The sequence below is a fragment of the Streptomyces sp. NPDC028289 genome (genome assembly GCF_055565975.1).
The window spans coordinates 167,285-224,729 of sequence record NZ_JBVHTI010000002.1 but is presented as its reverse complement, the minus strand read 5'-3'; the positions used below and the strand labels follow the sequence as shown (position 1 = coordinate 224,729).

The 57,445-nt window shown below is 69.5% G+C and carries 48 protein-coding genes and 4 pseudogenes (2 of these 52 cut by a window edge); 29 read left to right on the top strand and 23 right to left on the bottom strand.

Annotated features, from left to right (window positions below; translation table 11 throughout):
• From ACZ4UV_RS09010 to ACZ4UV_RS08995, 4 genes and pseudogenes are all read right to left on the bottom strand, one after another.
• Positions 1-677: pseudogene (locus tag ACZ4UV_RS09010) on the bottom strand (IS110 family RNA-guided transposase) (it extends 416 nt beyond the left edge of the window).
• Positions 678-1,256: 579 nt separating this feature from the next.
• Complete coding sequence (locus ACZ4UV_RS09005) at positions 1,257-3,695, bottom strand: ATP-binding SpoIIE family protein phosphatase (RefSeq protein ID WP_467837022.1); 2,439 nt, start codon at positions 3,693-3,695, stop codon at positions 1,257-1,259.
• 67 nt (positions 3,696-3,762) lie between these two features.
• On the bottom strand, positions 3,763-6,222 hold the full coding sequence (locus tag ACZ4UV_RS09000) for a SpoIIE family protein phosphatase (RefSeq protein WP_467837020.1): 2,460 nt from the start codon (positions 6,220-6,222) through the stop codon (positions 3,763-3,765).
• Positions 6,223-6,519: 297 nt separating this feature from the next.
• Positions 6,520-7,572 (bottom strand): diacylglycerol/lipid kinase family protein, encoded by a 1,053-nt coding sequence (locus ACZ4UV_RS08995; RefSeq protein WP_467837017.1) that lies wholly within the window; start codon positions 7,570-7,572, stop codon positions 6,520-6,522.
• A gap of 269 nt (positions 7,573-7,841) precedes the next feature.
• Here ACZ4UV_RS08995 and ACZ4UV_RS08990 point away from each other — a divergent pair, with 269 nt between their 5' ends.
• Positions 7,842-8,924, top strand: coding sequence for an AI-2E family transporter (locus ACZ4UV_RS08990; RefSeq protein WP_467837015.1), 1,083 nt, complete (start codon positions 7,842-7,844; stop codon positions 8,922-8,924).
• 118 nt (positions 8,925-9,042) lie between these two features.
• A complete protein-coding gene (locus tag ACZ4UV_RS08985; RefSeq protein ID WP_345047813.1) occupies positions 9,043-9,177 on the top strand; it encodes a hypothetical protein in 135 nt (44 codons plus the stop codon).
• 164 nt (positions 9,178-9,341) lie between these two features.
• Here the strand turns inward: ACZ4UV_RS08985 and ACZ4UV_RS08980 are convergent, their stop codons facing one another.
• Genes ACZ4UV_RS08980 through ACZ4UV_RS08955 form a run of 6 tightly spaced genes read right to left on the bottom strand, consistent with a single transcriptional unit; the run spans position 9,342 to position 14,458 of the window.
• Positions 9,342-10,019: an HdeD family acid-resistance protein gene (locus ACZ4UV_RS08980; RefSeq protein WP_467837013.1), complete on the bottom strand. Its 678-nt coding sequence runs from the start codon at positions 10,017-10,019 to the stop codon at positions 9,342-9,344.
• Between the two features lie 38 nt (positions 10,020-10,057).
• Entirely contained in the window at positions 10,058-10,444 is a 387-nt protein-coding gene (locus tag ACZ4UV_RS08975) for a zinc-binding dehydrogenase (RefSeq protein WP_467837011.1), read from the bottom strand.
• Complete coding sequence (locus tag ACZ4UV_RS08970; RefSeq protein ID WP_467837009.1) at positions 10,441-11,484, bottom strand: NAD(P)-dependent alcohol dehydrogenase; 1,044 nt, start codon at positions 11,482-11,484, stop codon at positions 10,441-10,443. The genes ACZ4UV_RS08975 and ACZ4UV_RS08970 overlap by 4 nt, the downstream gene beginning before the upstream one ends.
• Before the next feature lie 24 nt (positions 11,485-11,508).
• On the bottom strand, positions 11,509-12,783 hold the full coding sequence (locus ACZ4UV_RS08965) for a cytochrome P450 (protein WP_451019781.1): 1,275 nt from the start codon (positions 12,781-12,783) through the stop codon (positions 11,509-11,511).
• A gap of 56 nt (positions 12,784-12,839) precedes the next feature.
• A complete protein-coding gene (locus tag ACZ4UV_RS08960; RefSeq protein ID WP_451019782.1) occupies positions 12,840-14,243 on the bottom strand; it encodes an NAD(P)/FAD-dependent oxidoreductase in 1,404 nt (467 codons plus the stop codon).
• The gene (locus ACZ4UV_RS08955; RefSeq protein WP_345047821.1) at positions 14,240-14,458 is read right to left on the bottom strand and encodes a ferredoxin; all 219 of its coding nucleotides are present in this window, start codon (positions 14,456-14,458) and stop codon (positions 14,240-14,242) included. The genes ACZ4UV_RS08960 and ACZ4UV_RS08955 overlap by 4 nt, the downstream gene beginning before the upstream one ends.
• Positions 14,459-15,132: 674 nt before the next feature.
• On the opposite strand from ACZ4UV_RS08955, the gene ACZ4UV_RS08950 reads away from it, so the two are divergent.
• The 4 genes from ACZ4UV_RS08950 to ACZ4UV_RS08935 all read left to right on the top strand — a co-directional run bounded on the left by ACZ4UV_RS08950 (position 15,133) and on the right by ACZ4UV_RS08935 (position 17,466).
• Positions 15,133-15,546, top strand: coding sequence for a hypothetical protein (locus tag ACZ4UV_RS08950; protein ID WP_451019783.1), 414 nt, complete (start codon positions 15,133-15,135; stop codon positions 15,544-15,546).
• Between the two features lie 244 nt (positions 15,547-15,790).
• Complete coding sequence (locus ACZ4UV_RS08945) at positions 15,791-16,213, top strand: SsgA family sporulation/cell division regulator (RefSeq protein WP_451019784.1); 423 nt, start codon at positions 15,791-15,793, stop codon at positions 16,211-16,213.
• Positions 16,214-16,253: 40 nt separating this feature from the next.
• Positions 16,254-16,583 (top strand): NIPSNAP family protein, encoded by a 330-nt coding sequence (locus ACZ4UV_RS08940; RefSeq protein ID WP_467837005.1) that lies wholly within the window; start codon positions 16,254-16,256, stop codon positions 16,581-16,583.
• A 493-nt stretch (positions 16,584-17,076) separates the two neighbouring features.
• Positions 17,077-17,466 (top strand): SsgA family sporulation/cell division regulator, encoded by a 390-nt coding sequence (locus ACZ4UV_RS08935; protein ID WP_316780945.1) that lies wholly within the window; start codon positions 17,077-17,079, stop codon positions 17,464-17,466.
• Between the two features lie 475 nt (positions 17,467-17,941).
• On the opposite strand, the gene ACZ4UV_RS08930 is transcribed toward ACZ4UV_RS08935, so the two are convergent.
• The 3 genes from ACZ4UV_RS08930 to ACZ4UV_RS08920 all read right to left on the bottom strand — a co-directional run bounded on the left by ACZ4UV_RS08930 (position 17,942) and on the right by ACZ4UV_RS08920 (position 21,350).
• Positions 17,942-18,586, bottom strand: a complete 645-nt coding sequence (locus ACZ4UV_RS08930) for a TetR/AcrR family transcriptional regulator (protein WP_467837002.1) — start codon at positions 18,584-18,586, stop codon at positions 17,942-17,944.
• A 193-nt stretch (positions 18,587-18,779) separates the two neighbouring features.
• On the bottom strand, positions 18,780-20,288 hold the full coding sequence (locus tag ACZ4UV_RS08925; protein WP_451019788.1) for an MFS transporter: 1,509 nt from the start codon (positions 20,286-20,288) through the stop codon (positions 18,780-18,782).
• 408 nt (positions 20,289-20,696) lie between these two features.
• Entirely contained in the window at positions 20,697-21,350 is a 654-nt protein-coding gene (locus ACZ4UV_RS08920; RefSeq protein ID WP_467837000.1) for a TetR/AcrR family transcriptional regulator, read from the bottom strand.
• A 255-nt stretch (positions 21,351-21,605) separates the two neighbouring features.
• Here ACZ4UV_RS08920 and ACZ4UV_RS08915 point away from each other — a divergent pair, with 255 nt between their 5' ends.
• From ACZ4UV_RS08915 to ACZ4UV_RS08900, 4 genes and pseudogenes are all read left to right on the top strand, one after another.
• Entirely contained in the window at positions 21,606-24,827 is a 3,222-nt protein-coding gene (locus tag ACZ4UV_RS08915) for a bifunctional cytochrome P450/NADPH--P450 reductase (RefSeq protein WP_467836998.1), read from the top strand.
• Positions 24,828-24,989: 162 nt separating this feature from the next.
• On the top strand, positions 24,990-26,036 hold the full coding sequence (locus ACZ4UV_RS08910; protein WP_467836995.1) for a zinc-binding dehydrogenase: 1,047 nt from the start codon (positions 24,990-24,992) through the stop codon (positions 26,034-26,036).
• A 113-nt stretch (positions 26,037-26,149) separates the two neighbouring features.
• Positions 26,150-26,779: a TetR/AcrR family transcriptional regulator gene (locus ACZ4UV_RS08905; RefSeq protein ID WP_451019791.1), complete on the top strand. Its 630-nt coding sequence runs from the start codon at positions 26,150-26,152 to the stop codon at positions 26,777-26,779.
• A gap of 286 nt (positions 26,780-27,065) precedes the next feature.
• Positions 27,066-27,788, top strand: a pseudogene (locus ACZ4UV_RS08900) (alpha/beta fold hydrolase).
• A gap of 374 nt (positions 27,789-28,162) precedes the next feature.
• Here ACZ4UV_RS08900 and ACZ4UV_RS08895 read toward each other — a convergent pair.
• Positions 28,163-28,798: a TetR/AcrR family transcriptional regulator gene (locus ACZ4UV_RS08895; RefSeq protein WP_451019792.1), complete on the bottom strand. Its 636-nt coding sequence runs from the start codon at positions 28,796-28,798 to the stop codon at positions 28,163-28,165.
• A 138-nt stretch (positions 28,799-28,936) separates the two neighbouring features.
• Between ACZ4UV_RS08895 and ACZ4UV_RS08890 the strand changes: the two genes are divergently transcribed.
• From ACZ4UV_RS08890 to ACZ4UV_RS08865, 6 genes are all read left to right on the top strand, one after another.
• Entirely contained in the window at positions 28,937-30,082 is a 1,146-nt protein-coding gene (locus ACZ4UV_RS08890) for a VOC family protein (RefSeq protein WP_467836992.1), read from the top strand.
• Positions 30,079-31,017, top strand: a complete 939-nt coding sequence (locus tag ACZ4UV_RS08885) for a fumarylacetoacetate hydrolase family protein (RefSeq protein WP_467836990.1) — start codon at positions 30,079-30,081, stop codon at positions 31,015-31,017. The genes ACZ4UV_RS08890 and ACZ4UV_RS08885 overlap by 4 nt, the downstream gene beginning before the upstream one ends.
• Entirely contained in the window at positions 31,014-32,615 is a 1,602-nt protein-coding gene (gene mhpA, locus ACZ4UV_RS08880; protein WP_467836988.1) for a bifunctional 3-(3-hydroxy-phenyl)propionate/3-hydroxycinnamic acid hydroxylase MhpA, read from the top strand. The genes ACZ4UV_RS08885 and mhpA overlap by 4 nt, the downstream gene beginning before the upstream one ends.
• 16 nt (positions 32,616-32,631) lie before the next feature.
• Positions 32,632-34,665: an acetoacetate--CoA ligase gene (locus tag ACZ4UV_RS08875; RefSeq protein ID WP_467836986.1), complete on the top strand. Its 2,034-nt coding sequence runs from the start codon at positions 32,632-32,634 to the stop codon at positions 34,663-34,665.
• On the top strand, positions 34,662-35,015 hold the full coding sequence (locus ACZ4UV_RS08870; protein ID WP_467836984.1) for a DoxX family protein: 354 nt from the start codon (positions 34,662-34,664) through the stop codon (positions 35,013-35,015). The genes ACZ4UV_RS08875 and ACZ4UV_RS08870 overlap by 4 nt, the downstream gene beginning before the upstream one ends.
• 127 nt (positions 35,016-35,142) lie before the next feature.
• The gene (locus ACZ4UV_RS08865) at positions 35,143-35,847 is read left to right on the top strand and encodes a hypothetical protein (protein ID WP_316780922.1); all 705 of its coding nucleotides are present in this window, start codon (positions 35,143-35,145) and stop codon (positions 35,845-35,847) included.
• A gap of 285 nt (positions 35,848-36,132) precedes the next feature.
• On the opposite strand, the gene ACZ4UV_RS08860 is transcribed toward ACZ4UV_RS08865, so the two are convergent.
• Positions 36,133-36,474 (bottom strand): MerR family transcriptional regulator, encoded by a 342-nt coding sequence (locus tag ACZ4UV_RS08860; RefSeq protein ID WP_316780919.1) that lies wholly within the window; start codon positions 36,472-36,474, stop codon positions 36,133-36,135.
• Positions 36,475-37,379: 905 nt separating this feature from the next.
• Here ACZ4UV_RS08860 and ACZ4UV_RS08855 point away from each other — a divergent pair.
• From ACZ4UV_RS08855 to ACZ4UV_RS08845, 3 genes are all read left to right on the top strand, one after another.
• Positions 37,380-37,613: a hypothetical protein gene (locus ACZ4UV_RS08855; protein ID WP_451023334.1), complete on the top strand. Its 234-nt coding sequence runs from the start codon at positions 37,380-37,382 to the stop codon at positions 37,611-37,613.
• A 1,244-nt stretch (positions 37,614-38,857) separates the two neighbouring features.
• Positions 38,858-40,918 carry a SpoIIE family protein phosphatase gene (locus ACZ4UV_RS08850; RefSeq protein WP_467836981.1) on the top strand — a complete coding sequence of 687 codons (2,061 nt, stop codon included), beginning with the start codon at positions 38,858-38,860 and terminating at the stop codon, positions 40,916-40,918.
• Between the two features lie 217 nt (positions 40,919-41,135).
• Positions 41,136-41,597, top strand: coding sequence for a YsnF/AvaK domain-containing protein (locus ACZ4UV_RS08845; RefSeq protein WP_451021883.1), 462 nt, complete (start codon positions 41,136-41,138; stop codon positions 41,595-41,597).
• Here ACZ4UV_RS08845 and ACZ4UV_RS08840 read toward each other — a convergent pair.
• Both ACZ4UV_RS08840 and ACZ4UV_RS08835 read right to left on the bottom strand, forming a co-directional pair.
• Complete coding sequence (locus tag ACZ4UV_RS08840; RefSeq protein ID WP_467836979.1) at positions 41,579-41,812, bottom strand: ANTAR domain-containing protein; 234 nt, start codon at positions 41,810-41,812, stop codon at positions 41,579-41,581. The two genes, ACZ4UV_RS08845 and ACZ4UV_RS08840, sit on opposite strands and share 19 nt — an antisense overlap.
• 12 nt (positions 41,813-41,824) lie before the next feature.
• Positions 41,825-42,169 (bottom strand): annotated as a pseudogene (locus ACZ4UV_RS08835) (acyl-CoA desaturase); the annotation flags it as partial.
• Between the two features lie 194 nt (positions 42,170-42,363).
• Here ACZ4UV_RS08835 and ACZ4UV_RS08830 point away from each other — a divergent pair.
• Both ACZ4UV_RS08830 and ACZ4UV_RS08825 read left to right on the top strand, forming a co-directional pair.
• A complete protein-coding gene (locus tag ACZ4UV_RS08830) occupies positions 42,364-42,939 on the top strand; it encodes a hypothetical protein (protein WP_451021885.1) in 576 nt (191 codons plus the stop codon).
• Between the two features lie 216 nt (positions 42,940-43,155).
• Positions 43,156-43,419 carry a hypothetical protein gene (locus tag ACZ4UV_RS08825; protein WP_467836976.1) on the top strand — a complete coding sequence of 88 codons (264 nt, stop codon included), beginning with the start codon at positions 43,156-43,158 and terminating at the stop codon, positions 43,417-43,419.
• A 189-nt stretch (positions 43,420-43,608) separates the two neighbouring features.
• On the opposite strand, the gene ACZ4UV_RS08820 is transcribed toward ACZ4UV_RS08825, so the two are convergent.
• Both ACZ4UV_RS08820 and ACZ4UV_RS08815 read right to left on the bottom strand, forming a co-directional pair.
• On the bottom strand, positions 43,609-45,198 hold the full coding sequence (locus tag ACZ4UV_RS08820; protein WP_467836975.1) for a phytoene desaturase family protein: 1,590 nt from the start codon (positions 45,196-45,198) through the stop codon (positions 43,609-43,611).
• Positions 45,191-45,658 (bottom strand): SRPBCC family protein, encoded by a 468-nt coding sequence (locus ACZ4UV_RS08815; RefSeq protein WP_451021888.1) that lies wholly within the window; start codon positions 45,656-45,658, stop codon positions 45,191-45,193. The genes ACZ4UV_RS08820 and ACZ4UV_RS08815 overlap by 8 nt, the downstream gene beginning before the upstream one ends.
• 739 nt (positions 45,659-46,397) lie before the next feature.
• Here ACZ4UV_RS08815 and ACZ4UV_RS08810 point away from each other — a divergent pair.
• From ACZ4UV_RS08810 to ACZ4UV_RS08800, 3 genes are all read left to right on the top strand, one after another.
• Positions 46,398-46,955, top strand: coding sequence for a hypothetical protein (locus ACZ4UV_RS08810; protein ID WP_451021889.1), 558 nt, complete (start codon positions 46,398-46,400; stop codon positions 46,953-46,955).
• A gap of 32 nt (positions 46,956-46,987) precedes the next feature.
• Positions 46,988-47,521 carry a hypothetical protein gene (locus tag ACZ4UV_RS08805; RefSeq protein WP_451021890.1) on the top strand — a complete coding sequence of 178 codons (534 nt, stop codon included), beginning with the start codon at positions 46,988-46,990 and terminating at the stop codon, positions 47,519-47,521.
• Positions 47,522-47,969: 448 nt separating this feature from the next.
• Positions 47,970-48,110 (top strand): hypothetical protein, encoded by a 141-nt coding sequence (locus ACZ4UV_RS08800; protein ID WP_451021891.1) that lies wholly within the window; start codon positions 47,970-47,972, stop codon positions 48,108-48,110.
• Positions 48,111-48,789: 679 nt separating this feature from the next.
• Here ACZ4UV_RS08800 and ACZ4UV_RS08795 read toward each other — a convergent pair.
• Positions 48,790-48,924, bottom strand: a pseudogene (locus tag ACZ4UV_RS08795) (bifunctional 3-oxoadipate enol-lactonase/4-carboxymuconolactone decarboxylase PcaDC); the annotation flags it as partial.
• Positions 48,909-49,277 carry a transposase gene (locus ACZ4UV_RS08790; RefSeq protein WP_467836967.1) on the bottom strand — a complete coding sequence of 123 codons (369 nt, stop codon included), beginning with the start codon at positions 49,275-49,277 and terminating at the stop codon, positions 48,909-48,911. The gene ACZ4UV_RS08790 and the pseudogene ACZ4UV_RS08795, both read right to left, overlap by 16 nt.
• A gap of 1,148 nt (positions 49,278-50,425) precedes the next feature.
• Between ACZ4UV_RS08790 and ACZ4UV_RS08785 the strand changes: the two genes are divergently transcribed.
• The 5 genes from ACZ4UV_RS08785 to ACZ4UV_RS08765 all read left to right on the top strand — a co-directional run bounded on the left by ACZ4UV_RS08785 (position 50,426) and on the right by ACZ4UV_RS08765 (position 54,455).
• The gene (locus tag ACZ4UV_RS08785) at positions 50,426-50,626 is read left to right on the top strand and encodes a hypothetical protein (RefSeq protein ID WP_351494490.1); all 201 of its coding nucleotides are present in this window, start codon (positions 50,426-50,428) and stop codon (positions 50,624-50,626) included.
• On the top strand, positions 50,623-51,960 hold the full coding sequence (locus ACZ4UV_RS08780; RefSeq protein ID WP_451023108.1) for a copper resistance CopC/CopD family protein: 1,338 nt from the start codon (positions 50,623-50,625) through the stop codon (positions 51,958-51,960). Before ACZ4UV_RS08785 ends, ACZ4UV_RS08780 begins: the two co-directional genes overlap by 4 nt.
• 50 nt (positions 51,961-52,010) lie before the next feature.
• The gene (locus ACZ4UV_RS08775) at positions 52,011-53,114 is read left to right on the top strand and encodes a cupredoxin domain-containing protein (protein ID WP_467836964.1); all 1,104 of its coding nucleotides are present in this window, start codon (positions 52,011-52,013) and stop codon (positions 53,112-53,114) included.
• Between the two features lie 97 nt (positions 53,115-53,211).
• A complete protein-coding gene (locus tag ACZ4UV_RS08770) occupies positions 53,212-53,739 on the top strand; it encodes a hypothetical protein (protein ID WP_467836963.1) in 528 nt (175 codons plus the stop codon).
• Complete coding sequence (locus ACZ4UV_RS08765; RefSeq protein WP_467836962.1) at positions 53,727-54,455, top strand: cupredoxin domain-containing protein; 729 nt, start codon at positions 53,727-53,729, stop codon at positions 54,453-54,455. Before ACZ4UV_RS08770 ends, ACZ4UV_RS08765 begins: the two co-directional genes overlap by 13 nt.
• A gap of 742 nt (positions 54,456-55,197) precedes the next feature.
• On the opposite strand, the gene ACZ4UV_RS08760 is transcribed toward ACZ4UV_RS08765, so the two are convergent.
• Positions 55,198-56,592, bottom strand: coding sequence for an MFS transporter (locus ACZ4UV_RS08760; protein WP_467836961.1), 1,395 nt, complete (start codon positions 56,590-56,592; stop codon positions 55,198-55,200).
• A 566-nt stretch (positions 56,593-57,158) separates the two neighbouring features.
• A protein-coding gene (locus tag ACZ4UV_RS08755) for an acyl-CoA dehydrogenase family protein (protein WP_467836957.1) crosses the window boundary here: on the bottom strand, positions 57,159-57,445 show its end. Its footprint extends 1,024 nt past the window's final position; 287 of the gene's 1,311 nt are visible here — the last part of the coding sequence; its start codon lies off the right edge, out of view — the gene reads right to left on this strand; the stop codon is at positions 57,159-57,161.

Sequence of the window (57,445 nt, the reverse complement as noted above, 5' to 3'; positions counted from 1 at the left end):
TGATCTGCCCGGTGAGCTGTTCGATGCGTTCGGCGAGCATGCGTAATGTCATGTGGGTGGCCTGGGCCACCGCGTCCTCGTCTCCCCCACCATCGGGTGGGCTGAGGGTCGCGCAGGTGCGGAACAGCTCGGCATTGCCCAAGCTCGACAACCGTTCCCGCAGGACGGGGTCGGCGATCACTAGGACGGCCTTGAGCTGGTTGATCGCCTGTGTGCGGGCCTTGACCGCGGAGTCCTTGGCGAGTTTGTAGATCCGGGCGCTGTGCACGGGTCCGTCGCCGGATTTGGCCTGGGCCCGGGTGCGACCGCTGAGCACGGCTCGCGCTGCGGCCTGCGCATCGAGCGGGTCCGACTTGCCGAGCAGACGGCGGGCCGTGCGGTCGGGCCGGTTCACTTCGAACACATGGATCTGCTGGGTCAGCAGGTAGCGGGACAGGCCCGCGCCGAAGGTACCGGTGCCCTCCACACCGGCCCGGCGCACCGTCCCCCGCTTGCGGGCCGAGCAGCCGACGGTAGCCAACGGTCATCGCCGGAAAGGACTCTGTGCTCAGGACCTTCCCCAGCGGGCAGACCACGGCGGCGACGTGAACCTCGCCGTGCGTGTCCACGCCTAGGACGACCTCACTCCGATTGGGCGGATCCGTGCTGGAAGAGGTACTGCGCTCTCTGGTCGTCATGGTGGTTCGCCTCCCACGTGGTGACGTGCTGGGTGGATGGCACCGGCCCGCTCGGGCGGTCTGAACCGTGATGGCGCCTGGAACTCGGCATGGCCCCTATTGGGACACGCCTGTGGCTCGGTGACAGCAGGAGCCATCCCGCAACGACGGTCGACAAGCCTGTGACTGGACACTTCGGTCAAAGATCTCAAGAGTCAGACCCCCCGTCCGGGACGGCATCGCGCAACCGTCCCATCGATCCCGGCGCATCGGCACGTCCCGACCACAGCCGGATGGCTTCGCCCGAACCAATGCCCAACCTGGCCGGAGCAGGCTGAGAATGAGTTGACTCCCCGCCCACTCGTGACCGGCAATGGCGGACAGCCGTCTGGGCCGCCTTACGGTCGCCCTCCATCGACCATCTCTCGGAGCGTCAAACGAGCGTCACGGTCCGGCCTGCCCGCACTTCCACGGACCGCGCTGAATGGAAGGCTCCACTGGACCGGCGATCTCAGGAGTCAGACCCCACCGTAGGACAGCACCCACCTGGTGTTCTCTGTCTATCCGGCTTGCAGCCGCGTCAGCCGGCTCCGGGCGTGATCAGTGGGCGCGCGCGATGGGCTGTTCGGACCAGATGGTCTTGTGGTTCTGGCCATGGCGGCAGCCCCAGCGCTCGGCGAGTTGGGCAATGAGGAACAGTCCGCGTCCACCCTCGTCGGTGGTGCGAGCGCGGCGCAGACGGGGCTGGGAGGTGTTGGAGTCGGTGACCTCGCAGACAAGAACGTGGTGGCGGATCAGTCGCAGCTCCGCCGGCGGACGACCGTGGCGGATCGCGTTGGTGACCAGTTCACTGACGATGAGCTCGGTGGGGAAGAGGAGGTCGTCCAACCCCCATACGGTGAGCTGGCGGGTCGCCCATGCCCGAGCGTCCGAGACGGCAGCCGGATCAGCCGGTATCCGCCAGCGAGCGGTGTCGTTGGCGGGTACTGCGCGGGTGCGTGCCAGCAGCAGGGTCGCGTCGTCACGTGGTGCTTCGTCCACCAGCTGGTCGAGGAGGATCCTGCCGGTCTCCTCCAGAGCGCGGCCCGGGCGGCAGGAGGTGGCGAGGGCATCGGTCAGCCGCTGGAGCCCGTCGCAGACGTCGTGTGCGGCTTGCTGGACCAGGCCGTCGGTGTAGAGCGCGAGGACGCTGCCCGGCTCGACGTCGATCGTGGTGGTCTCGTACGGCATGCCGCAGACGGCGAGGGGCGGCCCTGGGACTATGTCGACGGCTTCGGCACTCCCGTCGGGCCGCACGAGCACCGGCGGCGGGTGCCCGGCACTGGCCATGGCGCAGCGTCGGGTGACCGGGTTGTAAACCGCGTACAGACAGGTGGCGCCCATGACGTCGTGGTCGCCAGGGGGTGCTTCCGCCGCGAGGCGCTGGACCAGGTCGGCGAGACGCGTGAGCAACTCGTCCGGCTCCAGTTCGAGGTCGGCGAGGGTCTGGATGGCAGCGCGCAGACGGCCCATGGTGGCACTGGCGGGTATGCCGCGGCCGATCACGTCTCCTGCGACGAGGGCCAGCCGGAGAGCGGGCAGGGGTATGGCGTCGTACCAGTCGCCGCTGGTGCCACCCCCACGGTCTGTGGGCAGGTAGACGCCGGCGGTCTCGGCTGCCGGAGTGTCGGTCGTGGCCGGGGGAAGGAGTCTTTGCTGCAGGGCCACGGCCGCTCTGTACTCGCGCGTGTAGCGACGTGCGTTGTCGATGGCGAGTGCTCCCCGTGAGGCGATCTGCCTCATGAGATCCACCTCGTCCGCGGTGAACGATTCGGAGGGACCGGTGCGCCAGACCACGATCGCTCCGAGGGTGAGGCCGCGGGCGTGCAGCGGTGCCACCATCACCGCCTGGATGTCGTGCGGGAGGAACTGCTCGGCCGAATGTGGACCGCCGATCAGGGCGATGTAGTCGTCCCGGCGGTAGACGACCGTCTCGCCGTGCTGGAAGCGGCGCAGAAGGGGGTGGTCGGACAGGGATGGGACGAGGTTTCCGCGCTGGATACCGGGCGGCCAGTCCGCGGTGGCCGGCGCCAGGGCCGCGTTGCGCAGATGCGGATCTCCGCCCCCCAGCCGCTCGGCGGGTTCGTCACCGTCGAAGACGGCGTCCGCAAGGTCGACTGCTGCGAGATCACCGAAGGTGGGTACAAGGGCGTCCGCAAGATCGTGGGCGGTCCGCACGACATCCAGGGAGCCCCCAACCCGCTCGGCGACCGCGTGGGCGAGATCCAGCTGTCGGCGGGCACGCAGTTGGTCGGTGTCGTCTATGTACAGGGCTGCGACTCCTGCGGGGCGTCCTCGCGCGTCCTCCAGTCGGAAGGCGGACAGCGACAGCGCGTGCCGCCGCGCCGGATGGTGTCGCCAGCTCACTCGCTGGTTCCTGTGGATCACCGGGGCGCCCGTCTCGAGCACCTGCCGCAGTACCGCCTCGATGCTCTCGGCGTCTTCGGCGCACAGCACATCGCCCAGTCGGGCGCCGGGCTGTATGGGACGGCCGTCGGGAGTGTCCGGCATGGCGTTCGTCTGCACGGTGGTGAGATCCGTGTCGTGCAGGGCGATCGTGATCCGGTTCTGTGCGGACAGTGCGCGCAGGAGGGCTGCGCCGTGCCGGTGGTCGGCGACGTGAGGAGTGGGGGCCGCGAGCACGAGGAAGTCCGCCGAGCCGCTCACCCGTGTGGTCCGGAATGTGACGTCGATCGTGTTGCCGCACCGGTGACGCAGTCGTACCCGGCCGGTCGCCGGCACGTGTGCGGCCCTGCGCGGGTCGTGCGGGAGGTCGGCCACGAGCTCCCGCACGGGGCGGCCGTGGACCTCGTCGGCGCGGAACCCGGTCAGGTCCTGTGCTGTGCCGGTCCACCCCACCACCGTGCCCCGATCGTCGAGCACGGCGGCGGCCAGACCGTCGAAGGCGTGGGGCCTGCCGCCGGGGACGGCGCCGGAGACGCTCGTCACTCCTTGGGAGGCGCCTGCCGGGTCGGCGTTTTCAACATCCGATGGGTCCATGTCTCTGGCTTTCATTACGAGGTTCCGCGACTACGGCAGAAGGGGATCCTGTGGCGGCTGTCGGCGCTCAGCGGGCACCTGTTGGGGATGGCAGGTCCTGTTCGGCCCAGACGACTTTGCCGTCTGTGACAGAGCGGAAACCGCACCTGCGTGACAGCCGACCGACCAGGTGAAGGCCGCGGCCGTGCTCGTCGAGATTGCCGGGATGGCGGGAGCGTGGCTGAGCGGTGCTGGTGTCGGAGACTTCGCAGGTAAGCACCCGGTGCTGGATGAGCCGTAGGCGGATCGGGCCGTCGCCGTGGCGGATCGCATTGGTGACCAGTTCACTGACGAGCGACTCCACGGCCGTCACCAGCGGCTCCAGACACCACTCCCTGAGCTGACGGGCGGCCAGGTGCCGGGCTGTCGGGACGGTGACGAGTTCGTTCGGCAGGTCCCAGGAGGCGACCTGGGCGGGTTGCAGGGCGCGCGTCCGCGCAAGGAGCAGGGTGACGTCGTCGGCCGGTGCCTGCGCCGACAAGGTCTCCATCGCCCGCGAGCACAGGTCCTCCAGGGCGGCACCGGGCTGTGCCAGGGCGGCGCCCAGACGCCGCAGGCCGACGTCGATGTCCTCGCCGCGGGACTCCACCAGGCCGTCGGAGTAGAGGACGAGTACGCTTCCTTCGGGCAGTTCCAGTTCCACGGACTCGAAAGGCACCAGGCCGAGACCGAGGCCGAGCGGGGCTCCGGCCGGCAGGACGGGGACGGTGACCTTGCCCTGCGCGTCGACGACCAGGGGCGGCGGATGCCCGGCCCGTGCCAGCGTGCACCGTCGGGAGACCGGGTCGTAGACGGCGTACAGACAGGTGGCACCCACCACCGCGGGAACCGTGTCGGAGACGTCGGCCTCGTCGTTCAGACGCCGGACCGTGTCGTCGAGGTGCGCCAGCAGTTCGTCCGGGGGCAGGTCGAGGTCCGCGAGCGTGCGCACGGCGGTCCGCAACCTGCCCATGGTCGCCGCGGCGTTGATGCCGTGTCCCACCACATCGCCGACAACCAGGGCCACCCGTGCGCCGGACAGCTCGATCACGTCGAACCAGTCGCCCCCCACACCGTGGTCCATGTCGGCGGGCACATAGCGCGAGGCGACCTCGACGGCAGCACCGCCGTGCACCCGATGAGGGAGCAGGTCGCGTTGCAGCGTGAGAGCGGCGGTGCGCTCGCGCGCGTACTGGAGCGCGTTCTCCAAACAGAGCGCGGCCCGCGTGACCAACTCCTCGGCGAGGAGCAGGTCGTCCTCCTGGAACGGCGTCTGTTCCGTGGAACGGCCGAACAGCGCCAGTCCCAGCACGCAGCGCCGCGCGCGGATGGGTACGACCATCAAGGAGTGGACGCCGCTGTCGCGTACCTTCTGCGCACGCGTCGGATCGTGGTCGACCCAGGGACCGGCATGGGTGTCCAGCACCGGTTCCAGGTGAGACCTGCCCGTGCGCAGGACGGCGGCGAACGACGAGGTCGGGGGGACGTGGATCACCTCTTCACGCACCGCTGGCATCTCCAGGACACCCTGGTCGACGGAGGCCACCCCGGCACGGCGCAACACAGGGCGGCGTCCGCTCGTCTTGCCGATCCGTGCGGCGGGCTCGAGTCCGAACGGAACCGACTCCACCAGGTCGACGACGGCGTGGTCGGCCAGCAGGGGCACGGTGAGCTCTGCCAGTTCCTGGGCGGTCCGCATCACGTCGAGGGAGCTGCCGATGTGCGTGCTGGCCTCGCTGAGGATGGCGAGGCGCTCGCGCGCCCGCTTGTTTCCGGTGACATCCACGGTCATGGAGCACACGCCCAGCGGCGTGCCGTCCGCGCCCTGGAGACAGAAGAAGGAGGCGGAGAACGCGTGCTCGCGGGGGCGGTCCGCAGGCGGCCACGCACGGTACTCGTGCACTGTCGTCGTGCCGCTCTGCAGCACCTGTCGCATCACCACCTCGAGCGCTTCGGCCTCGACGGCGGGCAGTGAGTCCTTCAGACCGCGCCCGAAGCGTCGGTGACGAGGCACGCCGTCGTGCCGCTCCATGGCGTCGTTCACCCACACACAGCGCAGCTGCGCGTCATAAACGACGATGCCGATCGGGGCTCGGGCAAGGAGCGACTCCCGCACCGGTCCCCCGGTCGCCCCCGAGGACAGGGAACCTACGTCCGTCACGGACGCCAGCCACCGGGTGTCGTCGCCCTGTCCCCGTAGCAGCGAGACCCGCAGCGTCATCCTGAGCGTGTGGCCGTCGCGGTGGCTTATCGCGACAGTGCCGGACCAGCCGCCGCGCTCACGGCACTGCTCGGAGAACGCCGAAGCCCTCCGTGCGTCCTCGGGAGGCGGCAGCACGTGTACGGCGGACCGGCCCACGACCTCCCCGGCCGTATAGCCGACGAGCTGCTGGGCGGCGTGCGTCCACCCCACGACGATGCCCTCGGCATCCATCATCGCTATCGCGGCGTCGGGCACCTCAGGGAGGCTCACCGGCTCGGCGAGGAGGGTGTGGTCAATGTTGGTCATTCGCGGTCCATCCCGTCGGTGCGGAAGTAGGAGCGTCGGCCTGTGGCCCGGCGACCCTGTGTGCAGCGGTGGTGAACGACGATGTCCCGGTGACCGGCACACGGTGGGGTATGTGTCGTATCAGAGCAAATTGCCCATTCCTGATGAAATCATCAGATGTAATGGCTTGGACGTCAAGTCCTTCACAGGTGATCGAAAAATCAGGCGCGTGGGCTCCAGCTCGCGGCTCTACAGGTGAACGGACGGGCAGCGGGTTCCGCGGAGCATGCACGGCGGGTGGGAGCGGCTCCCCAAGGCTCAGACCACCCGCCGGATGGCGGCCCACCCTGGCGGTCGCCCGGCAGACCGGGCGCCGGGACGATGCCGGGGAACCCATACCCGTAGTGCCCGAGGGCTGATGCGGCACCGCACGGGACTCGGCAGGCTGACGGCTTCGCCGTCCAGCCCGGCGGGGAGGGCCGGGACGTCGGCGTAGACGACGACGTCGTCAGGCGTGGCGACACGGGTGAGGCCATGAGGTTGCCCGCTGCGCAGCCTCGTGGCCGTTTCGGCGGGCGTCTCCGCCCTGACGGCCAGTACTCCCAGGAGACCGGAGTCGAGGTGTGCCCGCCTGCCCGGCCCGGCCGGGTCATCCACTTGGTAGGGGTTGTTGCTCACCAGTACGGCATCCGGCCCGTCCACGGTGAGCAGTCCGGTACGGACCACCAGCTCCGGGCCCTCGTGGCGGGCCAGGAATTCCGGAAGGATGCGCACGGTCGTGCCAAGCTTGTCGTCCCGATAAGCCGGGTCCTGCACCAGGGCGGCATAAGCACCGAACGAGACGTTGTTGACGAAGACCCGCTCGCCTGCGTACCCCAGATCCACGCGCAGCTCGACGCCGTCCGTGAGGGCCTCCAGCGCGGCCGAAGGATCCTCACGGTCCAGGCCGAGATCCATGGCGAAGTGGTTGCGGGTACCCGCCGGAATGACCACGAAGGGCAGGCCGCTCTCCGCGGCCACCTCGGCGACAAGCGCCTGGGTACCGTCTCCGCCTGCCACACCCAGCAGATCCGCACCGTCGTCCACCGCACGTCGGGCGACACTCGCCAGATCCTGGGGCAGGGAATGATCGATCAGGAACACCTGGGCTCCGAGCGTGCGGGCGCGTTCCGCGATCCGGAACCGGCTCGCCTTCCCTCCACCCGAACGCGGATTCACGATCAGACAGGGCCGCCGCGCGCCGGTCGTTGGCCGCCCCGCGTTCTCGCTCACGGCGCGTACCCGAAAGTCGCTTGCATCAGCCGGGCGCAGCTCACTGGCGACAACAGGACTGCCGCGATCGCGCCCGCAGCTGACGGCTCCGTCCCCCACCGGGCCGACGGTCCGGCGATCGCGCCTGCGGCCACCGCCACCATGACACTTCCTTCGACAGATACGGCTTACGGCATCAGCTTGCAGCTCGGCCTGGGGATCCGCACCCGGGATCCAGCGGTGTCTGCTCACTACGGTGCGCTTGCCGTCCACACTGCGGTGCGCGTCGGGTGCGACAGGGCAGGGAAGTACACCGGTCGAGGAGGTCTCCTCGTTTTCCCGTGACCGGGGCTGGGCACCCGACGCCCATGGCGCCGCGTCCGGTTCCGGTGCGAACCATCCTCGCCACCATCGGTCTGGTGCTCGCCACCTACGTCGCACTCGAGTTGGTGGTCCAGGCTCGCCGGGTCCTGATCTGGGCGGTCATCGCGTTGTTCCTGGCCGTCTCCCTTCATCCAGCGGTCGAAGCGCTACAGCGACGGGTGCCACGGTGCCGACGGTCGGTGGCCACCTTGCTGGTCTTCCTGGCCGCGGCCGCGGCCGTCGTCGCGGTGGTCGCCCTGTTCGTCATCCCCCTGGCCCAGGAGGGCAGCCGGTTCGCCGGTCGCCTGCCCGTGTTGATCAAGGACGCCCAGGTCGGCCGTGGGCCAGTCGGCAACCTGCTGGAGCGGACGCACGCTCTGCAGTATGCCCAGCACCATCAGGCGCAGATCCGCGCGTTCGCCACCGGTCTGAGCACGCCCGTCGCGAAGTTCCTCCGTGGTGCCGCGAGCACCGCGGCAGGCGCTCTCACCATCTTCGTGCTGGCCTATCTGATGGTGTTGGAGGGCCCCAGGGCCATAGACCGGTCCCTGGCCTTCGTGGACGAGGCGCCCGCGGCCCGCATACGCCGCGTCGGAGCCGCGTGCGCCCGTACCGTGAACGGCTATCTGACGGGGAACTTGCTGATCAGCGTCATCTGCGGGCTTCTGACCTACGTCGTGCTGCTGGTTTCCGGAGTGCCGTTCGCCGGCCTGCTGGCCGTCTTCGTCGCCGTGACCGACCTCATTCCCCTGGTGGGGGCCACCATAGGAGCTGTCGTCGCCTCCGCGGTGGCGTTCGTCCACTCCCTGCCGGCCGGCATCGGAGCCATCGTCTTCTTCATCGTCTATCAGCAGGCCGAGAACCACCTCCTGCAACCGGTCATCCTGTCCCGGACCGTGAAACTCAACCCCCTCACCGTGCTGCTGGCCACCCTGATCGCCGCCGAAGTCGCCGGGATCCTAGGTGCCCTGCTGGCGATTCCCGTCACCGGCATCATCCAGGTCGTCCTCGGTGACCTCTGGGCTCATCGCGGCGGTCGGTCACTGGGACTGCCGATACGGGCAGACGACAGCCCCGAGAACTCCGAACGGTCCGACGCCCGCGGATGACGGCCCCTGGAATCCGGCCGCCGCACGCGCAGCGAGGTGTTCGCCCGGGTCGACGCCTGCGCCTTTCCTCGTCAGGCGAAAGATCGTCGACGGGCCGGTCGGGCTTGCAGGGCACAGCTTGAACGGACAGACCTGGCAGACAGCGAAGACCCGGTGTGAGAGCGGCCTGCTGATCGCCCTCACCTGGTCAGTGTTCGAGCGGGACCCGGACGTCGGACTGACCGAGTACCTCGGCTGCCGCCTGCCGCCCTGATGAATGAGCCGACGTCCGAGATCGCCCCGCCCAGTTGAGCACGCAGCACGACGCCAGCGTCGCCATCACAGCCGCGCCGCACGATGCGCGCGAAGGACCGTTCGCCGGCCGACGACCCGCGGAGGTGGCGCGATGTCGGCGTCGGGCCGATCCGGCTCCGCCGATCAGTGCTGGGGGTGCGCTCGTGCGTGGAACAGGGGGCGCCGCTGAGGAGCGGTGCCAGCGGCCAGATGGCCGATCTCGACGCGTGTCCTGATGGCACGGACCACCTCGGTCAGGCCGACGACGATGGCCATCACACCCACCACCAGCGTGAGGGTCGCGATGGAGGCGAACGGCATGACGATCATCACGATGCCGGCCATGGTGCCGATGATGCCGAAGGCCACGTGCCAGCCACGGGCCGGCATGGTCTCATCGGAGGCCGCCGCGACCGTCTCCAAGGTGCCCCGAAGCAGCCAGCTGAAGCCGATCCACAGGGCCAGCAGAAAAAGTGGCTCCAGGGGTCCCCGGAAGCAGATCAGTCCCAGCAGGATGCAGGCCGCGCCGGTGACGAAGTGCAGTACCCGAAGATGCCGGGGGACGTGGGTGCCGAAGGCGGCGGCGAACTGGAAGACGCCAGTGGCCAGCAGGTAGACGCCGAAGAGCACGCCGACGACGCGGAGCGTCTCGCCCGGCCATACCAGGGCGATGACGCCCAGGGCGATGGTGGCGAGGCCCATGGTGAGCAGGATCTGCCAGCCCATGTTCGCCAGGGCGGCCATACCTTCGGCCGCAGGGCCCTCTCGTGGTTCGGTGCCACGTAGCGGAACGGAACCGGGGGAATCGGAAGGAGATGTCATGGCACCTACCTCCTTCTGTGAGCAGCGTGGTCACGTCACTACATGTCCATCGTCACCCGGTCGGCCTCATGCCGCTCGGACCGGGTGAGGTCCTCGGTGTCGGGGCGCACGAAGCAGTAGCGGCCGCCGAAGTCCGCCACGTCCGGGTCGGCGGTGACCACCAGCTTGCCCCGGGTGTGCCCCTGCTGGCTGCGGCGCTGCGCGTCGGCCGCCGCCCTCAGGGGAAACGTGTCGGCGACGTGGACGCTGAGCACGCCCTGCTCCGCGAGCGCGGTGAGCTGGGAAGGGCGAGGGTCCGTGGCGCATGAGGTAGTCCGAGCAAGCTCCTCCGTCCTGCGGGAGCCGGGGGCGTTTTCGCCGGACCTCCCGGATGCCGGCGGCCAGACACAGTCGCGGTGTCCGTTCGCGTTGACGACCGCATTCACGCGTGGGGAGTGATGACGGCGCGTCCTTGGATCCTGCCGTCGTGCAGGAGCTGGTAAGCCTCGTTCGCGCGGTGCAGGGGGAACTGCTCGACCAGCACCGTGATCTTTTCCTGCTGGGCGAGCGTGATCACATCCATCAGTTCGGTGAGGGAGCCCCAGTAGGGCGAGGCGACCGAGCACTCGTGCGGCGGGCTGGAGAAATCGACGGGCAGGGCTCCGCCGCCGAGACCGACCACGGTCAGGTGGCCGAGCACCCTGGCCACCTGAGCGGCCATCCGCAGCGTCGGGTCGATGCCGACCATGTCCAGCACGAGCTGGGCGCCCTGTTTCCCCGTCATGTCCATGATGCAGGTCACCGCCTCTTCACCCGAGAGCAGAGCCTCGTCGGCGCCCATGCGCTTGGCGGTCTCCAGCTTGCCGGCGTCGGTGTCCACGGCGACGACGGTGGTCGCAGCGCTGAGCGCGCGCAGAATCTGGATGGTCATCTGGCCCAGACCGCCGGCCCCGATCACGACCGCGGTCGAGCCCGGTCCCAGCAGGTGCAGCGACCGCTTCACGGCGTGATAGCTGGTCAGCCCGGCATCACTGAGGGGGGCGGCCTGGCGCGGGTCGAGGGCGCCGAGCGGAATCAGGTAGCGCGCCGCCGGGACCAGCAGGTACTCGGCCATGCCGCCGTCGTGACCACCGCCGAGGCCCGGGCCCTGACCACCGAGGTTCTGGCAGTAGTTCTCCTGGCCCTGACGGCAGTTGGTGCAGATGCCGCAGCCCCAGGAGCCGTAGACGATTACAGCGTCTCCAGGCTCGAAACCGGTGACGCCCGGTCCCAGCCGTTTCACCCATCCCGCGTTCTCATGGCCGAGCGTGAAGGGCGGGGTCGTGAAGCCGGGGAGCGGTTCGGGTGCCTGCATGATGTGCAGATCGGAGTGACAGGCACCGGCACCGGCGACCTTCACCAGGACCTGCCCCGGGCCGGGCTCGGGTACTGGCACCTCGCGCAGCTCGGGCGGTTGCCGCCAACCGACGAGTTGAAAGGCCCGCATGGCGATCCTTTACGCAAACGCTGGTCAGTCGCGGATGCCGTCGATGTCGACGAGGACGTGTCGCGGGCCGCGGAAGATCTGGTTGTGCCGATACGGCGGCGGGTCCTCGACCAGCCGGGGATTCTGCACCCGGCGGACGAACTCGCCGACCGCAATCTGGACCTCGAGCCGCGCGAGCGGGGCGCCGAAGCAGAAGTGGATGCCCTGGCTGAATCCGAGGTGCTGGTTGTCGCGGCGTTCGAGGTCGAGTTCGTCGGGGTCGGTGAACCGTTCCGGGTCGCGGTTCGCCGAGCCGTACGCCAGGAAGATGGGCGCCCCCATCGGGATGGTGGTGCCCGCGATGTCGATGTCCTCCACGGCCGAGCGGGTGTGCCAGAACTGGACCGACGACTCGAAGCGCAACAGTTCCTCCACCGCGGGCACGATCAACTCCGGTCGGCGGCGCAGCTTTTCCAGCGCCTCGGGATGGCGCAGCAGGGTGAGCACGCTGTGGGCGATGAGGTTGACCGTGGTTTCGTGCCCCGCGAAGATCAGGAGCAGGGCGTTGCTCGCGAGCACACCCTTGGACATCCCCCCCTCCGAGCCGTCCTCGTTCACCAGCGCGGAGAGCATGCCCGGGCCGGGCTGCCGGGCGTACCGGTGGAGCAGCTCGGCTGCGAACTGCCCGAACTCCTGCACGGCCTGGCGGCCCCCGGCCAGTCGGCTCTGCATCTCTTCGGAGGCGGCTTCGGGGCCGAAGTCCAAAGCGTCCAGGGCCGTTTCGATCCACTGGTGGAAGCGTGGCTCGTCCTCCAGCGGCACGCCCAGGACCTTGCAGATCACGGTCACCGGCAGTGGGTAGGCGAAGTCGTCGACGGCGTCGATCCGGGTCTTGCCCCGCATGTCGTCCAGGAGCCTGGTCACGATGCGGCGGATGTCGGGTTCAAGGTCGGAGATCAGGTGAGGGGAATGGGGAGGGCCGACGAAATGCGGCATCATCATCCGGCGGTCTCGATCGTGCTCGGGTGGATCCTGGGTGATGATGTTCGGCTCCAAAGAGATGACCGCCTCCGTGATCGGCTCGGCCTCCGCCTCCGCCGATCCCTCGGCCGGGGCCGCGACCGGGCCGGGGCACTTGCGTGGATCCGAGCTGACCCGGGGGTCGTGCAGCAGCGCGACGATCTCCCGGTAGGTACTGACGACATAGGTACCGTCCGGCTGCCGCGCCACCGGTGTCTTGCGCAGTTCCTCGTAGAACGGGTACGGGTTGGCGCGGTTGGCGTAGCGGAGGGCCTGCTGCCAGGGGGTTTCCTCGACCACGAGGCTCCACTCCCTCTTCTCTAGTCGATGCTGTCCGCCTTGCCCCGACGAGCGCGTCAGTGGCGGCGCGGCCGGAACTCGGCCGTCCGCTCGCTCGGAGCGTGTCCGGTCAGGACGACGTCGGGGATCGCCGTCGGGACCCTTGGGTCCGGGAACTCGGCCGGCACCGGCTTCATGTCGTCCGGCTGGTCCCAGCCCGGCGGCGGAGGCGGGAACGGACCGGATCGCTCGATCAGCTTCCCGTAGTACTCCAGCCACTTGCCGTGATCGAAGGTGACGGCCGCGACGATGCGGCCCCGGCGGCCGTAGGCGGCGGCGAAATGCCGGTCCGACACGGACCCTTGAGTGAAGACGATCTCGTCGCCGAAGGGCGGCACACCGACGGACTTGATGTTCACACCGAACTGACCGGACCAGAAGCCGGGCAGCAGCAGATGCGGACGATAGTGGGGCTCGAGGTTCACCATGTTGTGCGCCGCGACCTCGGCGCCGAGAACGGCGTTGTCCCAGTGCTCCATCGCCAGGAACTGGTACTCGTACAGCACATGCGGCGCACGCGCCACGTCACCTGCCACGTAGACGCTGTCGGTGACCACGCCGTTGATGTCGAAGGCACGACCACCGGCATCGCACCCGACGCCCCAGAAGCCGGCCGCCAGCCCCGAGCCCTCCAGCCACTCCACGTTGCGGATCGACCCGAGCGAGGCCACCACCACGTCGGCGTCGACGGTGGATCCGTCGGACAGATGCGCACGCCGCACGTGACCGCCGGAGTCGCCCTCCAGCGACGACACGCCCAGCCCGCAGCGCAGGTCCACGCCGTGCTCGCGCTGCATCTGCGCGGCGATCTCGCCGATCACCCCGCCGAGCGCGCCGACCAGCGGCGCCGAACCCCTCTCGACGGCGGTCACCGGGATGTCGAGCTCCCGGCAGACGGAGGCCACTTCCGAGCCGATGAACCCGGCGCCGATGACCAGGACCCGCGACGGCGGCTCGGCCAGCGCCTTTTGCAATTGCTCCGCATCGTCACGCGAACGAATCGTGTGGACACCGTGCAGGGCGGCCTCGGCCGCGTTCGGCCACTGCCGCACGCGGGTGCCCGTGGCGATCAGCAACCGGTCGTACGGAACCTGCTCCCCGTCGGCCAGGGACACCTGCTTGGTCACGCGGTCCAGTCCGACGGCGGCCACCCCGAGCCGCCAGTCCGCATCCACTTCTCGCATGCGGGGCAGCTTCGTGTGGTCGGCCGGCACCCAGCCCTTGAGCACCTGCTTGGACAGCGGCGGACGGTCGTAGGGCTCGTACGGCTCGTCCCCGATGATGGTCAGAGAACCGGTGAAGCCCTCCTCACGCAGGGTCTCCGCGGCCCGCAGCCCGGCCAGGGAGGCACCCACGATGACGATCCGGCCGCTCGCCCGGAACTCGCGCACCAGCTCCGCGACCGTTGCCCTCAAGGTCATGACGTCTCGCCTCGCTCCGCGCCGTCCACGCGGTCGATGACGATCGCCTGCACCGGACACGCCGCAGCGGCTCGCTCGACCTGCAGGCGCCGCTCGTCATCGGGGTTCGGCTCATAGGTGAGCGCCTCCTGACCGTTCAACCTGAAGACCTCATGCGCCAGGTACACGCATTGCGCGTATCCCTGGCAGCGATTCAGGTCCACGACGATCCGCATGGGCAGGCTCCTTCCGTTCTGCCTACCGCCCCACGGCGACCATCGACCCGGGTCACGAAGCTGGGGGTGCTTCTCAAGCCCCCCGTCTGGCGGCGGGGCTGGATGTCCCACCCGTCGCCGCCGACGGGCCGTTCGGTCCTGTTCGCTGCGCCGCAGCCTTTGCGGTGGCGCTCGCTCGGCTGTGAGCGGCACAGCCGGCAGAGGGCGATACATCCTCGACGTCGGCATCAGGGCGCGCCCTGGTCGGTACGGCCCCAATAGAATGGTCGTCCCGCCTTCCGGCGATCGCAAACCCGCCACTGCGGCGAACTGGATGCATCCGTGACTTCGAGCCCTCACTCTCCGGGCTGAGGCGATCTCCGGGCCGGTCACCACCGATCGCCAGGTCCCGCTCCAGCCGCCGTCCCGCCGTCCGGCCAGCCCGACCGCGTCCTGGCGCGTGCGCCGGGGGACCGGCGACGGGCAGCTCGCCATGAAGAGCGAGATCTTGGCGCTCCTGCCAGCCGGGCAACGGTTGCCTTCGTCACTTCGACATTTCCATACGACGTATGGTAACAATGAAAGCGCGCTTCCATACGACGTATGGAACTGCTCGCTCAGACCACACCGGGCGTCATACATCGCCTGACAGAACCGCCGTTGGCGCAGATCACCCCCCTCGGGAAGGAAAGATCATGAACAAGCTCGCGAAGCGCATCGCCCTCACTGTCTCCTCCGTCGCGGTCGCCGGTGCCGCCGCCCTCGGTGCCGGTGGTACCGCTTCGGCCGCGCCCCTTGCGTCCACGCACGTCCAGCACCCGAGCGGCGGGGCCGTGGCCGCCGACTACAGCTGGGACCACGGTGTCGGCTACCTGCTCGAGCGGGGCTACTCCTGCGACGAGTCCCGCGGCTGGCACCAGGACCGCCACGGCAGCGATTCGGCCCGGCACGACTGCGACGGTCTCTACTACCGCGATGGTCACTTCTACCGCTGGGACGGCGAGGGACACGGCTGGACGTCCGACAGGTCCTACCGCCACGACGGGAACCGCTGCGAGCACGACGGCGGGGGCAGGAATCACCATGACCTGAGCCGCGACGACCGGTGAGACGGATACCGGCCATGAGCGCAAGCAGTCCCCCTCGACCCTGCCCCTGCCGGCGACGGGGATCCGTCTGGCGGTCGGGGGGCGGCGTCCCCGACCGCCGCCCGAGTGAGTGCAGCGCCACTTCTCATGCGGTGCGCCGGTGCCGTCCGGCGCCCGCACCCCGCCGTACCGCCTCCGCCCGACCTGCCTCTTCGCCACAGGCCGGTGGGAGGCACCGCCGAGCCCTACCCAGGAGCGGAAGCCGATGAAGAAGTCCCTGAAGGCCGTAGAACGACGGGTGGCTGTGCAACTGGTCGTCTCGCACGCCTGTTCATTGCCCCTCTTCGTACGTCTGCGCTACGCGCCCGCGGACCCCTATGTCGTCCGGGCCGCCTTCTTCGTCGACTGTGACGACCCGGTCGAATGGGTCCTGGGGCGGGATCTTCTGGCAGACGGCCTGCAGGGCTCCGCAGGCCACGCGGACGTCCGGATCTGGTCGGCCGCAGGGCGGGGTGACGAGTCGATCTACATCGCCCTCGGGTCTTCCGCAGGAACCGCCTTGCTCGAGGTCCCCGTGCAGGACATCTCGTCCTTCCTTCAGGACACCCAGGCTCTGGTGCCACGGGGTACCGAGTCCGGGCTCATCGACTGGGATGCCGAACTGGCACACCTCCTCCCCCAAGGCTGACCGCCTGCCGTCCATGCTCAGAAGCAAAGGAACCAGTGTCATGTCCCAGTACCAGCTTCGCGTCTACACCCTGCGCAGCTCCGACGCGCTCTCCGCCTACGAGAAGATCTGGGCCCAGCACATTCCCGGTATGGCCAAGCACCGGATCACCACCCACGGCGTCTGGACGGGGCCCGCGGCGCCCGGAAACGAAACCCCCCGGCTCTACGCCCTCGTCTCCTACAGGGACACCGACGACGTGCGGGAACGACTGGAGGCGTACCTGTCGAGTCCTGAATTCCGCGCGGACATGGAGGGCTTCGACATCAGCCAGATCGTCGGCCTCGACGAGATCCCGCTGACGCCCACCGTGGACTCACCGTTGCGCTGACGGTCGGCCCGCGACGGGTGACGCGGCCAGAAGGGCCGGTATCCGGCGGCCCTGCGATGGTGGTTCCGGTGTCGTCGATGGCGACCCACCAGTGGTGGCCCTTGCTTGCATCGATACCGACCCACGAGCAGGGCACCTGTGTGGTCATGTGCGTCTCCTCGGACTCGGAGCGCGTGCCGTTCCGGTCCAAGGACGGCTCTGCCCTGCGTGGCCGGGCCCCGGCAACCACGGCCGGCGTCGAGGTGGGGACCGTGACGAGTCGGTTCACCACAACCGCGACCGGTACAGCGTCGATCGCTGAGACCAAGGGCGCCCTTTGCCCGGCAACCGCCGTTGGCCACATCTCTGTGTGGCCCCGGCCGGCAGTGGTGGCCTCGCCTGCTCCCGTCGGTGAATCCGACGACAGCCCTTCCGATGGCCCTCCCCAGATGACTCGAGGCACCAGGAGTAAGACCCAATGAAGTCATTGAGAACTGTGATCCAGGGGCTACCTGTGAAGCTTGTCGGCGTGCATGCGACGTCCTTGCCCATGATCATGAATCTGCGGTACGAGCCGAGTGATCCCTATGTGGTCCATGCCGCCTTCACCACCGATGCCGACAGCGACGAGTCGGTGGAATGGATCATCGGGCGCGATTTGCTGATCGACGGCCTGGAGGGCCCCGCCGGCGAGGGAGACGTTCGCATATGGCCCACCGGCGAGGAGGGCTGCCGCGACTTGTACATCCTTCTCAACCCGCCGTCCGGTACGGCCCTGCTCAAGGCCCCAGCGCAGGAATTCAAGGCGTTCCTGCAGGAAACGGAGGCAGTGGTGCCCCGGGGGGCCGAGCTCGGCCACAGCGACTTCGACCGCTTGCTGGCACACTTCCTCGCCGAAAGGTGAGTCCTGTCAGGGTGCGACCTGAGGCAGGCACACGGACGTCTGCGCCTCGGCGTTCACCGCCATGGTGAGTGGATGTCCGCAGTCGTGGCGTCGAGGGCGGCCGGGTCGATGCCGTCCTCGGTAAGGATGTTCGCCGCGACTCCGCGGCCGACCCGCCCCAGTGAGACCAGCCGCCGCGGCAACCCGCTACCTGCGTCGCATCGCCCGCCTTCCCGCGCTCCGTGGCTCGCCGCTCATCGGCAGGCTCTGCCCCAGGGACGCACCTGAAGGCGTTTACGTCGTCGTGGTGTGCCCTGCAGCGGAAGTCTGGCCGCCGTTTGTCCGCTTCGCGCTCGCCCCGCAGGCCCGCTGGCGGACGACGGCCGAGTTGCGGTCAGCCAAAGTGCTGGCCGAGCCTGCTGAACTGCTCGACTCATGGACGGCTGTCGGGACGGGCTGCTGCTCCGATGAAGAGATCTCGCTTGAGTGAGCGGCTTCAACGCCGACCGTGGGCACGCTGGGCCCCGCTCCCCGAACCCTGACGGGCCGTACACGCCGGTGCAGCGAACCGTCGTCTTGTGGACTTCCCTGCGGACAGTCTCATGTCCCGTGCCGCGCGTGAGGTCAGCACGGCGTCCACGGTGTCGCGCCCCAGGTGGTTCCCGGCGAAGAAACGCTCGAAGAACAGCGGCCCGGCGGTGGCCATGGCGAATGTCTCGGGGGTGACGTCGGGCCGGAGCTGGCCGCGCTCGACGGCTGTGGTGACCGCGGGACGCAAGGCGTCGGCGATCTGGTTCAGCAGCGCCTCCCGGAGGCGGCGCATACCTTCGTCGTGCCGTGAACCCCCGAGGACCGCGGCAAGGACGGCCCCCGATTGCTCGTCGTCCCAACGCTCGGCGAGCACGTTCGGACGGTACATGAGATCCGCTCGCGGATCGTTGCCCGAAGCGGCCCGAAGCTCCTCGGGTACCGGAGGGAGAGGGGGCATGCCGGCCTCCAGCGCGGCCAGGCGGAGGTCGAGAAGGCTCGGCCAGTGCCGGTAGACGGTTGCCCTGCCGGCGCCTGCACGAGTCGCAACCGTTTGATGTGTCACGGCCTCCAGCCCACCATCCGTGAGCAACGCGGTGGCCGCCGCGACCATGGCCTCACGACTACGCAATAGACGCGGATCTGTGCAATAGACGCGGATCTGTTCGATCTTCCACCTGGTACACCTTCCGCTGAAAAACCCGAGTCGCAGCCCACTATGAGACATCCATGGGGAGGGGAGGGGAGCCGCAAAGAGCCCGTACGGCAATTTTCGAAGGTGGGCCCTCAGGGCACTGTCTGTCCCGCTACATGTGCACGGCAAGTGCAGCGTTCTCGCTCTGCTGGGGCGCACCCCGGCGGTAGAGCAGGCCGGTGACGACCAGGCCGGTGACGAAGACGGCCGCCGACCACCAGTAGGCCGTGGAATAGCCCTCGAGGCCGGCCTGAGCCAGCACGCCGGGGTCCTTGGGGTTGCGGCCGGAGAGATAGCCGGTCGCGGCGTCGGATGCCATCGTGCTGAGCATGGCGATGCCAATGGAGCCGCCCACCTGCTGAAGCGTGTTGACAGCGGCCGACGCAACGCCGGCATCGGCGGCCGCCACCCCTGAGGTCGCCAGGCTCATGGCGGGCGCGATGACCGTGCCCAGCCCGATGCCGACGAGTACCAGCTGCGGCAGTACCTGCGTCACGTATCCGCTGTTCAGCTCCAGCCGGGTCATCCAAACCAGCCCGGCGGCCGCGATGGCCATGCCCAGCGGCACCACCGGCCTCGGACCTATGCGAGCCACCAGGACGTTGTTGGCCACCGCGGAGGCGGACGACGACGCCACGATCAGGGGCAGGAAGGCGAAGCCGGTGTTCAGGGCGCTGTAGCCGAGGCTCTGCTGCAGGTAGTAGGTGAGGAACAGGAACACGCCGAACATGCCCGCGCCGGTGACGAAGAGGGCGGCGAAGGAGGCACCGCGGTTGCGGTCCAGCAGGACTCGCAGGGGCAGCAGCGGATACGCCGCCCTGCTCTGCCACCACACAAAGAGGGCCACCATCACGGCACCGGCCACCAGCATGCCCCAGGTCGCGATCGAACCCCAGCCGTGCGTCTCGGCGTTCGAGAACCCGAAGACCAGGCAGAACAGTCCGATGGAGGCCAGCAGGGTGCCGGGTACGTCGAGCTTGGAGGACGTGTCACGCGGGGTGCGGTGCAGCAGGGCTGCCCCACCGACGAACGCCACCACCGCAAAGATCACGTTGACGTACATGGTCCAGCGCCAGTTCAGGTACTGGGTCAGCACGCCGCCGAGGATCAGGCCGATGGCTCCGCCGGCACCGGCGACCGAGCCCGCGACGGTGAAGGCCCTGGCCCGTTCGCGCGGCTCGGTGAAGGTGGTCATCAAGACCGAGAGGGCGGACGGGGCCAGCAGCGCGGCGAACAGCCCCTGCACGGCGCGCGCGATGACGAGCGCGGCGAAACCGTTCGCCGCGCCTGCCACCATGGAGGCGGCTGCGAAGCCGGCCAGACCCACCAGGAAGGTGACCTTCTGCCCGACCAGGTCCGCGACCCGGCCACCGAGCAGCAGCAGGCTGCCGAAGGCCAGCGCGTAGGCGGTGACCACCCACTGCCGGTCGGCGTCGGAGAAGCCGAGGTCGTGCTGGGCGGACGGCAGCGCGATGTTCACGATGGTGCCGTCGAGGACGCCCATCAGCATGGACAGCGAAACGACCAGCAGAATCCACCAGCGCCGCTGGTGCGACAGCTCGGGCACATTCTCAGGTGTGGTCTCGGCGCCGCAAGCAGCGACGGTGGCGTTCTGGGACATGGGGGCAGCCCTCCGGACAGCGGACGGGGGATGGAGGAGGAGAGAAAGGAAGTGATCGAGAGATCGGGTAGGGCTCATCCGGTACGGGGCGCCACTTCGCGCTCACGGGCGGGAGCACTCGGCGGCGTAGCCGCCTCGGTGAACGGATGACGCGGGTGATTCAGCTCGCCGAGGCTGACGGTCTCCCCCCTTCAGGAGGGGACCAGGATCAAGCCAACGATCTTGGTCGTTTCACGGTTCAGCGTCGGCATACGGCTGCCGTGTAGAGGCTGGATGTGGAACCACCCCGCCGGGCGGTCTCACCCGATGTGACGGGGTGGCTCCCGTGTGTCGCAGCCCTGGGATCGCCCGACTGCGGGCACGCCTCAGGCGCCAGTACTTATGGCGCAGCGTCTCAGGCTGACTGGCTCAATGGCCGGCGTGCCGGCCGTCAGGACCGGCAGCGAGGCGGCTTTCCAGGCCCGTGATCAGCGTGTCCATCACGAGGCGGAACATGTAGTCCTGGCCAGGGCCTTCGGGGGCCGCACCCATAGAGCCAGGGTCTGCGTCCGCGGCCCCGTCTTCGTCGGCTTCAGGGCCGTGGGGCTTGAGGGTCGACCACTGGTGGAGTGCGCCGTTGAGTTCCGCGGTGAGGACACCGATGACGACGGCGACCATCAGCGCGGCGATCTCCGAGACCTCTGACTGCGGCACGCCGGCAGCGGCCACGATGGCGGTGAGGGCGGTCCAGAACGGGTCGTTGGGCTGGATGAAGTCCGGCTGGTGGCTGAACGAGTACGCCAGCAGCTTGGGGTGACGGTGCGCCAGGGCCCGGAAGTCCATGGCGAGCAGCCGGATCCGCTCCTGCCAGGGAGCGTCCTCCAGTGTCACCGTGCGGAACTGCGCTCCGACCATTCTCGTCACGCCACGCAGCACCGCTTCCTTGTTCGGCACGTGGTGGTACAGCGACATCGGGTTCGCGTCGAGCTCGGTGGCGAGTTTGCGCATGGTGAGCGCCTCGACCCCGTCCTCGTCGATGAGCCGCAGGGCGGCGGCATAGATCCCGGCCTCGGTCAGAGGCACGTCTCTCTTCCTCGTACCCCGCGGGGGACGTCTCACCTTCTTTTCCATACCCCGTACGGTACCAGTTTCGTACACGGTACGGAAATGAGCTTCACCACAGCCCCACCTGGACTCCCGGGGTTGCACTCCGCTTTCCGTACCGCGTATGGTTCCAATTCCATACGGCGTATGCTTCCGTACGGCGCCACGGCATCGACCTGCGCAGCGCGCCCTTGTCCATCCCCCTTCACTCCCCTCCGCGCAGAGGAGCAAGACATGACCACCCACTCCGCGAACGACCTTCGCCCCATCCGGTCCCCGCGCGGGATCCCGCTCCTCGGCCACACGCCGCAGATCCCCGACACCAACCCGGTCGAGTACTTCGCCGAGCTGTCCAAGCAGTTCCCCGAGGGCATCTACGGCTTGGACATCGCCGGTGTCGAGCAGATCTTCGTCTACGACCCGGACCTGGTGGCCGAGGTCTCCGACGAGACCCGGTTCTTCAAGCAGATCGAGAAGACGCCGCTGCAGCATGTTCGGGACTTCGCGGGCGCGGGCCTGTTCACGGCTCACCAGCACGAGGAGGAATGGGGCATGGCGCACCGGATCCTCCTGCCGGCGTTCAGCCAGCGGGCCATGAAGGCGTACTTCGGGCAGATGCTGGAGATCGCCCAGAACCTGGCGGGCAAGTGGGAGCGCAAGGAGGGTCAGTCGGTCAACATCACCGACGACTACACCCGGCTGACGCTGGACACGATCGCCCTGTCGGGGTTCGGCTACCGGTTCGACTCCTTCGAGAAGGAGGAGCTGCACCCCTTCCTCAACGCGCTGCTGGGCGCGCTGATCGAGTCGCTGCGGCGCTCGCAGGAGCTGCCGATGATGACCAAGCTCCGCAAGGCCGATGCCAAGAAGTACGGCGAGAACGTCCGGCTGATGCAGGAGCTGGTCGAGAGCGTGATCAAGGAGCGCCGTGAGGGGAAGGGCGGCGGTGAGGAGGACCTGCTGGGCCTGATGCTGGAGGCCACCGACCCGGAGACCGGCAAGCGGCTGTACGACGACAACGTCCGCGACCAGGTGCTGACGTTCCTGATCGCCGGCCACGAGACCACCAGCGGCCTGCTGTCCTTCGCCACGTACTCGCTGATGCGCAACCCGCACGTGCTGGCCCAGGCGTACGCCGAGGTGGACCGGCTGATGCCAGGTGACACGGTCCCGGACTACGACACGATCATGCAGCTGGACGTCATCCCGCGGATCCTGGACGAGACCCTGCGCCTGTGGGCTCCCATCCCGTCGTTCGGCAAGACGGCGCGGGAGGACACCGTCATCGGCGGCCACTACGAGCTGAAGAAGGGTGCGAAGGTCCTCATCCTCGAGGGCCCGCTGCACACCCACTCCAAGGCGTGGGAGCGGCCGGACGAGTTCGACATCGACCGCTGGCTGCCGGAGAACCGCGTCCAGCAGCACCCGCACGCCTACAAGCCGTTCGGCAACGGCGTCCGTGCCTGCATCGGCCGGCAGTTCGCGCTCACCGAGGCCCGCCTGGCCCTCGCTCTGGTGCTGCAGAAGTTCAAGTTCTCCGACACCAGCGACTACAAGATGGACCCCCGGGAGGCGCTGACGCGCAAGCCCGGCAACTTCGAGCTGATCGTCCGCCGTCGTCAGGAGCACGAGCGGACCGTCTTCGGCGCCGCGGACGTGCAGACCGGCGACACGCAGGCGCAGGCAGCGGTCAGCGGCGTCGGCGTCAACCTGACCGTCGCCTACGGCTCCAGCCTCGGCTCCTGCGAGGACCTGGCCCGCACCATCGCCGACCGCAGTGAGCGCTCCGGCTTCGGCACCACCCTCGTCAGCCTGGACGAGCTGGGTGACAACCTGCCCACCGAGGGCCTGCTCGCCGTCGTCGCCGCCAGCTACAACGGCAAGGCCCCCGACAACGCCCAGCGCTTCGACGACCTGCTCGCCGCCGGCCTGCCCGAGGGCTCACTGTCGAACGTGCGGTACGCGCTGCTGGGCGCCGGCAACACCCAGTGGGTGGCCACCTACCAGGCATTCCCCAAGCGGATCGAGGAAGGTCTGCTGGCCGCCGGCGCCACCCCCGTCGTCGAGCGCGGCATCGCGGACGCCGCCGGTGACTTCGACGGCATGGCCACACGGTGGATGAACACCCTGTGGGCCACCCTGGCCGAGGAGTACGCCGCCGACACCTCCCAGGCGAGCGGCCCCCGCTACCAGGTCCAGCTGCTCACCGAGTCCGACGTACGCCCCGCCATCGTCTCCGAGCAGGCGTACCCGCTCACGGTGGTGGCCAACGAGGAACTCGTGGCCGACGCGACCGGCCTGTGGGACTTCAGCATCGAGCCGCCGCGCCCGTCCGCGAAGTCCATCACCGTCGAGCTGCCCGACGGCGTCACCTACGACACCGGCAACCACCTGGCCGTCTTCGCCAAGAACGAACTCGCCCTGGTGGAGCGCGCCCTGAGGCGGCTCGGCGTCGACTACGACCAGGTGCTCCGGCTCGACCAGCCCGGCGGCGGCCGCACCCACCTGCCGGTCGGCACCCCGGTCACCGCCGGCATCCTGCTCACCGAGTTCCTGGAGCTGCAGGACGTGGCCACCCGCTCCCAGATCCAGACGCTCGCCGAGCACACCGAGTGCCCGTGGACCCGGCCGCAGCTCCAGGCGTACACCGCCGACACCCAGGAGGCCGAGGAGCGCTACCAGAAGGAGATCCTCGGCAAGCGCATCTCGGTGCTGGGCCTGCTGGAGCGCTTCCCCGCCATCGAGCTGCCGCTCGCGGTGTTCCTGGAGATGACGGGCCCCATCCGCCCGCGCTTCTACTCCATCTCCTCCGCACCGTCGGCCAACCCGCGCCACGTGCGCCTGACCGTCGGCCTGCTGGAAGGCCCGGCCCTGTCCGGCGACGGCCAGTACCGCGGCACCTGCTCCTCCTACATCGCCGGCCTCGAACCCGGAGACGTCGTCTACGGCTACGTCCGCGTACCCTCCCCGACGTTCGCCCCGCCCGCCGACCCCGCCACGCCGCTGATCCTCATCGGCCCCGGCACCGGCATCGCGCCGCTGCGCGGCTTCCTTGAGGAGCGGGCGACACAGCACGCCAACGGCACCCAGGTGGGCCTGTCCCAGGTGTTCGTCGGCTGCCGCCACCCGGAACACGACTACTTCTACAAGCAGGAGATGCAGGACTGGGAGCAGGCCGGGATCGCCCAGGTGCACACCGCCTTCTCCGCGGTGACCGGCCACCCGGCCCGGTTCGTGCAGAACGCCATCGCCCATGCCGCCGACACGGTGTGGCAGGCCATCGAGGACGGCGCGTACATCTACGTCTGCGGTGACGGCCGCCGCATGGCCCCCGCCGTCCGCGAGGCCCTCGCCGCGGTCTACCGCGAGCACACCGGCAGCGACGACGAAACCGCCCAGCAGTGGCTCGCCCAGCTCGAAGCGGACGAGCGCTACCAGCAGGACGTCTTCGCCTGACCGCCGCACGCCGTCAAGGCGTGCGGCGGTCAGGCCGCCGGGAGGCGTGCGGCCCCCCGCTGCCGGCCGTACGCCTCCCGGCCACCACAAGCCCACCACACACCACACGGCACCCGTCGGCCCGAACCGCCGGGCGGTGCCGCTCACAGAAAGCAGATCGTCATGGACACCATGCTCGCCGGACGCTTCCACCTGGACAGCAAGAAGTTCGCCGTGGAGGAGGTCCCGATCCCCGTGCCGGGCCCGGGCGAGGTCCTCATCAAGGTCAAGGCCGCCGGCGTCTGCCTCTCCGACGTACACCTCCTCGACGGCTCCCTGGTCCCGCTGTTCGCCACCTCCGACACGGTCACCGTCGGCCACGAGGTCTCCGGTGTGATCCACACGCACGGCCCCGACCTCAAGCGCGGCCTGCCCGTCGGCACCCGCGTCACCCTGGAGGCCGGCAAGACCTGCGGCAAGTGCGCCGGCTGCGTGCGCCACCGCCCCTGCACCCAGATGCTCACCGCCGGCATCGACTACGACGGCGGCTGGGCCGAGTACGTGACAGCCCGCGAGGACACCCTCATCCCCATCCCCGACAGCCTGCCCTTCGACCAGGCCGCGATCATCCCCGACGCGGTGTCCACCCCCTACGCCGCCGTCGTCGCCACCGCGGGCGTCCGTGCCGCCCAGTCCGTCGGCGTCTGGGGCGTGGGTGGAGTGGGCGCGCACAACGTGCGCCTCGCCCGCCTGGTCGGCGCCGCACCGGTCATCGCCGTCGACCCGCTGCCCAGCGCCCGCGAGCGCGCCCTGGCCTTCGGCGCGGACTTCGCCCTGGACCCGGCCGCCCCGGACTTCGCCGACCAGGTCCGCGCAGCCACCGGCGGACGCGGTCTCGACTTCGCCTTCGACTGCGCCGGCGTACCCGCCGTCCGCGACCAGGCCGCCTCCGTGCTCGGCCTGGGCGGCTCCCTGATCCTGGTGGGCATCACCCCCCGGCCACTGACCATCACCGAGGGCCTGACCTTCAACTACCTGCAGAAGCAGGTGCGCGGCCACTACGGCGGCTTCCCCGAGTCCGTCTCCGAGCTGGTGCAGCTGACCGCGGCCGGACGCCTTGACCTGGCCCCGTCCATCACCGACCACATCCCGCTCGTCGAGGCCGCCGACGCCGTCCACCGACTGGAGAACAAGATCGGCGACCCGATCCGCCTCATCCTCGTCCCCTGACGCCCGTCAGCAGGACGACAAGCCACCCTGGGCAGGGGTGAGTGGGCGCCGGTGTGTGAGGGTGCACCGGCGCCCGCGGCTTTCCCGCAGCCAGAACCCGTGGAGATGGAGCCATGCACTCGACCGACGCCCCGCGCCGCACTCCGCAGCGCAGCGACGCTCGCTCGAACCGCCGACGCATCCTCGCCGCTGCTCGGCAGAAACTGCGGGACGACCCCGACGCGAGTCTCGACAGCATCGCCCTGGCGGCCGGCGTCGCACGACGCACCTTCTACGGTCACTTCTCCAACCGTCAAGCGCTGATCGCCGAGTTGACGCAGGAAGCAGCTCGGGCGCTGCGACAGGCGTTCGCTGCGACCCGTGTCCCAGATGCCGACCCGCTGGAGACGATGACGCGGATGGCCCTTGCGGCATGGGCGGTGGGCGACCAGTACCGCATGCTCATCTCGTTGGGGCGACACCGTCTGGGAGAGGAGACGATCCGCGCCACTCTGGCACCCGCTCGCGAAGAGGCCGTGGCGGCCATACGACGTGGCCAGGACGAAGGCGTGTTCGCGCACCACGTCCCCGCGCCCATCCTCGCCCAGGCGCTGGAAGCCCTGATGCTGGCCCTCGCCGAGGAGAACACCACCTCCGCCTGGGCGGACCCTACGGGTGAGGCCGCGGCGACCGCATTCCTCGTCGCCGCCGGCGTAGCACCACACATCGCCTCGCACCGGGTTCGAGCCGTGTTGCGCGAGTAAGGGAGACTCCCGGAACGCTGCCTGGCCATTGGGCCCCCCTCGGGCAGGCGTAGAGCCAGCGCGTCCAAGGGTCCACTCTCCTGCCCCGGACTCATACGCCGCGGCCAGTTCACCATCCGCCTGCGCGGTCAGCCGGCCCCGAGGGGGCGGTGCCTGGCCCAGGCCCATGCTCCTCAAGCGTTACGCCTCGGTGACCCGACGCCGCCCTCGGCGTCCCCCTTCCCCCTCCTCCCTGTGTCGTCGCTCCACTTCTGTCCGGTGATTCACCCCCTGTAGGAGTTCATTCATGCCTGCCATTCTGATCCACGGCGTACCCGACACCCACCATGTGTGGGACGGCGTGCGCCAGCACCTGACCCGCAGCGACGTTGAGGCTTGGGACCTGCCCGGTTTCGGTTCGCCGCGACCCGAGGGCTTCCACTGCACCAAGGAGGAATACGTCTCCTGGCTCATCGAGCGGTTGGAAGGAATCGGTGAGCCAGTCGACCTGGTCGACCACGACTGAGGCTGCCTCCTCACCGCGCGCGTGGCTTCCGTACGGCCGGATCTGATCCGCACGTGGGCCGGCAGCAACGGTCCGGTCAGCGCCGAGTACGACTGGCATCCGCTGGCCAAGCTGTGGCAGGACCCCGTCGCAGGTGACCGCTGGGCCAAGGAGTACGACGCCGCCGCGTTCGCCAGGGACCTGACCGACAATCTCCAGATCCCGGCTGAGCTGGCCGAACGGACAGCCGGCCGCGTGGACGAGACCATGCGCGACAGCATTCTCAAGCTATACCGTTCCGCCTTGACGGTCGGTGCGGAGTGGGAACCGGAACTGGCGAACCTGGCCGGACCGTCCCTGGTGTTCTGGGGGGCGCTCGACCCGGTCTGCCCCGTCGAGTTCGGCGAGAAGATGACCGCTTCCGTGCGCGCCACCCGTTTCCTGAGGCTCGGCAGCAGCCACTGGACGCCGATCCGGAAGCCGGCCGAGGTCGCCGCGGCCCTCGAGGAGCAGTGGAGCAGCTAACGGGGGTGACTGGCGCGCCCCGACGAGCACGCCCGTGGGCTGTGCCCCTGGCGGCACTGGCGCCAGGCCGCCAGAGGCACACGGGAGGGCCACCCCACCGCCGTGCATACCGCCGAGCGGGGCGGGCGCTCGGACCGAGAGGTCGATGATCATGGCGACCGCCGCGGGCCCTTGGCCGATCTCGCGACGGATCCGACTGGCGACAGCACCGTGGATCCGGGCGGATGCCACCGGAGGTGATCCGATCCGCAGGCAGGGGACACCCTGTGCAACCGGTGTGCACCGCATCTCGCTGTGGCCCGGCTTGCAGGGCGACGGTGCCGTCGTACGAGGCCCACCGCGCCTTGGCCCGCGGCGCAGATCCCACCGGCTCCTCAGTCGAGGCCCGGCAGCGGGCGCCGGGTGACCTCGTGCGCGTCCTCCAGGCGAAGGCCCAGCATGCGCAGGACCATCGCCGCGAGGTCGGAGGCGGCCTCGTCGCCGTCGAGGTCCGGGCGGGCAAGCCTCAGCGCCACCAGGGACAGCAGGGTCCCGCCCAGAGCGGACAGGGCCGTGGTCGGATCGGTGCCGGTGAAGCGTCCCGAGGCGATGCCGCGTTCCAGATCACGAAGCGCTCGTGGCGACAGGCCGCGGTCGGAGTGGATGTGGGCCAGGCCGCGGTCGCGCAGGATCCGCATGAGTTCAGGGTGTGAGTCCGCCATCCGTGCGGTGAGGCGGAAACCCGCAGCGACGAGCTCGGCGGGGTCGTCGATGCCTTCCACATGCTCGTCGATGACCTGACCGAACTCCTCCAGGGCGTCCGTCACCGCGGCGTCAAACAGTTCCGTCTTGGACTCGAAGTGGTTGTAGAAGGAGCCGAAACCGACGTCGGCGCGCTCGGCGATGGCCTGGATGCTGGCGCTGGTGTCCCCGGTCTCCGCGAGGATCTGCCGAGCCGCACGGATGAGTGCCTGACGGGTCTCGGCGCGGCGCCGTTCGAAGCGGTTGCGAGGCGGGGCTGACGTCGGCATACGACCGAGTGTAACAATCGCGCCGATGAAACCCCCATGACTGATGATTCTCTCAATTCTTTGGGTCTGCTCTCTTGACGATGAGCAACGGCAAAGTTGATGATTTCCTCATTACGGCAGTGTTGCTTGGAGGGCACCATGTCCCACATCTCCGTTAACAGGGCCGATCTGCAGACGCCCCACCAAGATCTCCACAGCGAGCTGGGCGCCCTGCGCGGTGAACACCCCGGACGAGCGAGAAACCCCGTCATCAAGGTGGCCGACCTGGCCTGGCTGGAGTTCGAGAAGCCGGACCTGGACCGGGCCGAGGTGTTTGCCCGCGACTTCGGCTTCGCGATCGCCGCCCGCACCGAGGAGGCGCTGTGGCTGCGCGGCACTTTCGCGGGCCCACCCTGCATGGTCATCCGGCGTGGGCATGCGTCCCGCTTCGTCGGGCCGGCGTTCCGCGCGGCCGAACGGGCCGACCTCGACCGGCTGGCCCGGACGACCGGCAGTGACGTCCGTGACATCGACGTACCCGGTGGCGGACAGGCGGTCGCCCTGCTCGACCCTTCCGGCTTCCCGGTCCGGGTCGTGCACTGCGGCGAGCAGCTGCCCGCGCTGCCCGAGCAGCAGCCGCTGATCCTCAACACCGGCACCGAGCACCGCCGTACGAACACCACCCAGCGACCCCCGCGCGAGCCGTCGCGCATTCAGCGCCTCGGTCATGTGGTGCTGGAGACAAGAGTGTTCGCCCGCACCTTGGACTGGTACCTGGACACCCTGGGGATGATCGTGTCCGATTTCCTGTTTCTGGACGGGCAGCGCCAGCGCGGACCGACCATGGCGTTCATCCGTTGTGACCAGGGCAGCTTGGCGGTCGATCACCACACGCTCGCCCTGCACCTCGGGCCGGGCACCGGCTACGTCCACTCCGCCTACCAGGTCACCGACCTCGACTCGATCGCCGCCGGCGGCGAGTATCTGGCCGAGCGCGGATACCAGCGCAGCTGGGGCATCGGCCGGCACATCCAGGGCAGCCAGCTCTTCGACTACTGGCGCGACCCCGACCGCTTCATGCTGGAGCACTTCGCCGACGGTGACCTGTTCTCCTGCGACCTCGAGCCCGGGTGGGCGCCGATGTCGGCGAGCGGCCTGGCCCAGTGGGGCCCGCCGGTCACCCGCGACTTCCTGGGCGCCAGCCCCTCCCCCGCCAAGCTGCGCGAGGCCATGACGGCCCTGCGCGGCGACAACGAACTCGACCCCGCACGCCTGCTGGGCCTGATGAAAGCGATGAGCTCATGAGCACCAACGTTCTGCGCACCACCGACGGCTGGTGGGCCGTCCGCGACGAGCGGGCCGTCCGCATCGGCACCAAGGCCGTCACCACCGCGGAACTGCTCGCCGACCGGGACGCGGTCCGCGAAGCCGCCGCCTCCACCGACAGCGGCACGCCCGTCGCCGACCTGGTCGCGCTGCCGCCGATCACCACCCCCTGCCGGGTGGTCGCCCAGATGGTCAACTACCGCAGCCACGCCAAGGATTCGGGTTTCACCGGCGATATCCCGCCCACCTTCTTCCGCAAGGCGTCCGGCTCGGTCAGCGGCCCCCATGACAGGATCGTCCGCCCGTCGCACGTGAAGTTCCTCGACTACGAGGTGGAACTCGGCCTCGTCATGGGCGCACCCCTGCCGGTGGGCACCGTCGTCGAGGAGCAGGACCTGCCACGCTACGTAGCCGGCCTGGTCCTGACCAACGACGTCAGCGCCCGCGACGTCCAGCTGACCAAGACGCAGTTCTACGAGAGCAAGTCCTATCCGACCTTCACGCCGACGGGCCCGTACCTGGCTCTGCTGGAGCCCGAGGACTTCGCCCATCTGCTGAACCTGCGGCTGCGGCTGAACGTCAACGGCGTACCGCGCCAGGACCGCACGCTCGCCGACATGATCGTGCGGCCCGCGCAGGCGCTCACCCTGCTCGCCCGCTTCCAGACCCTCGACCCGGGCGACCTGCTCCTGACCGGCACCCCCGGCGGCACCGCCCTGAAGGCCCCGCCCAAGCCGGTCGAGAAGATCGCCGCCCTGCTGCCGCCCGCGCTGAAGTGGAAGGCGTTCTTCAACGGCCAGGCCAAGAACCCCCTCTACCTGCGCGACGGTGACCTCGTCACCGCCACCATCGCCACCCCCGACGGACACATCGACCTGGGCGAGCAGCGGACCGCCGTGGCGGACGCGAGGTGAGCGCCGTATCCCGGCGACCGGTGGTCATCATCGGTGCGGGACCCGTCGGAGTCACGGCCGCGCTCCTGCTCGCCCGGCAAGGAGTGCCCAGTCTGCTCCTCGAACGCCACCAGGGCATCTACCCCCTGCCACGTGCTGTCGTCGTGGACGACGAGGTCCGGCGGATCCTGCAGAGCGTCGGTGTCCACGAGGAGTTCGCCGCCGTCTCGCGCCCGGCGCCTGGCCTGCGGCTGCTGGACGCCCGGCGCCGCGTGATCGCCGAGTTCCCGCGGTCCCTGCAGGGCCACCACGGCTTCCCGCAGACCAGCATGTTCGACCAGCCGGAGCTGGAGCGTCTGCTGCGCGAAGCTCTGGCGCGCCGCCCGGAGTGTGAGCTGTGGGGCGGGGTGGAGGTCGTGTCCGTCACGCCGCCCACCGACGGTACGGCTCCGGTGCGGGTGACCTTCCGCCGCGACGGAAGCGACGAGGAGGAGCACCTGTGGGCCGATGCGGTCCTGGGCTGCGACGGCGCGGGCAGCGTCACCCGCGAAGCCATCGGCGCCGACTGGGAGGACCTGCACTTCGAGGAGAGCTGGCGGGTCATCGACGTACGCACCAGCCTCCCGGTACGCACCTGGGAAGGCGCCGAGCAGATCTGCTGCCCCACCCGGCCGGCCACCTTCATGCGAGTCGGCGAGGACCGCTACCGCTGGGAGTTCCGGCTGGCCGACGGCGAGTCCCTGGACGGCCCGGAAGGGCTGAAGCAGTTGCACGAGCTCGTCGCCCCCTGGGTCGACCTGCCGCCCGCTGCCCACGGGGGCGACGACTTCGAGGTGATCCGGCAGGCGCAGTACACCTTCCGGGCCCGCCTCGCCGACCGGTGGCACCGAGGACGCGTCTTCCTGCTGGGCGACGCGGCCCACCTCACCCCGCCCTTCATCGGGCAGGGCCTGTGCGCGGGCCTGCGCGACGCCTACAACCTCACCTGGAAACTCGCCCGCGTCCTTCAGCGCGGAGCGGACGACCAACTGCTGGACACCTACCAGCAGGAGCGCAAGCCGCACGCCCGCCACGTGATCCGTGTCGCGGTCGCCGTCGGCTGGGCCATGACCGGGGGACAGGACCGCGGAGCGGCCATCCGCCGGGCCGTGGTGGGCGCGGCCTGCCGCATCCCCGGCGTGACAGCGGCGGTGAGCCGCGACCTCAGTCCCGCACTGACCGCCAATCCGCTGGTACGACGCCGCCCCCGGCTGGCCGGCCGTTCACTGGCCGGCACCTTCTGCCCACAACCCCGGGTGCTGTACCACGGTAGGCGCGAGCGCCTTGACGACATCCTCGGCAACTCCTTCGCCGTACTGACCGCCGTGCCGCCCACGGCACGGATGACGGGCGTGGCCACGGCCCTGGGCGCATCCGTGATCCATGTCGACGACCTGGACGACGACGGTGCCCTGGCCTCCTGGCTCGCACGCGGCCGGGCGGACGCCGTCCTGCTGCGCCCCGACCGTGTCGTACTGGACAGCGTCCCCACCGGCACCAGCGACTTCACCGACGCCGCCGCCTGGGCTCCCCTGCTGCACACGGCCCGCCGCCCCGCCGAAGCCCGGCCCGCACGCTGACGAGGAACACCACACCATGACCACCCCGCACTCCACGCCTTGTCCGGAGCCCTTCCTGCCGCCCGACCCGAACACGGCCGCCGGCAGCCGCATCGCGGACTTCGCCCACTGGGCCGCCCGGCACGCAGGCGCCGAAGGCATCCAGGCACCCACCGACTACCAGGCCCTGCACCACTGGTCCGTCACCGACCTGGAAGGATTCTGGGCCGCGGTGTGGGAGTACTTCGACATCGACGCCACCACTCCGTACGAGCGGGTGCTCGCCGAGGAGACCATGCCCGGTGCCAACTGGTTCCCCGGCGCCACCCTCAACTACGCCCACCACGCGCTGCGCAACCTGCACCCGGACGCCCCCGCGCTCACCGCGCTGGACGAGACCGGCGCCTGCTACGAGATCACGGGCCGGCAGCTCCGCGCCCAGGTCGCCTCCGTCGCGGCCACCCTGCGCGACCTGGGCGTCGGACAGGGCGACCGGGTGGTCGGCTACCTGCCCAACACTCCCCACGCCGTCATCGCCTTCCTCGCCACCGCCAGCCTGGGCGCGGTGTGGTCCGTGTGCGGCCAGGACTACGCCCCCAAGGCCGCCACCGACCGCTTCGCCCAGCTCGAACCCACGGTGCTCATCACCGCGGACGGCTACCTCTTCAACGGCACCCGTCACGACCGCCGCGCCGCCTCCCTCGACCTGGCCGCCGCCCTGCCCACGCTCAAGGCCACGGTCCTCGTGGATCACCTGGGCCTCGCGTGGCCCGCGACCCGGGCCGCGAGGCTGACGGTTCCCTGGGAGGACGCGGCCGGCCGCACCGAGTACCTCGGGATCACTCCCGTTCCGTTCGACCATCCGCTGTGGATCGTCTTCTCCTCCGGCACCACCGGCCTGCCCAAGGGCATCGTCCACGGCCACGGAGGCGTCCTGCTCGAACACCTCAAGATCCTCGGCCTGCACTGCGACCTGGGCGTCGGTGACCGCCTGCTGTGGTACACCACCACCCACTGGATGATGTGGAACCTGGTCGTCTCCACCCTGCTGACCGGTGCCGCCACCTGCACCTACGACGGCAGCCCCGCACCGGTGGCGCGCCCGGACATCCTGTGGGAACTGGCGGCCCGCCACAAGGTCACCGTCTTCGGCACCAGCCCCCAGTACCTGCTGGCCATGGCCAAGCTCGGCGTCGAACCCACCGCGCACGACCTGTCGGCGATCCGCGTCATCGGCTGCACCGGTTCCGCCCTGCCCGCCTCCGCCTACCCCTGGGTCCGCGACCACGTCGGCGCAGGCGTCCAGCTGGCCTCCACCAGCGGCGGCACGGACGTCGTCTCCGGCTTCGCCGGCAGCGCCCCCACCACCCCGGTGTGGGCGGGTGAACTGTCGGCCCCCAACCTCGGCGTGGCGCTCGCGGCGTACGACGGCGCGGGACGGCCGGTCGTCGACCATGTCGGCGAGCTCGTCGTCACCCGGCCCATGCCGTCGATGCCGCTGTACTTCTGGAACGACCCCGACGGCAGCCGCTACCGCGACGCCTACTTCAGCGCCTACCCGGGCATATGGCGGCACGGCGACTGGATCACCCTCACCTCCCACGGCTCGGTGATCGTCCACGGCCGCTCCGACGCCACCCTCAACCGCAACGGCGTGCGCCTGGGCAGCGCCGACATCCACGACATCGTCGAACGCCTCCCCGAGATCACCGAAGCCCTCGTCATCGGCGCGGAAGAACCCGGCGGCGGCTACTGGATGCCGCTGTTCGTGGTCCTCGCCGACGGGGTCGGTCTGGACGAGTCCCTGTGCGAGAAGATCCGCGACGCGATCCGCACCGGCGCCTCCCCCCGCCACGTGCCCGACGAGATCCTCGCCGTACCGGCCATCCCGCACACGAAGACCGGCAAGAAGCTCGAAGTCCCGGTCAAGCGCCTCCTCCAGGGCGCCCCCGCCGAGCAGATCCTCAACCCCTCCGCGGTCGACAGCCCCGACCTGATCGCCTACTTCGCCGGCCTGGGAGCCGAACGCCGCCAGGGCCGCCGCCCGCACACCCCCGAAGGCGTCTCGTGATCCTCTCCGCCTCGCTGACCTGTCTCATCGCGTTGATCTTCGCCCTGCTGGGCGCGGCCAAGATCCTGGCCCTGGGTCCGATGCCCGAGCCGGCCGCCCACGCCGGCTTCACCACCGCGGCCTACCGGCTCATCGGCGGCCTGGAGCTGGCGGGCGCCATCGGCGTGGCCCTCGGCCCGGTCGTACCGCTGTGCGGCGGCCTGGCCGGTATCGGACTGCTGATGCTGCTCGCCGGTGCCGTGATCACGCACGTACGCAAGGGCGACGGGCTGGCCAAACTCCTCCCCGCGGTGACATGCGCTGCTGCGATCGCCTGGTATCTCGTGCTGCTTGCCGGTGGCGGCTCGTGACGGTGGCCGAGGACTTCAGCGGCCACCTGCGATACGCAGACGATCCTCCTTGCCGGCTGCTGCGCGCTGGCGGCGGAGGCCCTGAGCCCTGTTAGCGAGCCCACGCCGGGGCTGGCAGACTGAATCTGTGGCCCTGCTGATGGCCGCGACCGATCTGGCCGCGTCCTCATCACTCACAGGCGCCGGTGTGGTGTCGGTCTGCGCATTGCTCTTCACCGTCGCCTCGTTCTGGTGGCTCAACGCCAGACAAGGGCGCCTGAAGACATGGGAGCCTCATGCCTTCGCAGCGATCATCCACTCATCCACCGCCCGCCTGCGGCTCCCTCTCGTCCTCCACAACACCGGTGCCAAGCCGATAGTCGTGCAGGACCTCCTCCTGACCTTCCCCGACGAGCCCGCTTCGCACCTGCCGCTGCTGTGGGTGTCCACACCGTCCCGCCTCCAGCCGGGTCCGGACGAGGATGCCAAGGAGCCGGCCGGATTCGTCGTGCCCGGCAGGGAAGCGCAACAACTCTTCATCGAGTTCGAGGCACCGTTTTCAGGGTTCATGCCGGAAGCCCGTGACTTCAAGGTCCAACTGCAAGCGAGGGTCGGCCACCGCAAGGGGTGGCGCCGCCTGCTGACGTTCACCCTGCGGGCCGCCAACATCACCGATCCGGACCGCTACACCGTCTACAACAACACACCGGTCGAACTGACCAAGGAAGATCAGAAGAGGGCGGATGCAGCACTCCTTGAGCTGTTGAACGAGCAAGGGGACGAATCAGCTCCGGACGGCGAGAGAGGACGGAAGCCTCCGAAGGAAGAGGGCGACCTCGGCACGAGCCGCTAGTACGACCGGTCGGCGGCGATGAGGGGTCAGCTCAGCGAGGCCGGGTCCTGACACGTCGACGGCCTCCAGCGTCGCCGCCATCCCCGCAGCCGTCAGCAGCCCGGGGATACCTACTGCGCCCACCACCCACGACCGCGGTCCTTCCACCAATCCCTCCGGGTAGAAGCTGCCACGCTGAGCGTCAACAGCGATCCGTCGCGGGTTGAACGTCGACTGCACCGCCGCGACCAGGTGACGGCCTCGGTCGCGACGATCAGGATTCGGCCGGCGCTCGGCGTACTCAAGTCAGGCTGAGGTCTTCGGCTGCGCCCCGCCCTCGGTACGCAGTTGCTCGTTGATGCGCTGGGCTTCTTCGAGTTGGTCTTCGAGAACGACGATGCGGCAGGCGGCCTCTATGGGCGTGCCTGCGTCGACGAGTTCGCGGGCGCGGGCCGCGATGCGCAACTGGTAGCGGGAGTAGCGGCGGTGGCCGCCTTCGGAGCGCAGCGGTGTGATCAGGCGGTGCTCGCCGAGGGCGCGGAGGAAGGCGGGAGTGGTGCCGAGCATCTCGGCGGCCCGGCCCATGGTGTAGGCGGGGTAGTCGTCATCGTCGAGATTGTCGACAGGACGAGGACCGGCAGGGGGCATAGACCTCTTCTTTCGCGGACGCGTCGGGGGGCCCGGATGCCTTACCGGCACCCGGGCCCCGAGCTTTCAACACCATCTACCGGCACACCGTGCCGGCCTTGTTCGTCCGCAGGGGCCGCCTGGGAGGGCGGGGCTGCGGGGATCGCGAATGCGTGACCGGGGACCACCTTCCAATCCGGGGCCTGCGGTACCCGGGCGGACTGCTTCCTCGCCCGGGCGATCCTGATGGCGTTCGGCTCCTTACCTTCGATTACTCGGTTGTACTGCTGGATACCGCGGGTACTGCTCACGACCTCTCGGGGGTCGTGTCCTTCTTGACCTGTTCGCACGGCAGTTCATGTCTGCCGTACTCACTTCGACTTCCTGGGTACGACACGACAGTAACCCCACGACGAGCCAATGTCTACTCTCGCCACAACAGATTTTCTTCAGGGTGGATGTGTGCACCTCTACTGCCTGCACACCCAGAAGAGTGCCGCCCCGGGTACGTGGCGGCGCGAATGACATCGCCCTGAACAGCAGCACACCAGCCCACCCGGGTCCGGGTGCTGTGCGGCGGGGACGCCACGCCGCACAGCACCCTCCCCGACGCCCGGAGCATCACCGGGCATCCGGGGCGTACCCCCTGAAGGGGATCGGCGTTCTCCGCCGGATGGCACCCACCGTCAGCCGCCGCGCGTCACCCCTGCCAAGGCCCGAGTCGGCCATGGGCGGCGGCGCCGACTCCTGCTGGCACAGCGCCGGCCACCGACGCCAGGCCGCACACTGCAACCAGATTCTGCACTCGCCTCGTGTCTTCCGCTGACTGCGCCGTCGATGGTGTAGGACGGCAAAGCCGGTCCGGACATCTCTGGCGAAGTCGGAGTCGGCGTCCAGGTCTGCCGTTGTCCGAAGGTGGCGCTGCCATGAGCATTGATGTCCTCGCCGCCGGTGTGGGCGCTGGGTGGTTGGCTGCCGACGAGTACGTGTCGTTAGTCGCGCGAGCCATGGCTGATCGCGGGTTCTGCACGCTGCCGGAGTTCTTCGACTCCCGACCGTGCGATAACGGCAGCACGGAACGGGACGCGTCGACGGGCATCTTTGGCCAGGCAGAAGTCGGCGGCGGCGTCGGCACGTCCGGAAAATGCGCGAACGACTGAAGTGGTTGCCACGCAGCGGTGAAAGCGGTCCATTCGCCGTTCTGCTCGGCCGGGACGGCGCCGACAACCTCACCAGGGCGACGCGCTCGGAAAGATCCCGGCCACGTCGGTTCTGCGGCGGATCTCCGTGTGCAGCCGCCGCACCGATGAGGTCGGCCACCCTACCCCGGCATCCTCTCCGTCCGGGTTGCGCATGCGGCAGGCATGTCAGGCGTGGTCCATTCCTCGGGTGTCCCGGGGATGTCGCCTGCGGCAGGAGCCTGAAGGGCGGCGCTCACTCCTCCATCCTCACCCCTCTCACTCTACTGACAAGGGCCCGACCCGAGCCCGGCCTCGGAGGTGGCCTCTCAGGGCGCCGTCTGGGTGGGGCAGCCGTGTCACACCGCACCTCGGGAGCGAGTGCGATCGCAAAGTCGGCACTCTCTGAGAGCATCACAGGAACACGAACCGCACGCGGCGCCGACCGCATCGTGCGCACCAGAGCACCCGCTCTCAGACGAAGCCGCACCGGAGCGCTCAGGTGCGGCTTCGTCGTCTCATGGCTCCTCGTAGCGGTCCCGTAGGCGGACGCCGACGGGCCTCGCCGTATCACTCGCCTATCACACAGCCATCACCAACTGGGCGGCCTCTCCTGGACCAGAAGGCTCTGACCGGCGGTTTCGTGCCCGCGCTGGACTGGCGTAGACACCCCTGGACGGTCTCTACAACCTGTGCCAGGTGGTATCCGGTGAGGGACCGAGGATCAGGACCGGGGCGTCTTCTGGCCCGTCAAAGCGGTATTGCAGGGGGTTCATCGGTGTCTCACTCACCCGTCTGACCCCCTCATCTGTCACGAGATGCCACATCGCCGGGGTGGACCTGGCGGGCCTTGCTCCGCTCCGGCACTGCCGGACCTGCCGACGAGAGCCCAGGTATACGTTCTCCGGCATGAACTCGTGACCGTGTCGACAGGGGCCCTCCGGGCGCGTGCCCTCCTTCAGTCGCTACGAGCAACGCCTTCCTCTTCGTCAGATTCGACCGCGGCTCTGGCGGCACCCGCTCGCTATGTCCGGCGGTGCCTGGACGTCACCGTGGCCGATGTCGCGCTTTTCGGCGAAGGCACGGTGCCCGCTGCCAATGGGCGACCGTGCGGCCGCCCGAATCCGGGGGACCATGGAAGCACTGCGAGGTGCGGGGGACACTGGCCACAGCCTGAAGCCGGCGCAGGGCGGCGTGTCGGGCTGGCAGGCGGAGGGAGTGCTTGGATGAGGAAAGCCGATCCCTTCGGTGCCGAGGGTGACCAGCCGGATTCCGGGCCGGGACAGCCGCGTGAGTTGCTGGATCTGCTCAGTGTCGCGGCTGTGCTGCTGGATGCCGAGGGTCGGATCGTGCTGTGGAGCCCGCAGGCCGAGGAGCTGTTCGGCTACACCGCGGCGGAGGCGCTGGGTCAGTACGCGGCGCGGCTGCTGGTCCACGAGCAGAACCTGGACGTGATGATCAGGCTGTTCAGCGAGGTCATGAGGACGGGACAGGGATGGGCCGGCGCCTTCCCCGTCCGACACAAGGACGGCAGTAGCCGGCTGGTGGAGTTCCGCAACATGCGACTCCTGGACGACGGGGGTGACTACTACGCCCTGGGCATCGCCACCGACGAGGCAATCCTGCGTCAGGTGGAACGGGACGTGGCCCTGTCCACGCGGCTGGTCTCGCAGTCCCCGATCGGGCTGGCCGTCTTGGACACCGACCTGCGGTACGTGGCCGTCAACCCGGCGCTGGCGCAGATCAACGGCGTCCCTGCCGAAGACCACCTCGGGCGACGAGTCCGCGAGGCCCTGCCGTTCCTGGAGGTCGACGCGATCGAGGCCGCGCTGCGGCAAGTCCTCACGTCCGGAAAGCCCATCATCGACCAGCACAGCGTGGGACGCACTCCCGCCGACCCCGACAACGATCATGCCTGGTCCGTCTCCTACTACCGGCTCGACGGTCCCGGCGGCCGGGTACTCGGGGTAGCCATCATGTTGGTGGATGTCACCGATCGGCACCGCGCCCGGCAGCGTCTCGCCCTGATCGCCGACGGCTCCGCCCGTATCGGCACCACCTTGGACGTGGAACAGACCGCCCGCGAGCTGGCCGACGTCGCCGTCCCCGAGCTCGCCGACGTGGCGGCGGTGGACATCCTGGATTCCATCCTGAACGACCGCCACCCGACGGCACCCGCGGCAGGCAGAGCACTCTTCCGGGCCCTTGCTGTGAAAGCCGCGTACCCCACCGAGGCCGTACGTGCCGCCGACCCTCCCGGCCAGCTCGCCAGCTACGGCGCGGAGCGCCTGGCCACTCAGTGCGTGCGGACCGGCCGCCCCATTCTGATACCCCACGTCGGCGAGCGGGACCTGGCACGTATCGCCCGTGACGCCGAGGCCGCCGCCATCCTGGCCCGCGCCGGCATCCACAGCTATCTCTTGACGCCCCTGATCGCCCGTGGCGAGGTGCTCGGCACCCTGGGCCTCACCCGCGCCCGCAGCCCGCTGCCCTTCGACAACGACGACCTCCTCCTGGTCGGTGAATTGGCAGACCGAGCCGCGGTCTGCATCGACAATGCCCGTCTGTACCAAGGCGCACGCAACACCGCGGTCACCCTCCAGCGCAGCCTGCTGCCCGACCTTCCACCGCAGCAGGCGGGCCTGGAGGTCGCCTCCCGATATCGGCCCGCCGGGACGACCATCGAAGTCGGTGGCGACTGGTTCGATGTCATCCCTCTCGTGGAAGACAAGGTCGCGCTGGTCGTGGGCGATGTGATGGGCAGCGGCATAAGCGCCGCCACCACCATGGGACGCCTGCGCACCGCTACCTCCACCCTGGCCGACCTCGACCTCCCACCGACCGAGGTGCTGCACCACCTCGACAAGATCACCGCTGACCTGGAGCAGTACGCCACCTGCGCCTACGCCGTCTACGACCCGCACCGCGCCCTGTGCCACATCGCTGTCGCCGGACACCTGCCCCCGGTGCTGATACGCGCGGGCGAGCCCCCCGAACTGCTCGATCTGCCCACCGGCGCACCCCTCGGGGTCGGCGGGGTCGCCTTCGAAGTCACCACCTTCGGCCTGGCCCCCGGCGACCGACTGGTCCTCTACACCGACGGCTTGGTCGAGACCCGCCACCACGCCATCGACGAGCGCCTGGACCTCCTCCTCCAACTGCTGCACAGCCCCGACCGAACCTCGGAAGAAACCTGCGACCGGCTCCTGGACGCACTGCGCGATCCGGACGACCACGACGACGTCGCCATACTCATCGCCCGAGCCCGGCCCCGGCCGCGGCCTTAGAGGTCGTCCGCTACGCCAAGGACAAGGTCAAGGACGCCCCCAACGTTGACGTAGGGGGCCGGGGCCACCTGTCCGAGGACGAAGAACATCGCCTGTACGAGCACTACGGCATCGGCTGGGACGCCGCCTGGCAACAGGCCAAACAGCCCGCACCGCCGGCTGGGCCCGCACCGACGCCGAACCGCCGGCACCAGCACCGGCACGGAAGCCACCGGTGATGCACATCGGCACCGAACGCCAGGCGTTCGGCCGGGCCCGGCTGCGCATGTACGTCGTCACCGAAGAGGTGCAGCAGATCGTCCCCGTCCGCCACGAAGAGGTACGCGTCGAACGCGAACCGGTCACCGAATCCAACCGTGAGGCCACGGCAGGCCCGGACATCACCGAAGCCGGGCCCGAGGTGACGCTGCACGCCGAGCGGCCCGGGGTGGAGACCAAGGCCGGGCCAGTCGAGCGGGTCCGCCTCACCACCGACGAGCGCACCGACGAGGAAACCGTCACCGGCGAGGTCCGCAAGGAGAAGATCGAGACCGACGTACCCGAAGACAAGCGCCGGCGGCGAGGACCGTTCCACATGGGCGCAGGGCCTGGCCCCGTCGGCCGACGGTCTTCCCACCCTGCGCCTCCCGCCCAGCCAGACGCTGTCTTCAAGAGGGGCAGCTATGGTGTCGCGTGCTGACAGTGGGCCGCGACAGCGGCATCGAGAGCCTCGCGGATGTCGTCGGGCAGTGTTCCCTCAGCGGGCCAGCCGACGAGAATCTCCGCCACCTTCCGTAGTTTCCTGTTGGTGTTCATCGACACCTCACGCAGCAGGTCCCACGCCTCATCGGGATTCGTGCCTGCGAAGGCGACCAGCACACCCATGGCCTGGTCGATACGGGCCCGGGCCAGCATTCCCTCTTTTCATCCATAGCCCATCCCGATCGCGGCCCCGGCGATGCGGCCGGACGCCTCGCTGGGCCGGCGCCGACGGAAGACCTGGCGGTGCGCGACGTCGTGGGCGAGCAGAGCGACCTGCCCGAACATCACGGCGAGGTACGCGGCGACCGCCAGAGTCCACCAGTCGGCGCCGATGAGGACGAACGCGCACCAGCCACCGGCGTAGGCGACGGCCACGGCGATGGAGCGGACGGTGTAGTAGCCGGGGCGTCTGTTCATCAGGCCGGCCTCGGCGATCTTCTTGGACAGGCGGGCGAAATCACTGCCGCCTACCGGGGGCGGCGGACGACGGGGCGGGGTCGGTGTGGGCATCGTCGTCTTCGGCGGTGCCCTGGTCGGCCGACTGCTGCACGAGGAGCTCCCACGCATGACACGTGCACTGAAACGGCGAGGTTAAGACGGGACCTCGGAGCCCGGAGCTGCTCACGCCCGACTGGACCGGCAGATGGACAAGAGGTACAGCGCCAACGGACGCCCGACGCCAGTGAGGCGTGCGCCCGATCAGCGTGCATCAGACCGCATCCTCGCGTGGACGACGGCCTCTCCGGCTCCTCCTCTTCCTCCTCGTACTCGTCCTCCGGCTCTTCGTCTTCGTCCTGCGGCTCCTCCTTGCCCTTGCTGCCTATGCGCTCGGTGCGCTGGTGCAAGGAGTCGGCCAGATCGGCGAGCTTGCGGTCGGCGACCGCGCTCAGCGCTGTGCGCCCTGCGAACAGGGCCTCGCCACTGAGCTGTTCGTTGAGGTCGGCGAACTGGGGAAGCTCGCGCAACCTCTTGACTACCTCCGTCAGCAGCTGTTGTGGTTCCAGCCCGAACCGACGGCCGGCGAGGTAGGTCGCCGCACCGAACGCGACCCGTCCCTTCTTCGTCCGGCCCAGGACATACCCGCCGAGAACCGCGGCGGCAAGAGCGATCTTGGGTACATCAGCCATCAGATTTCCCTTTCAAAGGGCTGCCGAGAGCAGACGCTCCGGCTGGCGCGTGACGCCCACGCGAGGGACCCGCACCTCGCAGGCGGAGGATCCGAATGGAGCAGCAGCCCGTGGCCGCGCTCATCACTCCGCTTCTCTCAGTCTGGGCGGTGACTCCAGCAGCCGCAGGCGGAGAGCAGAACTCCACGGGATAGCCGCTGACCCGCCTCACTGAACCGGCTGTGGCTACACATGACGGAATAGCTGGTTTGCTCTCCCGCGCGCACCCTCCCCTGCGCCATCCCGCTCGCCCTGATCCTGGGCGTCTCCCCGACCACCTCGGGCTTCTTCGAGAAGACCGGCAACCTGTGGCGTGCCCAAGGCCGCAGTTTGCGGCTGGACTTCGAGAACTTCCAGCGCTACGTCACGTTCGCCGACGAAGAAGTCGAGGGCTGGCGGGGAGAGATCCGCGACGGTGAGGTGGTCCGCAGCCACGAGGAGGCACTGGAAGAGGAGGAAGCGGCAGGAGAGGACGAGGAACAGGAGGAGCACGACGAAGAAGAGGACGAGGCGTCCGAAGAAGAAGGAGAGGAGTACGACGAGGAGGAGTCGGAGGACGAGTACGACGAGGAGGCCGACGAGAAAGAGCGCTGACGCAGCCCGAGCCAAGCGATTCCCCTCGGCGCGACCTGCCCCGACACTCGGCTGGTGTTCCCGGACTCTCACATCTCGGCGTATGGCCGTAGTGCGGTCGTACGCAGTCTGACCTGGTGGTTCCGGATGTCGAAGCGGCGCCCCGAACCACCCATCACACCCACACCAGGACTTGTGCTGCCAGGCGGTTCAGAGCCGTTGTGCACGGTGGAGGAGGGTGTGCAGTCCGTAGGGCCGCAGGGCGGCTCGGGCGGCGTTCGCTCCGGGGGCTCCGTGGACTCCTCCGCCGGGGTGGGCGGCCGCGGAGGCGAGGTAGAGGCCCTTGACGGGGGTCTCCGGGCGGCCGGTGCCGGGGACGGGGCGGAAGACGGCCTGTTGGTGCAGGGCGGCGGTGCCGTTGTTGATGGCGCCGTTGTGGAGGTTCTCGTTCATGGCCTGGAGGGTGGTGGGGGCCAGGATCCGGCGGGCGAGGATCCGGGTACGGAAGCCGGGCGCGAACCGCTCCACCTGGGCCTCGACGCGGTCCGCCATGGCTTCCTGTTCGCGAGCGTCCCAGCGGCCGGTCATGCGGTCGGGACCAGCGTCGGAGGTGATGCGCTGCGGGACATGGGTGTAGGCCCACGCCGACTCCGTGCCGGCGGGTGAGCGGCTGGGATCCGCCGTGGTCATCTGTCCGAACAGGGCGAACGGCTCGTCGGGGACCTGTCCCATGGCGAGCTGCGAGGCGAACCGGGTCAGGCTGACCATGCCGTCGGCCACGTGGACCGTCCCCGCACCGGAGGCTTGCGGGGCCGTCCACGGCACCGGGCCGGTCAGCGCCCAGTCGACCTTGAAGGTCGCAAAATCCCACTGGAAGCGTTCCAGGTCCCGCAGGAGTCGGGAGGGAAGGTGTTCCTCGCCCACGAGCTCGCGGTACAAGGCCGGCGCCGACGTGTCCGCGAGCACTGCGCGCCGCGCATTCACGGTTTCCCCACCAGCCGTCCGGACGCCCACCGCCCTGCCACCCCGTACGACGACGGACACCGCGCGCTCCCCGCACCGCAGGACGCCCTCGCGGTGCAGCAGCCGGCTCACGAGCGCCGCGGTCAGGGCGGCGGCACCGCCGACGGGGACCGGGAAGCCGTGGCTCTGTCCGAGCATCGACATCAGCCAGCCGAATCCGCCACTGCCCACCGCCTCGGGAGCCAGGTCGGCATGCAAGGCGTTCCCGGCCAGCAGGAGCCGTCCCCCCTCGCCCCGGAACTCCTCGTCGCCCAGGCGGCGCACCGGCAGGGCCAGGTTCCGGACCAGCCGCAGTCCGCCCGCGGCCCGGAGTTTCGCCGCCAGACGGAGCCCGGAGCGGACCGGCGGGAAAGGCGTGAACATGGCCTGCACCAGGTCCTGCCCGACACGGCTCCACGCCTCGTACATGTCCCGCCAGGCATCACCGTCACCCGACGCGAACTCCTCCAGCCCCGATGCGGTCTCCTGGACGCGGCGCTCCAGCACGGCGCACCTCCCGTCCCTCAACGGGTGGGCCAGCACGCGCGGGGCATGGCTCCATCGCAGCCCCTCCGCGGCGAGATCCAGGCGGGCCAGGACCGGAGACACGGCAGCCAGCGGGTAGAAGGCGCTGAAAAGATCGGAGACGTAATCGGGATGGACGCCACGGTCGCTGCGCACGGCGCCGCCAGGCTCCTGCTGCGCCTCCAGGACTTCCACGCTCCACCCGGCATCCACCAGCAGATTCGCCGCCACCAGCCCGTTGGGCCCGGCGCCGATCACCACCGCGTCAGGCATGGCGGGCCCCGGCGTGATCCTGCTCGGGATCCCGTTCCACGAGCCTGGCCAGGCGGGCCAGCATGCCCCGGTGCCGCAGCAGGAACAGCGCTTCACTCGCGGCGTTGTGGAGCGTGCCTCCCAGGCCGCGCAGGGGGTGCTCGTCACAGATGACGAGGGTTTCCTCCTCGCCCCACGGCCTGAGCTGGAGGAAGATCCGCGCAGTGCCCAGCTGCTTGAACGAAGCTTCCAGCTCCAGCTCACTTCCGGATTCCCGGTGCCGGACCGTCGTCACCCCGTCGGCCGACCAGGGCCCCAGCCGCACGGTGTAGCGGAGCCTGGATCCGACGGCTGGCCAGGTCTGGTCGAGCGGCACGGACTCGGAAGGCCCCACCACCCAGTCCCCGTAGCAGGCCGGATCTGCCAGCACCGCCCATACCGCGTACGGGGGACGCCGGATCAACTGATGGTGGACGGCCATGGAGGGGCCCCTTCCACGAGAACGGTCGATGTGCCGCACAGCCCTGTCACGCGGCACTGGGAGGGCCTGCCCGCGTTCGCACTGGCGCTTCCACAGGGCTGGGACACTCGGGCACATCTGACGTCTTCATCCGCAATGCGGTGCCACGGCCATGGTGCACGTACTCGAATGCCCTCGCATCTCACCCAGGCCAGAGGAGTCTCCGTGGAAGGTGCGCCTCGGCCTCCATCGGCAAACTCCGTCTGTTCCTGTCCGACCGGTACCGAAGCAGCGGCCTCGACCGAGCACCGGTCAGCACGCCACCTGCCGTTTTACGATGCCGTTGAGAACGGCCTCGGGCGGTAGTACCGGAGGGCAGATGGCGGAGCAGATCCGGAAGCCCAGAACGGAGACGGGCCCGGACGCCGCCACGGCAGCAGGCGGTGGGACTAGCCGGTCTTTCGTCCGCCCCCGATAGCGACATGGACCGGTTCGCCCGGCTGGTGACACGTCTGCTTCGCGTGCGCGTGCCCTGACACGCCGTCCGGTCTCGTCGCCCACGTCACAGCCCGTTCGCCACGCGGGGATCAGCACTGATCATTTTCATGCGCCGCCCGAGGCCGCTCCGCGACGGCGGCGGGACTGGTGGGACACCCGTGACGCCGGTCGTCTGACGCATCGACCATCGCACAAGGGATGAATGTTGGATAAATGGGGACTCGGAGGAGGTATCTCCCCCTCCCACAAGGAGCCTGTGCCCATGTCCACCGGAATGTTTCTGACGATCATCATTGCGATCGTGGTGGTGCTCGCCCTTGCTGCTGTAGCGGTAGCGCTCATGGCGCGACGCCGTCACCTCCGTGATCGCTTCGGCCCGGAGTACGAACGGACCGTCGAGGAGTCCGACGGCCGGCGCGCCGCCGAGCGTGAACTCAGGGAACGCGAGAAGCGGCACGATGCACTGGACATCAAACCGCTCCCCCCGGTCTCGCGTGACCGCTACACACGGGAATGGAGCAGTGTCCAGGAGGAGTTCGTGGACCGGCCGCAGGACGCGGTGCACGACGCGGACCAGCTGGTGACCTCCCTGATGCACGACCGCGGCTACCCGACCGAAGGGTTCGACCAGCAGATGAAGGACCTCTCGGTGGAACACGGGCGCACCCTCGAGCACTACCGCGCCGCACACGAGGTGGAATCCCTCAGCACCCACAGTCAGGCGACGACCGAGCAACTGCGGGGTGCCATGGTGCACTACCGTGCGCTGTTCGACGAGTTGCTCACCGACGGCGGCCGAGCACAACCCACCCACTCCTGACGCCGGCCCCGACCCGGCATGGAGGAAACACCATGCACAGCAACGACGACACGGGCCGCACGACCGGCGGCCTGACCACCGAGGATCTCGCACAGCCCTCCGGCGCCACCACCGGGACGCCCGGAGAAACAGAGGGAGCCTCCGGCAGAGCCCCGATGTACCCAGGTGAGAGTACCGCGACGCCGCAGACACGGAACCTGGCCGACGAGGCCGACGGGGACCGGTCCGCTGCCGGATCAGACGCGCCAGCCGCCGCCACGGACGCCGCGCGCACCCCGGACACCTCGGACGACGAAGCCCCGCAACTGCTCACGGAGGCCGAGGACCAGGGCTTCCGTGACCGCTGGCAGAAGACCCAGAACAAGTTCGTGGACGACCCCCGCGAGGCCGTGCACGACGCCGACGCTCTCGTCGCAGACGTCATGCAGACCCTGGCCACCACGTTCGCTCAGCACAAGAAGGACCTGGAGGACCAGTGGGGGCAGGGCGAGCAGGTCGACACGGAGGAGCTGCGCAGGGCTCTGCGTCGCTATCGCTCCTTCTTCAACCGGCTGCTCACCACGTGAGACTCCTTCCGCTGTCCGTCCGACCCGGTCGCCGTCACCCCGGGTCCAGGTCCTCACCCGGTCCACGTCCGCGACCACTGACATGCCGCGGTCCACCGCTGAGGCAGAGGGCGCACCGCTCCAGAAGGGCACCCTCGTCCGACATCATGGCGGCGACGGTCCCGCGCTCTCACCGCAGCGGCGGCAGGGGACCGACAAGGCCGCGTCACGTCCCGGCTGTCGGATGCTGACGCTCGCTCTCGGTCGACTCGTCAACGCCTGCATCTGCATTTTCGTGGGTGGGGGCACCAGTCCGCGGTCTCCCAACGCCCCAACACCCGAGACAACTCCGGACAGGCAGCTTGCGCCCACGGGCACGCCTTGAGCGGCGAGTCCGGTGCCGAGACGTCCAGCGCGATGGGAAGCAGCTGAGGACGGTGACGGATTCAAGTGCAGCCCCCTGCGGTGCGTGGCGTACGACGAGCCGGGTCAGGCGCTGGTTCAGCTCATCGATCTGCCCGGTGAGCTGCTCGACGCGCTCGGCCAGCATGCGCAACGTCAGGTGGGTGGCCTGGGCCACCGCGTCCTCGCCTCCGGGCGCGGCCACTGAGCACGGCCCGGCGTCGATCGGTCCGACTTGCAGGGCAACCGGCGGGTCGAGCGATCGGGCCGGTTCACCTCATGCACCTGGACGTACTGGGCGAGGAGGTAGTGGGACAGGCTCGCTCCGAAGGTGCCGGTGCCCTCCACCCCGGCACGGCGCAACCGTATCCAGGTTGGCGGGCGCAGACGTCAGCCGCCAGCAGCCGGCGGCCGTCACCGGAGAGGATCTGGCGCCCATGACCTTCCCCAGCCGGGGACCGGGGCGGCGACGTGAACCTCGCCGTGCGTGCCCACACCCAGGTCGACCCCACCCCGATTGGGCAAATCCGTGCTCGAGGAGGTGCTGCGCTCTCTGACGGAACCGGCTCTTCAGACGCATGTGCGAGTGCAATCGCAAAGTGGGCGCACCCCGAAAACGTTACAGGGACACGGGCCGCATGAGGCGCCGACCGCATCGTGCCCGACAGCGCAGCCGATCCCATGACGAAGCCGCGCCGGCGCTCTCCGGTGCGGCCTCGTCGTCTCACGGCTCCGCGCATAGCCCCCAGGCGGGGCCCCGCCGTGTCACTCGTCTATCACACAGCCATCACCAACTGGGCGGACCCTCCCGGACCAGCAGGCCCTGACCTGCTATTTCATGCCCGCGCTGGACTGGCGTAGACGCCCCTGGACGGTCTCTACAACCTGTGCCAGGTGGTACCCAGGGACGGGCCCAGGACCAGTACGGGGGCTTCTTCCGGCCCGTCAAAGCGGTATTGCAGGGTATAGGACGTACTCTCACTCACCCGACTCACGCTCCAACATCTCACGGCCGCCCCCATGACGGGGGGTGTGAAGGGACGGGCTGGATCGGGTGTACGCCCTCTCGGGCGACGTACCGTTCGAGGCATCGGACCATCTCGTGTCGGGTCTCACCCTCCTCGATCCGGTGCTCGCCGTAGTCCTGGGTGCGCGAGTCGACCCGCAGACGGGTGAACACGATGCGGTGGAGCACGGCGTTTGCCTGCCGGTCGCCGCCACGGTCGAGGCGGCGGAACTGCCGGCGTCCCCAGGAACGCTCGACCGGACTGACCCCGCACAGCGCGGCCAACGACGCCCCACTGTCGAGCCGTTCCGGGTTGTCCCCCACCGTGATCAGCAGAGTGACCGCCGCGTCCGGACCGATCCCCACCACGTCGAGAAGCTGCGGGGTATGACACTGGACAAGCCGGGCAGGACGCGCCTCCACGTCCCGAGTCTGCTCGGAGCCCCGGCCGATCCGGTTGCGCTGGCCAATCCGCACCGGAACAGCACGGGCTGACATATCCCGGGCACGGATCGGGACGGTGACCGGGATCGGATGGAACGGAAGTCCGTACGGGCCCGCCAGCACCCTGCTGACCGGCTACTTCGCCTGACGCGGATCACCAATGACCGCCATGCGCCACTTCCCTCATGAGCTGTTTCACCAACGCTTGTTGGTTTTTTCGGGGCTCAGTCAAGCGGTGGGCCCCCGGCCGCCTCGCACGCCACCCTTGGGCGGCAGCGCCCCCGTGCCTCCCGATCGGCGACGGCGGGACGGTGACTCGACAGGCCCCCTCGCGCGTCGGCAGCCGAGAATCGAATTCCGCGGCATATGCATTCGGGGCGGTTCAGTGAAGAATGAAATGCCTAGCGTGTTCGAATTCACGCCCTATTCACTTTCTTCACGGAATGTAATGCGCACATTGAGGCGGCGAGGTCCGTTCTCACAGTTCCCCCCAGTAAGAAGGTGAGGCAACGAAACGGGCGATTAACTGACGTGTAGCCGACAGGAATCGTCGCCTCTGGTCAACTCCTGGTTACCGCCGTTCACACACAGCGTCAGGAGGGGCCATGTCCTTCTTCGCCAGGGCGTCCTGGCCAGGAGACCATCGCGACGAGATCGTCGCCGGAACGCTCGTCGCGGCGGTGATCGTCGTGCTCGGCTACGCCTCGGGCATCGGCGCCCCGGCGGCGACGACCATCAGCACCGCCGCTCCTCCGGTGGCCGGGGCTCCGTCCGCCTCGCCCGGTGCGTCGGACGATTCCGGGGTCAGTAATTCAGGGGTCGGCGAGTCCGGTATTTCTGTCGGTGGGGCGGGATCCGGCTCTGCGGGGGATTCCTGGCCAGGAGGCGGTGACGCCGGAATTCCGCCGGTCGCCGAAACGCCGCCGCCCAGCGGGCGGAGCGGCGAGGGAACGGCTGCCGGAGGCGGCGGACAGGAGTCGGCTCCCGTCCCGTCCGGCTCGGTATCAGATGCGCCCACTCCAACCCCCTCTCCCACTCCGTCGAACGGCTGCCAGGAGGGTGAAGCACACCTGGTGCGGCCGCTCTTGAACGGCGTGATCACTTCGGTGACCGGCCTGCTGGACGGTCTTCTCGACGGGGGCTCCTCCGGCGTCACGGCCTCCCCGTCACCGTCGTCCTCTCCTTCGCGGTCCACCTCCTCGGCCGCCGGGCTGTCGTCGGTGTGCGTCGGCGTGGCGGCCTCGCCCTCGGCCCTCACGGGGGTGCTCCCGTGAGACGCCGCCTCCCCTTCCTGCTTCTCGCCGCGCCGGCCGCGGTCGCCGCCCTGTTCCTCGCCGCGCCGGCCGCGTCGGCACACACCGAGCTGGTCTCCTCGGCGCCGAAGAACGGCGCACGGATCGCGCGCACCCCAGCCGAAGTCCGGTTGGCCTTCAGTGAGCAGGTCGACCTCGCGGACGTCCACGTCACCGCGGGCGGCAGGCGGCTGGCACTGTCCCGTCCGGCCCGCGGCGACGCCAAGGGCAATGTCGTCGAGGTCTCCGTCCCGAAGACCACGGACAGGGACCGTCTCACCGTGGTGTGGCAGGTGCGCGACATGGAAGACGGCCACCCGACGTCCGGGACCCTGTCCTTCACACTCACGACGAAGGCCGAGGAGTCCGGCGCGGCCGGAGCGGGCACCCAGGCCGCGCCGCAAGGGTCCGAGTCGGTACGCACGGCCTGGACCGTGACCCGCTGGGCCGGGTATCTCGCCCTTGCCCTTTATGTCGGCGGGCTGGCATTCCTGGCACTGCTCTGGCCGCAGGGCGCCCACGACCGGCGTACCCGCCGGATCCTCACGCTGTCCTGGACGGCCGGGCTCGCGGCGAGTCTCCTCGCGCCGGGGCTGCAGGGTGCGTACGGCGTGATGGGCGCGCTCGGAGACGTACTGAAGTCCTCCACCTACACATACCTGTTGGGCACCGAAGTCGGCGTCGTCGCCGCATGCCGGGTGCTGATGTGGGTGCTGGCCGTGATCGTGCTGGCCGGGCTGCTCCAGGGTGGTGAGCGGACCACCCGGTCGCCCGGCTGGCGCGTCGGTGCCCTCGCCGTCGCCCTCGGACTTCTGCGGACCACCGGCATGACCGGCCACAACGCCGAGGGCACGCACCCGGGTTGGGGCGCGGTGGCCGACCTGGTCCACCTACTGGGCGTCTCGCTCTGGCTGGGCGGCCTGACCCTGCTGCTGTTCGGCGTGCTGCCCCGGCGCCGGCCGGAGGAGCTGTCGGCCACCGTGTCCGGCTACTCCACGCTGGCCGGGGTGTCCGTCGCCGCGATCGCCTTCGCCGGAGCGGTCCTGACATGGCAGATCGTCGGTTCCTTCGGCGCCCTGGTCCACACCGGCTACGGGCAACTGCTGCTGCTCAAACTCGCCGTACTGGCCGTTGTGCTGCTGATCGCCCAGGGCAGCCGCAGCTGGGTGAAGACGCGGCTTGACATCGCCGTGCTGCTGCGCGGTGACCGAGCCACCGTACGGCCCTTCGTCTACTCGGTCGCGGCCGAGACGGGGCTCGTCCTCGTCGTCCTCGCCGCGACGAGCGTGCTGGTCACGTCCGCCCCAGGGCGCTGACCGGCGATCCCTGCACCACCCCTCTCACCCTGCAAGGGAGACGCACCACCATGCACACCGAAGACACCACCACTCCCCCGCCGCGCCACCGCCGCTCCCGGATGGGCAACCGAGTGCTGCTCGCCACCGGCGCAGGCGCCGGCATCGCGGCCGTCGCCTGTCTCGCTCTGCTTCAGGCGTCGAGCGGGTCCGCCGCGCCCGCCACGGCCGCACCGGCGGCCGACGCCCACGCGATGACCTCCATGGACCAGGCGCAGCCCGCCGCTGCCCAGGCCAAGGCGGCCGACTACACCATCAAGATCACCAACTACAAATTTGCCCAGCCGGCCCTGACCGTCAAGGTCGGCCAGACCGTGAAGTGGGTCAACGAGGACACCGCTCCGCACACGGTCACCACCACCAGCGGTCCGGCCAAGTTCGACTCCGGCACGCTGAACAAGGGCGACAGCTGGTCGTACACCTTCACCAAGGCCGGAACCTACAAGTACTACTGCGCGGTCCACCCGGACATGACGGCCTCCATCACCGTGGTCGCCGACAGCGGGGGCAGTGGCGGCAGCACCGGAGGTGGTGCCGGAGGTTCCACGGGCGGTTCGACCGGTGGTTCGACGGGAGGCTCCACGGGCGGTTCGACAGGCGGTTCCACCGGGGGGTCGACGGGCGGCTCCACCGGGGGGTCTACGAGCGGTTCCACCGGGGGCAGCACAGGCGGTTCGTCCGGCGGCTCCAGCGGCGGTTCGACCGGGGGGAGCAGCGGCTCCGGCGGTATGGGCGGCGGCAGCGGTGACGGCGGCGGCGAGCAGTGCGTCAGCATCCAGCAGGTCCTGCTGCCCATCCTCCAGCACATCGACAAGGCCCACCTGGAGGAGTCCCCGGGCCAGCAGGTCCAGGACGCGCTCCAGCTCGACAGCTACATCAAGATGCACACGGCCTGGCTCGAATCGATCCTCACCCCGGCCGTGAACGGCACCGGCTCCGTGGCCGACAGCACGCTCACGGTCATCCTCCAGCACGTCACCTCCGCGCATCTGGAGGAGTCCCTCGGCCAGCAGGTCACGGACATCCTCAACCCCGACCAGTACGTGAAGACGCACACCGTCTGGGCCGAGCACCTGCTCGCACCCACCACGAACTACCTCACCAACTCCTGCTGACCCTCGGAAGAACGTGGCGGGCCGGCCGAGTCACAGTCGGCCGGCCCGCCACCGCAGGCCATTGTCCCCCGTCCCCTCGTCATGTCGAGGTGCCCGAATGAGCACTCAGACCCTGCCCACAGCGCCCCACCCGCCGACCGATCCGGTTCCCGCCCGGTTGCCCCGCCCCGGCACCTACACGGCGGGCGACCGCTGCCTCATCGAACTCACCACCCGCCTCGGCCCGTTGGTCACCATGCGCCGCCGCCTCACCGCGGACGAGGCCGCGCTGACCGTCGCGCCGTCAGCGTCCGACACCGTCCTCAGCCTGAAACTGACCGGTGTCGCGCTCGGCGGCGACGAGCTCACCTTCGTCAGCACCGCCGTCGAGCCCAAGCCCGAGGCCGACGACGCCCGGCTGCGCATACCCGGCGCACTCGCCACCGGCGACCCGACCGCCTCCTCCATCCCGGCCACCCTCACACTGCGCGTCGTCGACCGCACCGACGACAGCCTCCTCGTCCTCGGCACCGTCCAGGTCCCGTACGGCCATCTGCGTCGGGCCACCGGCCTCGCCCTGTCCCGCATCCGCCCCGCAGACCGACTGCGTCTACTCGTCGCCGCGGAGTTCACATGTCCCGCCTGACCACGTGCATCCCGCGGATCCTGCTCGCCGCTCTCCTCTCCACGGGCGCCGTCACCTTCCTCGGCGCTCCGCAGGCGAGCGCCGCCGGCCACCAAGTCGTCATGTCCGGCTACGCGTTCGCCCCACGCTCCCTGACCATCACCGCCGGGGACACCGTCACCTGGGTCAACCAGGACCAAGCGCCACACGACGTGAAGACCACGTCCGGCCCTGCGTCGGTCCACTCCCCGATGCTCAACAAGGGCGGCACCTGGAGCTATACCTTCACCACTGCGGGAACGTACGGCTACGTCTGCACCGTGCACCCCGGCATGACCGCCCAGCTGATGGTCCAAGCCGCCGCCACCCGGAAGTCGACCACCGCGGCACCCGCCCACCAGCACAGCAACCCCTCGGGCCCCACCCGGACGGCTGACCGGCGCACCCCTGCCCGGGGCACCGCGTCCACGCACCCGCACAACACCGCGTCGGCGGCCGCCGTACCGACCCCGTCCAGCAGTGCGCCCTCCCGTGCTCAGAGCACGGGGCCCACCCTCCAGACGCAGGTCCCGGCAGCCGCCGACAGCGCCGCATCCGCCCGGCCACTCGACCCGCTGCTCGTCCTGGCGGGCGTCGTCGCAGGGGTCGCTGTGCTGTGCCTGCTGCTCGTCGGCTCCCGCTCCGCGGCCGCGTCCGGAGCTCCCCCGACGGCTGACGGCGAGGCGGACGGGAAGTGAGCACGGCGCCAAGTGCGGCGCTTCCCGATGCCGGTCGGCGTTGTCACCACAAGAGGCGGCTGCGCCAGGCTCACCCCCTGGCCAGGTGGTGGCAAGCTCCAGTGCCGGCTGTTGGTGTCTCCGTTGACGACGGCGCCCCAACGGCAGACCTGAGAGATCAGGGCCGTGGCGGCTCCCCGGATCAGTATCTGATTGAAGACGGGAATCTCCATTGACTTGCCTGCAGATCGCGGCGGCGCTGCTGGAAATTGTTTCCGCTGATGCGGCCGCGTGGCAGCTCAAAGGGTCACCGCGATCCTCGAAAGCGGTGAGCCCGAGTACAACGGGGCCGTCAGCACGGGCAACAATCCCTCCCGACAGCACGGGCAACAATCCCTCCCGACCGGCCACACGGCGAAGCCCCACCAGAGACCGGCGGGGTTTCGCCGTGCTGGACGCCCCTATAACGGGGGGGTTGGCAGACACCGTCCTGACCAGGTTGAAGACCTAGCCGGGCGGCATATCGCTTGAGGCATCGGATGCTCTCACGTCTGGTCTTGCCCTCCTGGGTGCGGCGTTCGCCTGCCGGGGATCTCGGGTTGTACGGGGCGCGGCACGGGTTCGCGTGTCATCCCATGTGAAGTGCTGTTCCTGGCCGCCCGTTTCCGTCCTTCGGCAGGGTCACAGCGCCCGGACCAGCCCCCTCACGGCGACAGGCCTCAAAAGCGCCGACAGGATCGTCCCGGCATCCTGCTCGCCGCCGTCACGCCGACCCGGTGGTCTGCTCGGGAGCGTTTTCGATCTTCCACTGTGCCGGGAACTGCGGTAGCACCGCCGCCAGGACGACGGCGACCACCGTCAGCGCGGTGAGCGCGAGCACCGGCACCGTGTAGCTCCCGGTCGCGGTCTGCATCGCGCTGACCAGGAACGGCGACATACCGAGCGACAGGGTGGAGATGGCCAGCGTCAATCCCTGCAGCTGCGCGAACGAGGCGAGGCCGAAGTACCGCGCGATGAGGAAGGGTCCCAGCGACGACTCGGCGCCGGTGGCGAAGCCGAGGAGGATCATCGCGACGAACAGCAGCGGCGTCGAGCCGTGATTCGCGAAGGCGATCAGGAGCCCCACCGGCACCGCTGCGAGCATCGGGACCACCACCCGGGGCCGGTCGGTCCTGTCCAGGATCATCCCACCGATGAGAAGTCCGGCGACCGACGCGACGAACAGCGCGGACAGGGAGAGCGAGACCGTCGTCTCGGTGAATCCGCGCTCGTCGAAGAAGTCGACCGCGTTCTGCCGCACGGCCATCGGGCCGGCTGCCGCCAAGGCGAGGGAAGCCGTGATGGAGATCCAGACCCGTGTCCGGACCGCCGTGCGCAGCGGGACACCCGGAAGCCGTGGCAGCCCTGCTTCGGGCCCCGTCACACGCCGCTTCGTCGGCTCCATCGGCTCTGTCAGTTCCATCGGGCCCATCGGCTCAGTCGGCTCCACCGGCACCGTCGGCTCGGAGATGAGGAACACGGTGGTCGGGATCGCCACGACTGCGATCGCCGCAGCCACGACTAGGTAGGTTCCCTTCCAGCCGAGACCGGCGCTGCCGCTGATCAGCCACTGGAACACGGGTGAGAACACAGCGGCGGCCAGGCTGGAGGCGACGCCGATGAGGGCGAATCCGATGCCCTTGTGCTGCGGCAGCCAGGTCGAGACGACTTTGAAGACGACAGCCAGACCTGACATGAAGCCGAACACGGACGCCAGGATCAGCACGACCGCCAGCACCGGCACGCTGGACCCGCACAGCGGGACGAGGGCCGTCAGCACCGCGTAGAGGACAGCGGAGGGGACAGCGACCCTGCGTGCGCCCAGTCGATCCACCCAACGGCCCGCGAAGGGCAGGACGATCGGTCCGATCAGCAGCGGGATGGAGACGAACACGAGAATGCCGGTTGATTTGGCGACGCCCGTGTCCTTGGCGAACGCCGGCACGATGAACGTCGTCATTGCGGAGAGGCCGGAGGGACTGACCAGCATGAGGAGGAGACAGCCGATCAGCGCCGCCTTGGCGCTCGCTGGTGCCCTCCAGAGGTCGGCGAGGTAGGACTTCCCGCCGGCTTCGGACGAAGACGGGGCGGTGTCGCCCCTCGGCACGGAAGTGGTCATGGGAAAGCCTCCGTTACGGATGCACCGCGGCCCCATTGGCGCGGCGAGCTATTCAGAGGGCGGCTCAATCGGTCATGGGCTGGGGTGGTGACGCTGGGAAACGCTTTGCTCCCGACCAGCAGTGGAATTGGTTCCGCCGGTGGTGCCCGCGGCGCCGGAGCGGCCACAGAGCGGCGGCCGACGTCGGCACGGCGATCGGGAGGTGCCGGCGGTCACCGTGTTCTTCGGCATCTCCCGGGGTGTCACCGGTGGCAACTGCTGCTTTGTCGTGTCGGCCCGTTGGGCTCGACCGGCACCGGCACCGGACGGGTGGCGCCGTGCCCGGGTCCGTGGAGCCGAACCGGTCCCGGTGCACGATCGACTGCGAGATCGGGAGGGCTCTGGCAGGGGTCTGACAGATTCCGGGCGTCTGAGCGCCGTGGCCGGACTGTCGAGGGCACCGTTGCTCGGCTCACCAGGTGCCGCTGCTCCGCCGTCACTACGAGCGGAAAGGTGTCACTGCGAGCGGAAAGCCGAGTACTTGCTCGGGATCACCGGTGTCGCCGCGGCCCTCGAGTGGAATCGGGTCAGGCGGGGTGCGGCACCGGGTCCGGGAGCTTGCCGCCGGCCGCCGGCGGGGGCGTCTTCCCGGGAGGGGGCGAGCTGAGCGCGGCCATCATCGGCATCGGCTCCAGGCCGAAGATGTCGCGGCCGTTGATCTCGGCCATCGGGTCGATCCGGAAGGCGCCGTGGGTCGCGAGCACATGCACGTCCCGGACGAACCGCTGGATCGGGTTGGACAGGCCCACGGTCGAGGAACCGAGCGCCAGTTGGAGACCGTCGATCACCTGGAGACAGGCATGGATCTGATGGA

Excerpts from the sequence above, each read along its gene's own strand:
- ACZ4UV_RS08805 (WP_451021890.1), top strand. The coding sequence starts at position 46,988 with ATGCACAGCAACGACGACACGGGCCGCACGACCGGCGGCCTGACCACC.
- ACZ4UV_RS08845 (WP_451021883.1), top strand. The coding sequence starts at position 41,136 with ATGCACATCGGCACCGAACGCCAGGCGTTCGGCCGGGCCCGGCTGCGC.
- ACZ4UV_RS08945 (WP_451019784.1), top strand. The coding sequence starts at position 15,791 with ATGAAGAAGTCCCTGAAGGCCGTAGAACGACGGGTGGCTGTGCAACTG.
- ACZ4UV_RS08875 (WP_467836986.1), top strand. The coding sequence starts at position 32,632 with ATGACCACCCCGCACTCCACGCCTTGTCCGGAGCCCTTCCTGCCGCCC.
- ACZ4UV_RS08770 (WP_467836963.1), top strand. The coding sequence starts at position 53,212 with ATGAGCACTCAGACCCTGCCCACAGCGCCCCACCCGCCGACCGATCCG.
- ACZ4UV_RS08895 (WP_451019792.1), bottom strand. The coding sequence starts at position 28,798 with ATGCCGACGTCAGCCCCGCCTCGCAACCGCTTCGAACGGCGCCGCGCC.
- ACZ4UV_RS08860 (WP_316780919.1), bottom strand. The coding sequence starts at position 36,474 with ATGCCCCCTGCCGGTCCTCGTCCTGTCGACAATCTCGACGATGACGAC.
- ACZ4UV_RS08855 (WP_451023334.1), top strand. The coding sequence starts at position 37,380 with ATGAGCATTGATGTCCTCGCCGCCGGTGTGGGCGCTGGGTGGTTGGCT.
- ACZ4UV_RS08980 (WP_467837013.1), bottom strand. The coding sequence starts at position 10,019 with ATGACATCTCCTTCCGATTCCCCCGGTTCCGTTCCGCTACGTGGCACC.
- ACZ4UV_RS08930 (WP_467837002.1), bottom strand. The coding sequence starts at position 18,586 with ATGGTCGCGGCGGCCACCGCGTTGCTCACGGATGGTGGGCTGGAGGCC.
- ACZ4UV_RS08760 (WP_467836961.1), bottom strand. The coding sequence starts at position 56,592 with ATGACCACTTCCGTGCCGAGGGGCGACACCGCCCCGTCTTCGTCCGAA.
- ACZ4UV_RS09005 (WP_467837022.1), bottom strand. The coding sequence starts at position 3,695 with ATGGACCCATCGGATGTTGAAAACGCCGACCCGGCAGGCGCCTCCCAA.
- ACZ4UV_RS09000 (WP_467837020.1), bottom strand. The coding sequence starts at position 6,222 with ATGACCAACATTGACCACACCCTCCTCGCCGAGCCGGTGAGCCTCCCT.
- ACZ4UV_RS08815 (WP_451021888.1), bottom strand. The coding sequence starts at position 45,658 with ATGGCCGTCCACCATCAGTTGATCCGGCGTCCCCCGTACGCGGTATGG.
- ACZ4UV_RS08905 (WP_451019791.1), top strand. The coding sequence starts at position 26,150 with ATGCACTCGACCGACGCCCCGCGCCGCACTCCGCAGCGCAGCGACGCT.
- ACZ4UV_RS08915 (WP_467836998.1), top strand. The coding sequence starts at position 21,606 with ATGACCACCCACTCCGCGAACGACCTTCGCCCCATCCGGTCCCCGCGC.
- ACZ4UV_RS08925 (WP_451019788.1), bottom strand. The coding sequence starts at position 20,288 with ATGTCCCAGAACGCCACCGTCGCTGCTTGCGGCGCCGAGACCACACCT.
- ACZ4UV_RS08775 (WP_467836964.1), top strand. The coding sequence starts at position 52,011 with ATGCACACCGAAGACACCACCACTCCCCCGCCGCGCCACCGCCGCTCC.
- ACZ4UV_RS08840 (WP_467836979.1), bottom strand. The coding sequence starts at position 41,812 with ATGCTGGCCCGGGCCCGTATCGACCAGGCCATGGGTGTGCTGGTCGCC.
- ACZ4UV_RS08955 (WP_345047821.1), bottom strand. The coding sequence starts at position 14,458 with ATGCGGATCGTCGTGGACCTGAATCGCTGCCAGGGATACGCGCAATGC.
- ACZ4UV_RS08765 (WP_467836962.1), top strand. The coding sequence starts at position 53,727 with ATGTCCCGCCTGACCACGTGCATCCCGCGGATCCTGCTCGCCGCTCTC.
- ACZ4UV_RS08820 (WP_467836975.1), bottom strand. The coding sequence starts at position 45,198 with ATGCCTGACGCGGTGGTGATCGGCGCCGGGCCCAACGGGCTGGTGGCG.
- ACZ4UV_RS08960 (WP_451019782.1), bottom strand. The coding sequence starts at position 14,243 with ATGACCTTGAGGGCAACGGTCGCGGAGCTGGTGCGCGAGTTCCGGGCG.
- ACZ4UV_RS08810 (WP_451021889.1), top strand. The coding sequence starts at position 46,398 with ATGTCCACCGGAATGTTTCTGACGATCATCATTGCGATCGTGGTGGTG.
- ACZ4UV_RS08910 (WP_467836995.1), top strand. The coding sequence starts at position 24,990 with ATGGACACCATGCTCGCCGGACGCTTCCACCTGGACAGCAAGAAGTTC.
- ACZ4UV_RS08950 (WP_451019783.1), top strand. The coding sequence starts at position 15,133 with ATGAACAAGCTCGCGAAGCGCATCGCCCTCACTGTCTCCTCCGTCGCG.
- ACZ4UV_RS08890 (WP_467836992.1), top strand. The coding sequence starts at position 28,937 with ATGTCCCACATCTCCGTTAACAGGGCCGATCTGCAGACGCCCCACCAA.
- ACZ4UV_RS08970 (WP_467837009.1), bottom strand. The coding sequence starts at position 11,484 with ATGCGGGCCTTTCAACTCGTCGGTTGGCGGCAACCGCCCGAGCTGCGC.
- ACZ4UV_RS08940 (WP_467837005.1), top strand. The coding sequence starts at position 16,254 with ATGTCCCAGTACCAGCTTCGCGTCTACACCCTGCGCAGCTCCGACGCG.
- ACZ4UV_RS08885 (WP_467836990.1), top strand. The coding sequence starts at position 30,079 with ATGAGCACCAACGTTCTGCGCACCACCGACGGCTGGTGGGCCGTCCGC.
- ACZ4UV_RS08850 (WP_467836981.1), top strand. The coding sequence starts at position 38,858 with ATGAGGAAAGCCGATCCCTTCGGTGCCGAGGGTGACCAGCCGGATTCC.